Below are 55,313 nucleotides of genomic sequence, written 5' to 3' on the forward strand. Positions count from 1 at the left end.
CGGCGGGCCGTCGCGGTACGCGTTCCACGGGGTGCCGCGGATCCTGCCGGGAACGGCGGACCCGGGCACCGGGATGCGGGGCGGCCGGCTCAATCTGACGCTGCGCGAGACGGGGCTGGGCGCCCCCTGAGGGGGTGTCCCGGCCCGGGGTCAGCGGCGTTCGCGGGAGTTGCCGAACAGCAGCCGGTAGGCGATCAGCAGGATCAGCGAGCCGCCTATGGCCGACACCCAGGTCGCCGGGTCGAAGAAGTCGTCGTTCGAGATGGTGCGGTCGAGGAACCGGGTCGATATCCAGCCGCCCAGGAACGCGCCGACGATCCCGATGAGGGTGGTGCCCACCAGGCCGCCGGGGTCGCGGCCCGGCAGCAGGACCTTGGCGATGACGCCCGCGACAAGTCCGAGAATGATCCAGCCAACAATGCTCATGCGTGCGAACCTACCCGTCACCCGGTGGTGGAATCCAAGACGTCCGTGCGGGCGGGGCAGTTGCCCGGAGCTGCGGTGAATCTCCTGCGGGGCGTGGTGCGTACGGGGACGGGGCCCGGAACTACCAGCCCGCGAAGGGGGCGTCGGTGCTGACGATCTCCTTGCCGAAGGGCATCAGCGAGACGGGAATCAGCTTGAAGTTCGCGATGCCCAGGGGGATGCCGATGATCGTGAGGCAGAGGGCGATGCCGGTGGTGATGTGGCCGAGCGCCAGCCACCAGCCGGCCAGGATCAGCCAGAGCACGTTGCCCACGCAGGAGGGGGCGCCCGCGTCCCGGCGGTCGACGACGCGGTGGCCGAAGGGCCACAGGGCGTAGAGGCCGATCCGGAAGGCTGCCAGGCCGAAGGGGATGCCGATGATCGTGATGCACAGCAGGACGCCCGCGAGCAGGTAGCCGAGGAACATCCAGAAGCCGCACAGGACCAGCCAGATGACGTTCAGGATTGTCTTCACGGGCGGTGACCTGCCATCTTTTCGAGTCGGGCGATGCGCTCCGCCATCGGCGGGTGGGTCGAGAACAGTTTGGACATGCCCTGGCCCGGCCGGAACGGGTTGGCGATCATCATGTGGCTCGCGGTCTCGATCCGGGGCTCGGGGGGCAGCGGAAGCTGTTTGGTGCCCGCCTCCAGCTTTCTCAGGGCACCGGCGAGGGCCAGTGGGTCGCCGGTCAGCTGGGCGCCCGAGGCGTCCGCCTCGTACTCGCGGGAGCGGCTGACGGCCAGCTGGATCACGGTGGCGGCCAGCGGGCCCAGGATCATGATCAGCAGCATGCCGAGGATGCCGGGGCCCTCGTCGTCGTTGGAGCGGCCGACCGGGATCAGCCAGGCGAAGTTGACGAGGAACATGACGACGGAGGCGAGCGCTCCGGCGACGGAGGAGATCAGGATGTCGCGGTTGTAGACATGGCTCAGCTCGTGTCCCAGGACGCCGCGCAGTTCCCGTTCGTCCAGGATCTGGAGGATGCCCTCGGTGCAGCAGACCGCGGCGTTGCGCGGGTTGCGGCCGGTCGCGAAGGCGTTGGGGGCCTGGGTCGGGGAGATGTACAGCCGGGGCATGGGCTGGCGCGCGGCCGTGGAGAGCTCGCGGACGATGCGGTACAGCTGGGGGGCCTCGAACTCGCTCACCGGGCGGGCGCGCATGGCCCGCAGGGCCAGCTTGTCGCTGTTCCAGTAGGCGTAGGCGTTGGTGCCGACGGCTACGAGGAGCGCGACGATCAGACCCGTACGCCCGAAGAAGCTTCCGATGACGATGATGAGTGTGGACAGGCCCCCGAGGAGTACGGCGGTTCTCAGCCCGTTGTGCCGGCGGTGCACGGTACGCCCTCCAAGTGGTGCGGCAGGGGAACCCTTGCTCGGTGGTGCTCCACTCCCCAGTGGAGCCTCCCGAACTGGTCAACGCCAGGCGGGAGGAGCTAGTTCCCTTGTGCTCGCGGCCCGCCGCGGCCACGGGGCCCGCGACCGGGCGGGTGCGCGTCCGGGGGCGGGCCGTAGGCCGTACGGGTGGGGCGTACCGCCGGTCAGCGCGGAGCGGGGAGCTTGGCGAGCTCCAGGGCCTCGGGGTCGGGCTCGACCTCGCTGGTGCAGTGGGCGCAGCGGGAGGCGATGGCGGGGATGGCGGTGTAGCAGCGGGGGCAGTCGCGCAGGGCGGCCTTGATGTCGACCTTCTCCTGCTCCTTCTTGGTGAAGCGGTCCTGGACCTTGGCCATGGGCACGACGACGCAGAAGTAGAGCACGGCGGCGGTGATGAGGAAGGCGATCGCGGCGCTGACGAAGAGGCCGTAGGGGAAGTCCACTCCGTCCAGCCTGAAGTGGGCCTTGCTGAAGTCGCCGGTGCCGCGGGTGATGATGCCGATCACGGGGACGATGAACGCGTTGCTGAACCCGGTGACGACCGCGGTGAACGCGGCTCCGACGGCGAGACCGATCGCCATGGAGACGACGTTTCCGCGCAGGATGAAGTCTTTGAACCCGTTCAGCACTGCTCTGGCTCCTCTGTGTCCGTGTGGTGCGCGCCGTGCGCGGGCATGACCCTGCCTTGTGTAGGCCGTTCGGGGCAAACCCGGTGCTGAGCGGGTTAGAACAGATGAACGGACGCGAACCTGAGAACGGTCTGCGGGGCACCGGAGAGAACGATTCCGGCGACGGCGGTGAGGGCGATCGCGGCGGTGAGCGAGGCCGGGGTGCGCGGTCCCCGCGCAGGTCGCGGCCCGTCGGCGGGCGCGGGGGCGGTGTCCGTCGCGGGTTCGGCGGCCGTCGCCTCCGCCGGGGCGCGGAAGAGGGCCGCGGTCCAGCGCAGGTAGTAGTACAAGGCGATCACCACGTTGACGGCCATGACCACGGCGAGCCAGCCCAGTCCGGCGTCCACGGCCGCGGAGAAGACCGTGACCTTGGCGAAGAGGCCGATGATGCCCGGCGGCAGCCCGGCCAGGCAGAGCAGGAAGAAGGCCAGGGCGAGGGCGGCGAGCGGCCGGGTGGCGTACAGGCCCCGGTAGTCGTCGAGCCGGTTGCCGGGGTGGCTGCGAGCGACGAGGGCGGCCACCGCGAACGCGCCGAGGTTCACGACGGCGTACATGAGGGCGTACGCGACGGTGGAGCCGATCTGGCGCTCCCCCGCGTATCCGGCGGCGGCGATCGGCACCAGGAGGTAGCCGGCCTGGGCGACGGAGGACCAGGCGAGCAGCCGTACGGCGCTGCGGGCGCGGTCGGTGCGCTGGCGGAGCGCCGCGGCGTTGCCGACGGTCATCGTGAGGGCGGCGAGGACCGCGAGGGCGGGGCCCCACACGTCGGCGTACGCCGGGAAGGCGATCACGGTGACGAGGATCAGACCGGAGAAGCCGACCGCCTTGCCGACGACCGAGAGATAGGCGGCGATCGGCAGGGGGGCGCCGATGTAGGTGTCGGGCACCCAGAAGTGGAACGGCGCGGCGGCGGTCTTGAAGGCGAAGCCGACCAGGGTGAGGACGACTCCGGTCTCGGCGAGGGTGCCGAGCTGTCCCGGGACGTCGTCGAGGCGGGCGGCGATCTCCGTGAGGTGGAGGGTGCCGGTGGCCGCGTACACGAAGCTGACGCCGAGGAGCGTGACGGCGGTCGCGACGACGGAGGACAGGAAGAACTTCAGCGCGGCCTCGGAGGAGCGGCGGTCGCCGCGCTTGATGCCGACGAGGGCGAAGGCGGGCAGCGAGGCGACTTCGAGGGCCACGACGAGCGTGGCGAGGTCGCGGGCGGCGGGCAGCAGGGCCGCGCCGGCGGCGGAGGAGAGCAGCAGGAACCAGAACTCCCCGGCCGGGAGCCTGCGGGTGTCCCCGAGCGAGAGCAGCGCGGTGAGCAGGGCGCCGCCGAGCACGAGGGCCTGGATGACCAGGGCGAAGTGGTCGGCGGTGTAGCTGCACGCCTGGCCCGCGCCCGGGGCCGTGGCGGTGAGGCAGAAGGTGGAGCGGTCGCCGTCGCGCAGGGGTACGAGCAGGGCGAGGGCGGCGACGAGTCCGGCCACGGCCCCGTACCCGAGGTACCGCTTGCGGTCGTCGGGCAGGAAGAGGTCGGCGACGAGGACGGCCAGGGCGACGGCCGCGACGGTCACCGGGGGCGCGATCGCGAGCCAGTCGACGGACTGGACGAGGCTGCCGGTGCTGCCGGCCGCGGACTGGACGGCGGGTGCCGCGCCGGGGGCGCTTGCGGCTGCCACAATCACGACTTGCCTCCTGCGAGGAGCTTCTGCACGGCCGGGTCGGTGAGGCCGAGGAGGACGGCGGGCCAGAGGCCGGCGAGGACGGTGAGCGCCGCGAGGGGGGTCCAGGCGGCGAACTCGTAGCGCTGCACGTCGGCGAGGGGGCGCGGGTCCTCGTCGCGTGCGCCCATGCAGACGCGGCGGACCACGACGAGGAGGTACGCGGCGGTGAGCAGGGTGCCGAACGCGGCGACGGACATGAAGGTGAGGAACGCCGGGCGGCTGAGTCCGGCGGCCGGGTCGAAGGCGCCGAACAGGGCGAGCATCTCGCCCCAGAACCCGGCGAGGCCGGGCAGGCCGAGGGAGGCGACCGCGGCGAAGGCGAGGAGGGCGCCGAGGCGGGGGGCGCGGCCGTAGAGGGCGGCGCCGGTGGCCCCGGCGAGGGTGTCGAGGTCGGCGGTGCCGTACCGGTCCTTGACCGCTCCGACCAGGAAGAACAGCAGGCCGGTGATGAGTCCGTGGGCGATGTTGGCGAAGAGCGCGCCGTTGACGCCGGTGGGGGTCATGCTCGCGATGCCGAGGAGGACGAAGCCCATGTGGCCGACGGAGGAGTACGCGATCAGCCGTTTGAGGTCGCCCTTGGCGCCGGGCCGGGCGAGGGCCAGGCAGGCGAGCGATCCGTAGATGATCCCGGCGACCGCGAAGGCGGCGAGATAGGGCGCGAAGGTCCGCATGCCGTCGGGGGCGACCGGGAGCAGGATGCGGACGAATCCGTACGTGCCCATCTTCAGCAGGACGCCGGCGAGGAGGACGGAGCCGACGGTCGGGGCGGCGGTGTGGGCGTCCGGCAGCCAGCTGTGCAGCGGCCACATCGGGGTCTTCACCGCGAGCCCGATCCCGATCGCGAGAACGGCGGTGACCTGCACGGACGAGGTGAGGCCCCGGCCGTTGTCAGTGGCGAGTGCCACCATGTCGAAGGTGCCGCTCTTCAGCCCGACGAGGAGCAGGCCCAGCAGCATGACGACGGAGCCGAGCAGGGTGTAGAGGATGAACGTCCAGGCGGCCGCCTGCCTCCTGGCACCGCCCCAGCGGGCGATGAGGAAGTACATCGGGATGAGCACCATCTCGAAGGCCAGGAAGAAGAGGATCAGGTCGAGGACGGCGAAGGTGGCGAGGGTGCCGGACTCCAGGACGAGGATCAGGGCGACGAAGGCCTTCGGGGAGGGGCCGTCGGGCAGCTTGAAGTAGCTGTACAGCGCGCAGAGGAAGGTCAGCAGCGCGGTCAGTACCAGAAGGGGGAGCGAGATGCCGTCGATGCCGAGGTGGATGCGGACGTCGAGCGCCGGGATCCAGCTGATGTCGGTGGTGGCCTGCATCGTCGACGGGTGGTCGTGGTCGAAGCCCGCGGCGAGCACGAGGGTGGCGAGCAGGATCGCGCCGGTCACGGTCACACCGTGGCGGAGCACGGCCTGGTCGGGGGTGCGGCCCTTCAGTCCGGGGGGTGCGGGGAGCAGGGCGGCGACGGCACCGATGAGCGGGCCGACGACGACCAACGCCAGAAGGAACTGCATCACGGACGCACTGATATCGATCACGGCTCACGACCCGGCGTTGACGTTGGCGAGGACGACGGCGGCGACCGCCAGGACCAGCGAGCCGGCGAGCAGCGCGCTGAGGTAGGTCTGCACGTTGCCGGTCTGGGCGCGGCGGACGGCGGTGCCGAGCCAGCGTGCGCCGGTGGCGGAGCCGCGCACGTAGGTCTCGACGACCTCGCGGTCCAGGAAGCGGACGAGGCGCGCGGCGGCCTGGACGGGGCGGACGAACAGGGCCGTGTAGAGGGCGTCCAGGTGGAAGCCGGTGGCGGCGTGGCGGTGGACGGGGCCCAGGAGCAGCCGGCCGGGGTCGGCCGGGTCGGGGGCGGCCGCGGTGCCTCCGTAGGCGGCGGTCCGGCCCTCCATGGCCTCGACCTCGACGAGGGCGGGTTCGGCGTCGGGGTGGGCGGCGACGGCTCCGATGGGGGTGCGGGCGGCGAGTGCCGTGGTGTGGCGCCAGGCGCCGTAGGTGACGAGGCCGCCGACGAGGCCGACGCCGGTGGAGAGCACGGCGGTGGTCAGGGTCGGGGTGAGGCTGTGGCCGTCGAACCAGTCGGTGATCACGCCGACGGTCAGTCCGAAGGCCATGGTGGGGACGGCCAGTACCCAGAGGACCGCGGTCATGGGGACGGGCTGGGCGCCGTGGTCGGGGGCCTCGGTGCCCCGGCCGCGGAAGGCGAGGAGCCAGAGGCGGGTGGCGTACGCGGCGGTGAGGACGGCGGCCAGCAGGCCGGCGACGAGGACGGTCCAGCCGGCGGCGGCCGGGGCGACGTGGCGGTCGCCGAGGGCGGTGTGCTCGGCGGCGACGAGGACGGCTTCCTTGGAGAAGAAGCCGGCGAACGGCGGGATGGCGGCGAGCGCGAGGAGGGCGACGGTCATCGTCCAGTAGGCGTCGGGGACGCGCTTGGTCAGGCCGCCCATGCGGGACATGGCGGCCAGGGAGTTGGTGCCGGCGGCGTGGATGACGACGCCGGCGGCCAGGAAGAGGACGGCCTTGAACGCACCGTGCGAGATGAGGTGGAAGACGGCGGCGCCGCGGTCGCCGACGGCCAGGGCGCCGGACATGTAGCCGAGCTGGCCGATCGTGGAGTACGCGAGGACGCGCTTGATGTCGTCCTGGGCGAGGGCGGCGAGTCCGGAGCCGATCATCGTGACGGCGGCCATGACCGCGAGGACGACGAGGGCGGCGCCGGATTCCGCGAAGACGGGGAGGAGCCGGGCCACGAAGTAGATGCCGGCGGCGACCATCGTCGCCGCGTGGATCAGCGCGGAGACGGGGGTGGGGCCGGCCATGGCGTCGGGCAGCCAGGTGTGCAGGGGGAACTGCGCGGACTTGCCGGCGACGCCGGCGAGCAGGAGCAGCGCGATGACGGTGGGGTGGTCCAGGCCGCCGTGGGCGACGGAGCCCAGGATGCCGGTGATCCGGAAGGTTCCGGTGTCGGCGGCGAGGGCGAACAGACCGATGAGGAAGGGGACGTCGCCGAGTTTGGTGACCAGGAAGGCCTTGAGGGAGGCGGCGCGTGCCTCGGGCGTCTCCCAGTAGTGGCCGACGAGGAAGTACGAGCAGATGCCCATGATCTCCCAGCCGACCAGGAGCACCATCAGGTCGCCGGAGTAGACGACGAGCAGCATCGCGGAGGTGAAGAGGGAGACGAGGGCCGCGTACGAGGGGTAGCGCGGGTCGTCGCGCAGATACGCGGTGGAGTAGATCTGCACGCAGCTCGCGACCAGGGCGACCAGGACGGCGACGAGGACGGCGAAGCCGTCGAGGTGCAGCGCGAGGTCGATGGGCACGGAGCCGGTGGGGGTGAGCTGGGTCGCGGCGTCGATGGCGCGGCCGCCGCCCTGGCGTGCCGCGACGACGGCGGCGAGGACGAGGGAGGCGAGCGAGGGCAGGACGGCGAGGGGCCGGACGTAGCCGGGGGCGGTGCGGCCGAGCAGGAGACCGGCCGCGGCCCCCAGGAACGGGAGGAGCGGGACGAGGACGGCGAGGGTCGTGGTGGTCACGCGGTGGCCTCCGCCTTCTGTGCCGTGCCCGCGGCGGTGGCCGCGTCGTCCGTGGGGGCGGCGTCGGTGCCGGCGGTGTCGTCCGCGTCGTCGGGGAGCGCTTCGGCGGCGTCGGTCTCGGCGGTGTCGCGGAGGCGGTCGACGTCGGAGCTGCCCCGGTTGCGGTACACGGCGAGGACGACGGCCAGGCCGATGCCGATCTCCGCCGCCGCGACGGCGATGGTGAACAGGGTGAGGGCCTGCCCGGCGTGGAGCGTGTCGCGGAGCCAGACGTCGAAGGCGACGAGGTTGAGGTTGACGGCGTTGAGCATCAGCTCGACGGACATCAGGACCAGGATCGCGTTGCGCCGGGCGAGGACGCCGTAGAGCCCGGTGCAGAAGAGGAGGGCGGCCAGGACGGCGGGATAGGCGAGGTGCATCAGCTGTTCTCCTCTCGGCTCCGGACGCCGGCCTTCGGGGCGTGGTCCTTCCGGGCCTGGTCCTTCCGGGCCTGGTCCTTCCCGGCGTCGCGGCTCTTGCGGGAGAGGACGACCGCTCCGACGAGGGCGGCGAGCAGGAGGACGGAGAGGGCCTCGAAGGGCAGGACCCAGTGGCGGAAGAGGAAGGAGCCGGTGACCTCGGTGGAGCCCTGGGCGGGCCCGTCCAGGTCGATCCAGGTGGTGCGGAAGGCGTCCACGACGACCCAGACGAGGGTGCCGGCCGAGGCAACGGCGACCGCGAGGGCGGCCCAGCGGTTCTCCGAGTCGGCGTCCGGGGAGCGGCCGATGGGGGCGCGGGTGAGCATCAGTCCGAAGAGGAGGAGGACGACGACGGAACCCACGTAGATCAGCACCTGCACCCAGGCGATGAACTCGGCGGTGAGCAGCAGGTACTCGACGGCGAGGCCGCCGAGCGCCACGATCAGCCAGAGCGCGGCGTGGACGAGCTGCCGGGTCGTGACGGTCACGAGGGCGGCGCCGAGGGTGGCGATGCCGACGAGGACGAAGACGATCTCGACCCCGCTCGGGGAGAGGAAGCCGGGGTGGCCGGCCGCGGTGATCACTCCTGTCCCTCCTGACCGGGTTCGGGAACAGAGGTGTCGGCAGCGGCCTCGGCGGTACGGGCAGCGGCCTCGGCGGCTTCCTGTTCGCGCTGGGCGCGGAGTTTGTCGGCCGTCTTGCGGGCGGCGGCGATCTCCTTCGGTTCCTCGGCACCGGCGTCGAGGGCCGGGGGCTCGGGGACCGTCCACATCCAGTCGCGCAGTTTGTCGCGCTCGTGGGTGAGTTCGAGGATGTCGGTCTCGGCGTACTCGAACTCCGGCGACCAGAACAGCGCGTCGAACGGGCAGACCTCAATGCAGATGCCGCAGTACATGCAGAGCGAGAAGTCGATGGCGAAGCGGTCGAGGACGTTGCGGCTGCGTTCGCGTCCGCCGGGGACCGCGGCGGGCACGGTCTCCTTGTGGGAGTCGATGTAGATGCACCAGTCGGGGCACTCGCGGGCGCAGAGCATGCAGACGGTGCAGTTCTCCTCGAACAGCGCGATGACGCCGCGGGAGCGGGGCGGGAGTTCGGGCTGCACGTCGGGGTACTGGGCGGTGACGGTCTTCCTCGTCATCGTCCGCAGGGTGACGGCGAGGCCCTTGGCCAGACCCGAGCCGGGGATGCGGGGCCGGGAGGGCGGGGGCGGTACGGCCACTAGTTGATCGCCACCTTCACGATGCCGGTGAGCGCGATCTGCGCGAGGGCGAGGGGGATGAGGACGGTCCAGGCGAGCTTCTGCAGCTGGTCCTCGCGCAGGCGCGGGTAGGTCACGCGCAGCCAGATGACGACGAAGGCGAGGATGCCGGTCTTCAGCAGGGTCCAGACCCAGCCGAGTCCGTCGGCGCCGAGCGGTCCGTGCCAGCCGCCGAGGAAGAGGACGGTGGTCAGTCCGCAGAGCACGACGATTCCGGCGTACTCGGCGAGCAGGAAGAGCGCGAAGCGCAGCCCGGTGTACTCGGTGTACGCGCCGAAGATGATCTCGGAGTCGGCGACGGGCATGTCGAACGGCGGGCGCTGGAGTTCGGCGAGGCCGGCCACGAAGAAGACCAGTGCTCCGGTGATCTGCCAGGGCAGCCACCACCACTCGAAGGCGTCGAGGATGCCGGGCAGCGAGACCGTTCCGGCCGCCATCGCGACGGAGGCGGCGGCGAGGAGCATCGGCAGTTCGTACGCGAGCAGCTGTGCGGCGGTACGGAGGCCGCCGAGCAGGGAGAACTTGTTGGCGGAGGCCCAGCCGGCCATGAGGGAGCCGAGCACGCCGATCCCCATCACGGCGAGCACGAAGAAGATGCCCGCGTCGAGGACCTGGCCGACCGCGCCCTCGCCGGGGCCGATCGGGACGGCGACGAGGACGAGGAGGTACGGGAGCAGCGCGACGGCGGGCGCGAGCTGGAAGACCCGCCGGTCGGCCTCGGCCGGGACGATGTCCTCCTTCTGCGCGAACTTCACGCCGTCGGCGACGAGCTGGGCCCAGCCGTGGAAGCCGCCGGCGTACATGGGGCCGAGGCGGCCCTGCATGTGCGCCATGACCTTGTGTTCGGTCTGCCCCACGACGAGCGGCAGGACCATGAACACCGCGAACACGATGACGAGGCGGAGGGCGACGTCCAGTACGTCGTTCACTCGGGGTCGCCTCCGGAGTCGGGGGGTCGGGGGGTCGGGGGGGTGTCCGTGTCCGGGGTGTCCGTGTCCGGGGTGTCCGTGTCCGGGGTGTCCGTGTCCGGGGTGCCCGTGTCCGGTGCGGATTCGGGGGCCGGGGTGGCGTCCGTGTCCGGTGCGGATTCGGGGGCGGCCGGGGCCTCGGAGGACGGTGCGGATCCGGGGGGCGGGGTGGCCTCGGAGGGTGGTGCGGCGGGCGTGTCCGGGGTGTCGCTGCGCTCGGCTTCTCCCCTGCCCGCCCCTTCCCGAACCGGAGGCTCCGCCCCCGGACCCCCGCTCCTCGAACGCCGGAGGGGCTGAGAAGGTCCGGACGGCTCGTCGAACGCGGGGCGGGCATCGTGCCACGGCGCGTCCGAGCCGGGCGAAACGGGCCGGGCGGGGCGCGGAGCGGCGTCCGCCGGCGTCCCGGACCCGGGGCCCGCGTCCTTCGGCGCGTCGTTCTCCGTAACCGCTTCGCTCTTCGGCACGCCGTCCCCAGCGCGCGCGTCCGTCGGCTTCCCGGACCCCGGGGCCGCGTCCGCCGGCTTCCCGGCCTCCGGGGCCGCGCCCGTCGGCGCGCCGGCGCCCGGGACCGCGCCCGGCGACACCGCGTCCCCCGCACCCGCACCCGCACCCGCACCCGCACCCGACGTGGTCTCCCCCGTCGGCGGTTGCTGGCTCGCGGACCCCTGTGAGGCGCTGCGGTTGCGGCGCGGGCGGGGGGCCGGTGCTTCGGCGGGGGCGGTGTCGGGGGCGGCAGGGGTGGCGTCGGCGGTGGTGCGGGTGCGGCGGGGCGGGCGCTCGGCGGTGGCGGGGCGCGCGGCGCGGGCGGGGCGGGCCGGGGCGGGCGGGAGCTGGCCCTTCAGGGGGCCCCATTCGTTCGGGTCGGGCACGCCGGGGGGCAGCATCGTGCGGCGCTTGGGTCCGCCGTGCTCGGACTCGCCGGGCTCCTTGGCGCCCGGCCAGGCCTTGGCCACGCGGGCGGCCAGGACGAAGTCCTTGCGCAGGGGGTGGCCCTCGAAGCCCTCGGGGAGGAGCAGCGGGACGAGGTGCGGGTGGCCCTCGAAGGCGACGCCGAACATCTCGTGGGTCTCGCGTTCGTGCCAGGCGGCGCCCGCGTACACGCCGGTCGCGGTCGGCAGCACGGCGGCCTCGTGCGGAACGGTCGTGCGCAGCAGCAGCCGGCGGACGCCGGTGCCCTCGCCCGGAAGCGCCGCGACATGGGCGCAGACGCGGAAGCCGGTGCCCGGTTCGTCCACGGCGCTCAGCCAGTCGAAGTAGGTGCAGCCGAGGGCGTCGCGGGCGGTCTCCAGGGCGGCGGTCCAGGAGGCGGGCGGGACGTCGACGGTCAGCAGCTCGTAGGCCCGCTCGGCCGTCGCTCCCTCGCCGAAGATCTCCCCGGCCGCGTCGGGCAGCCTTCCGTACACCTCGGCCGGGGCGGCGGGCGTCGTCACGGGGTCTCCTCGTCGGCCGGGGCGGGCGGCGGTGTGACCAGGCCGCTGCGGAGGGACGCGGTGGACGGGCCCGCGTCGGCGTCGCCGTAGCGTTCGCCCAGGGATTCGCGGGCGATCTTCTCCTGGAGCTTGAGGATGCCCTGGAGCAGCGCCTCGGGGCGGGGCGGGCAGCCGGGGACGTAGACGTCGACGGGGATGATCTGGTCGACGCCCTTGGTCACGGAGTACGAGTCCCAGTACGGGCCGCCGCAGTTGGAGCAGGCGCCGAAGGAGACGACGTACTTGGGCTCGGGCATCTGCTCGTAGAGCCGCTTCACGGCCGGGGCCATCTTGTCCGTCACCGTGCCGGAGACGATCATGAGGTCGGCCTGGCGGGGGCCGGGCGCGAAGGGGATCACGCCGAGGCGGATGAAGTCGTGGCGCGCCATGGAGGCGGCGATGAACTCGATGGCGCAGCAGGCGAGTCCGAAGTTGAAGACCCAGAGGCTGTAGCGGCGGCCCCAGTTGAGGACGACCTTCATCGGTTCGGGGGCGAGCCGGGACAGGACGCCCAGGCGCTTGGGTTCCGGCAGGAACGTGGGTACGGCGGCGGGTTCGTCCCCCGCCCCGGCGGACGACGGGCTCGTCACGTCCATTCGAGGACGCCCTTCTTCCATGCGTAGAGCAGTCCCACGGCCAGGAAACCGAGGAAGATGAACATTTCGACGAGCGTCGTCGCGCCGTATCCGGCCGCGGCGAAGACGGTCGCCCAGGGGAACAGGAAGATCGAGTCGACCGCGAAGACCACGTACAGGAAGGCGTAGACGTAGTACCGGACCTGGGTGTGCGCCCAGCCGTCCCCCACGGGGTCCACGCCGCATTCGTACGTCAGGAACTTCTCGCGCGTCGGCACCACGGGCCGCAGCAGCCGGCCGGCCGCGAAGGCGACGGCGACGAAGAGCACGCCGATCACCGCGAGCAGTCCGACCACGGAGTAGCCGCGGAAGTAGTCCGAAGCGAGAACGGCCTGCCCCGGCAGGCCCGTCACGTCGGCGAGAGCGGCCGGTGCCGGAAGGTGCGCCGTGTCCGACGCGAGAACGGCCGATCCCGGCAGGCCCGTCACGTCCGTCACGTCCGCCCCCTCGTTCCCTCAAACCTGTTCGACGATCTGTACGCACGGGAGTCTAGGCCCTGTAAAGGGACGGTAAGCAGTTGCGTCGGGCAACTGGTGGGGTTATCCCCACTTCGCCCCCACCCACGAACCCCATGGCGCCGCGGGGTCCGGCCCGGCAGGCTGGACGCATGACCATGAGCCCCCAGCCGCCCGTCCACGACGGGCCGCCGCCCGCCCGCTTCGCGTTCGACCGGTGGACGTGGAAGGAGATCGCTCATCTCCTGTCCAATCTGCCGCTGGCGATCGCGGGTTTCGTCTACACGATGCTGATGATCAGCATCGGTGCCGGGCTCGCGGTCACGGTGGTCGGTCTGCCGCTGCTGGCGCTCGGGCTCCAGGGGGCCAGGCTGCTGGGGCGGGCGGAGCGCGCGCGGGCGCGGGCGCTGCTCGGGGTGCGGGTCGAGGAACCGAGCGCGCTCTCCCGGGCCCGGCACGACCAGGGCTTCTTCGCCTGGCTGTGGTCGAGCCTGATGGACCCGGTGGGCTGGCGCGCGGCGCTGTACTCGTTCATACGGCTGCCGTGGGGTGTGGTGACGTTCGCGGTGACGCTGGTGGGGCTGTTCGTCCTGTGGCCGGTGCTCCCCTTCGTCGCGCGGTTCCTCGCCAACGCCGACCGGGCGATGGTGCGGGGGCTGCTCTCGCCCTCGGACGATCTGGAGCGCCGGATCGCGGAGCTGGAGTCGGACCGCGGGGTCGTCGTCGACACGGCAGCCGCCGATCTGCGCCGCATCGAGCGCGATCTGCACGACGGAGCCCAGGCCCGCCTGGTCGCCCTCGCCATGGACCTCGGCCTCGCCAAGGAGAAGCTCACCAACGACCCCGAGGCCGCCGCACGCATGGTCGACGAGGCCCACGGCGAGGTGAAGGTCGCCCTCCAGGAACTCCGCGACCTCGCCCGGGGCATCCACCCCGCCGTCCTCACCGACCGCGGACTCGACGCCGCGCTCTCGGCCATCGCCTCCCGCTGCACGGTCCCCGTCACGGTGAGCGTCGATCTGCCCGGCCGGCCCGCGGCCGCCATCGAGGGCATCGCGTACTTCACGGTCTCCGAGCTGCTCCAGAACGTCTCCAAGCACTCCCGCGCCACCCGCGCCACCGTCGAGGTCTGGCGCACCAAGGACCGGCTGCTCCTCCAGGTCACCGACGACGGGCGCGGCGGTGCCTCGCTGGAGGGCGGTACGGGGATGGCGGGCCTCGCGGAGCGGCTGGACGCGGTGGACGGGCTCTTCGTCCTCGAATCGCCGGCCGGCGGGCCGACCACGGTCACCGCCGAGCTGCCCTGGCGCGGCCGGGAGAGCGAGCGGGACGCGGCCGGCAGCCGTTCCGGACGCGTCTGAGCGACCCCCTCCTCCGTCGAACGGCGGGGGGTGGGGAAAACCCCCGGGTGGAGAGGGATACGGCCCTCATGGTGGGCGCGCCCCTCCCCCGGCACCCTTGGAACAAGGACGGAAAAGGCCGCCCCGGCGGACTCGGCAGAAACGGACGGAACCCATGGCCACGGCATACGGACCGGACACACGGGCCCCTCAGCGGCCGGACACCGGGTACGGCCGGGACCCCCACGAGCGGCGGCACGTCCTGCCGCCGTTCCTGCGGGCGCCCGTCGAGGGCCGGACCTGGCGGGAGTTCGGCTATCTGCTGCTGAGCCTGCCGATCAGCATCGTGATGTTCACCTTCGCCGTCGCGATGGTCTCCCTGAGCGCCGGGCTGATCATCACCTTCATCGGGATCCCGCTGCTGGCGGCCGGTCTGGCCATGTGCCGGGGGTTCGGCGCGGTGGAGCGGGCGCGGGCGCGCGGGCTGCTGCGGCTGGACGTGGCCGATCCCGCGCCGGTGCGCGGCCGGACCGGCGGTCTGATGTCCTGGGTGGGCGCCGTCCTGAAGAGCGGGGTGTCCTGGCGCCATCTGCTCTACACGCTGCTCCACCTGCCCTGGGCGGTCTTCGGCTTCGGCGTCTCGGTGGCCCTGTGGACGCAGGGCTGGGGCGCCCTCACCTATCCGCTGTGGCACTGGGTCTTCCCGGCGTACGCGGGGACGGACGGCATCCAGCTGTACGGGGACAGCACGCACCACGTCTATCTGGACTCGCCCTTCGAGCTGGCCGTGACCAGCGCCGCCGGTCTGCTGCTGGTGCTGATCACGCCGTGGGTGATCCGGGGGCTGGTCTCGGTGGACCGGCTGATGGTGAGCGGGCTGCTCGGCCCGTCCCGGCTGGCCTCGCGCGTCTCGGAGCTGGAGTCGGACCGCGGGGTCGTGGTCGACACGGCGGCCGCCGATCTGCGCCGCATCGAGCGCGATCTGCACGACGGAGCCCAGGCCCGCCTGGTCGCCCTCGCCATGGACCTCGGCCTCGCCAAGGAGAAGCTCACCAACGACCCCGAGGCCGCCGCACGCATGGTCGACGAGGCCCACGGCGAGGTGAAGGTCGCCCTCCAGGAACTCCGCGACCTCGCCCGGGGCATCCACCCCGCCGTCCTCACCGACCGCGGACTCGACGCCGCGCTCTCGGCCATCGCCTCCCGCTGCACGGTCCCGGTCACGGTCGACGTGGACCTGTCGTCCCGTCCGGCGCAGGCCATCGAGGGCATCGCGTACTTCACGGTCTCCGAACTGCTCCAGAACGTCTCCAAGCACTCCCGCGCCACCCAGGCCACCGTCGAGGTCTGGCGCAGCGAGGACCGGCTGCTCCTCCAGGTCGGTGACAACGGGCGCGGCGGGGCCGACACGGCCTCGGGCAGCGGGCTCGCGGGGCTGGCCGAGCGGCTGGACGCGGTGGACGGGGTCCTGGTCGTCGACTCCCCCGCCGGCGGGCCCACCCGGATCACCGCCGAACTGCCGTGGCGCGGCTGACCGCGCCCGTCTCCCGGCCCGGCCGTGCCACGGCCGGGCCGTCCCGCGTCTGGGATGCTGGGGCGGAGACGGCACAGGGGTGCAACAGCGAGCAGTGGGGGATTCAGCGTCGTGGTGGAGGACAGGGTGCGCGTGGTCATCGCCGAGGATTCGGTACTGCTCCGGGAAGGGCTCACCCGGCTGCTGACCGATCTGGGGCACGAGGTGGTCGCGGGGGTCGGTGACGCCGAGGCGCTGATCAGGACGATCGGTGAGCTGGCCGGGCAGGACGCGCTGCCCGACGTGGTGGTCGCCGACGTCCGGATGCCGCCCACGCACACGGACGAGGGCGTCCGCGCCGCCGTACTGCTCCGTAAGGAGTATCCGGGGATCGGGGTGCTGGTTCTTTCGCAGTACGTGGAGGAGCAGTACGCCACCGAGCTGCTGGCCGGGTCGAGCCGGGGCGTCGGCTATCTGCTGAAGGACCGGGTGGCCGAGGTTCGCGAGTTCGTGGACGCGGTGGTGCGGGTGGCGCAGGGCGGTACGGCCCTGGACCCGGAGGTGGTGGCGCAGTTGCTGGGCCGCAGCCGGAAGCAGGACGTGCTGGCCGGGCTGACGCCGCGCGAGCGCGAGGTGCTGGGGCTGATGGCGGAGGGGCGGACCAACTCCGCCGTGGCCAGGCAGCTGGTGGTCAGCGACGGTGCGGTGGAGAAGCACGTCAGCAACATCTTCCTGAAGCTGGGGCTGTCGCCGAGCGAGGGCGACCACCGCCGGGTGCTGGCCGTGCTGACGTATCTGAACTCCTGACGCGCCCGGCCGGCCGGGCGCGCCCGGCGTTCCCGGGCACCCGGTCCGGCCGAACCCCGGACGCCCGCCGCCACCATCTGACACTCTGTCAGATAGTAGGCCGACAGGCCCTGCTTCCGGGTGTCTCTTTCGAGGCTCCGGCGGGAAACAGGGTGGGGGGTGAATCATGGCGGAACAGCGCCGAGAATCGTCTCAAAATGCCGTCCACCATGTGATCGGCCAGAGGAAGGCGACCCTTACAGACGTAGGGTGGTGCTCGGGACTTCCGGTCGGCCGGACGGTCCCGAGCCGCCGCGCCGAGGGAGGTCCAGTAAGTGACCAGCCAGGTCAGTAGCCCAGCCGAACAGGCCGACGAGGCCAGTGAGGCGCTCGTAGGGGGACAGCGTGCCCCCCAGTCCGCAGCCGCGGGGACGGGCGGGAAGGAAGTCCGCCGCCTGGACCGGGTGATCATCCGCTTCGCCGGTGACTCCGGGGACGGCATGCAGCTCACCGGTGACCGGTTCACCTCGGAGACCGCCTCCTTCGGGAACGACCTCTCCACGCTGCCGAACTTCCCCGCCGAGATCCGCGCCCCCGCAGGCACCCTGCCGGGTGTCTCCTCGTTCCAGCTGCACTTCGCCGACCACGACATCCTGACCCCGGGCGACGCGCCGAACGTGCTGGTCGCGATGAACCCTGCGGCGCTGAAGGCCAATATCGCCGATGTGCCGCGCGGCGCCGAAATCATCGTCAACACCGATGAGTTCACCAAACGGCCGATGGCGAAGGTGGGCTACGAGACCAGCCCGCTGGAGGACGGCTCGCTGGACGCGTACAACGTCCACCCGGTGCCGCTGACGACGCTCACGATCGAGGCGCTGAAGGAGTTCGGGCTCTCCCGCAAGGAGGCCGAGCGCTCCAAGAACATGTTCGCGCTCGGGCTGCTGTCGTGGATGTACCACCGGCCGACGGAGGGCACCGAGTCCTTCCTGCGGGCCAAGTTCGCCAAGAAGCCGCAGATCGCCGAGGCGAACGTGGCGGCCTTCCGGGCCGGCTGGAACTTCGGCGAGACCACCGAGGACTTCGCGGTCAGCTACGAGGTCGCCCCGGCCTCGCAGGCCTTCCCCACCGGGACGTACCGCAACATCTCCGGGAACCTCGCCCTGTCCTACGGGCTGATCGCCGCGGGCCGCCAGGCGGACCTGCCGCTCTACCTCGGCTCGTACCCGATCACCCCGGCCTCGGACATCCTGCACGAGCTGAGCCGGCACAAGAACTTCGGCGTACGGACCTTCCAGGCCGAGGACGAGATCGCGGGCATCGGCGCCGCGCTGGGCGCCGCCTTCGGCGGGGCGCTCGCGGTGACGACGACCTCCGGGCCCGGGGTGGCCCTGAAATCGGAGACCATCGGTCTCGCGGTCTCCCTGGAACTGCCGCTGCTCATCGTCGACATCCAGCGCGGCGGCCCGTCCACCGGACTGCCCACCAAGACCGAGCAGGCCGACCTGCTCCAGGCGATGTACGGGCGCAACGGCGAGGCCCCGGTGCCGGTCGTGGCGCCGAGGACCCCCGCCGACTGCTTCGACGCGGCGCTCGACGCCGCCCGTATCGCGCTGACCTACCGCACCCCGGTCTTCCTGCTCTCCGACGGCTATCTGGCCAACGGCTCGGAGCCGTGGCGCATCCCGGAGACCGACCAGCTGCCGGACCTGCGCGTCCAGTTCGCGGGCGGCCCCAACCACGAGCTGGCCGACGGCACCGAGGTCTTCTGGCCTTACAAGCGCGACCCGCAGACCCTGGCCCGCCCCTGGGCCGTCCCCGGCACCCCCGGTCTCGAACACCGCATCGGCGGCATCGAGAAGCAGGACGGCACCGGCAACATCTCGTACGACCCGGCCAACCACGACTTCATGGTCCGCACCCGCCAGGCCAAGGTGGACGGCATCGAGGTCCCGGACGTGGAGGTCGACGACCCCTCGGGCGCGACGACCCTCGTGCTCGGCTGGGGCTCGACGTACGGCCCGATCACGGCGGCCGTGCGCCGGCTGCGCGCCGCCGGACGCCCCATCGCGCAGGCCCATCTGCGCCACCTCAACCCGTTCCCGAGGAATCTGGGCGAGGTGCTGAAGCGTTACGACAAGGTGGTCGTCCCCGAGATGAACCTCGGGCAGCTGGCCACGCTCATCCGGGCCAAGTATCTGGTGGACGCGCACAGTTACAACCAGGTCAACGGCATGCCGTTCAAGGCCGAGCAGCTTGCGACGGCCCTCCAGGAGGCCATCGATGGCTGAGACCAACGAACTGCTCCAGCTGGTGCCCAAGGCCGAGGCCAAGCAGTCGATGAAGGACTTCAAGTCCGACCAGGAAGTCCGCTGGTGCCCCGGCTGCGGCGACTACGCGGTGCTCGCCGCCGTCCAGGGCTTCATGCCCGATCTGGGACTGGCGAAGGAGAACATCGTCTTCGTCTCCGGCATCGGCTGCTCCTCCCGTTTCCCGTACTACATGAACACCTACGGGATGCACTCGATCCACGGCCGCGCCCCGGCCATCGCCACCGGGCTCGCCTCCTCGCGGCGGGACCTGAGCGTCTGGGTGGTCACCGGCGACGGCGACGCGCTGTCCATCGGCGGCAACCACCTGATCCACGCGCTGCGCCGCAATGTGAACCTGAAGATCCTGCTGTTCAACAACCGGATCTACGGGCTCACCAAGGGGCAGTACTCCCCGACCTCCGAGGTCGGCAAGATCACCAAGTCGACGCCCATGGGCTCGCTCGACGCCCCCTTCAACCCGGTGTCCCTGGCCATCGGCGCGGAGGCCTCGTTCGTGGCCCGCACGGTCGACTCCGACCGCAAGCACCTCACGAGCGTGCTCCGGGCGGCCGCCGACCACCCCGGCACGGCGCTGGTGGAGATCTACCAGAACTGCAACATCTTCAACGACGGCGCCTTCGAGGCCCTGAAGGACAAGGAGCGGGCCCAGGAGGCGGTGATCCGGCTGGAGCACGGGCAGCCGATCGTCTTCGGCACGGACGGGTCGAAGGGCGTCGTCCGGGACTCGCTGACGGGTGATCTGCAGGTGGTCGCGGTCACCGAGGAGAACAAGTCCCGGATCCTCGTCCACGACGCGCACGCCCCGAGCCCGACCACGGCGTTCGCCCTGTCCCGGCTCGCCGACCCGGACACGCTGCACCACACCCCGATCGGGGTGCTGCGCGACGTGGAACGGCCGGTGTACGACACGCTGATGGCCGACCAGCTGGACGCGGCCGTCGAGCAGAAGGGCAAGGGCGACCTCGCCGCCCTGCTCGCGGGCAACGACACCTGGACGGTCGTGGGCTAGGCCGTCCGCACGGCGTACGAAGCGCCGGCCGCACCCGTGCACCACGGGTGCGGCCGGCGCTTTCGCGTACCCCTCGGTCGGTACGGCCCTCGTACGCGGCGCGTACCCCTCAGTCCGTACGGCCGTCGTACGCGGCGCGCGCCTCGCCGACCGCACCGAGGCTCCGCTCCGACCAGAGCGCCAGGGCCGACACCTGCTCGGCGGCCTCGCGGCCCAGCGGGGTGAGCGCGTAGTCGACGCGGGGCGGGATCACCGGCTTGGCGTCCCGGTGCACGATGCCGTCGCGCTCCAGGGTGCGGAGCGTCTGGGTCAGCATCTTCTCGCTGACGCCGCCGACCTCGCGGCGCAGTTCGCTGAACCGGTACGACCGCTCCAGCAGGGCGATGAGGATGAGCACGCCCCAGCGGCTGGTGACGTGTTCGAGGACGATCCGGGCCGGGCACAGCGGCTCACGGACATCGGGCCGGCGCTCCGGGCTGCTTACGCTCATGCCAGTACCTTACTTCAAAGTGGGTACTTTCGAATGGTTAGTGTGACCCGTAGGGTGAGTGACGGAACGCCCGAAAAGGACATACGCAAGGAGCCCCCCATGAGCATCGTCGTCACCGGAGCCACCGGAGCGCTCGGCCGCCTGGTCGTCGAGCAGCTGCTGACCACCGTCCCGGCGGAGGAGATCGCCGCCGTGGTCCGCGACAAGGAGAAGGCGGCGGGCCTGGCGGCGCGCGGGGTGGAGCTGCGGATCGCGGACTACAGCGACCCGGCGACGCTGGCCGGGGCCTTCCGCGCCGGTGACCGGGTGCTGCTCATCTCCGGCAGCGAGGTCGGCAGCCGCGTCCCGCAGCACACGGCGGTGATCGAGGCGGCGAAGGCGGCGGGCGTGGCGCAGCTGGCGTACACCGGCATCCTGGGCGGCCCCGACGCGGACTTCGTGCTGGCCGACGAGCACAAGGCGACCGAGGAGCTGATCCTGGCGTCCGGTCTGCCGTACACCTTCCTGCGCAACGGCTGGTACACGGAGAACTACACGGCGAACCTGGCGCCCGTCCTGGCGCACGGCGCGGTGGTGGGCAACGCGGGCGAGGGCAGGATCGCGTCCGCGACCCGCGGCGACTACGCGGCCGCCGCCGCGGCGGTGCTGACCGGTGAGGGCCACCTCGGCCAGGCGTACGAGCTGAGCGGCGACACCGCCTGGTCGCTCGCGGACTACGCGGCCGAGGTCGCCCGCGCTTCCGGCAAGGAAATCGTCCACAAGGACGTGCCGGGCGCGGTGCACCAGGAGATCCTGACCGGCGCCGGGGTCCCCGAGGGCTTCGCGGCGATCCTGGTCGACGTGGACGAGGCGATCCGGCGCGGCCGGCTGGCCGGGACGAACGGCGACCTGGCCCGGCTGATCGGCCGCCCGACGACGCCGATGGCCGAGACGGTCGCCGCCGCGGTCGCCGCGCTGTAGGGCCTGTCCGCCCCTTCCCGTCGCCCGCGGCGGAGGCTCCCGGTCCGGTGTCATGACCGTCTGGCGATACGGCTATGACACCGGGCCCCGGCGGCGCTACCGTCGTCAGGTCGGCGGCGGAGCCGGCGGTCATCGCCAGGAGGGGCCCGTGAAGGGGACGAACGACCAGCGGGCCGGACTGCTGTCCGGATTCGCCGCGTACGGCATGTGGGGCGTCGTCCCGCTGTTCTGGCCGCTGCTGAAGCCGGCCGGCGCGGTGGAGATCCTGGCCCATCGGATGGTGTGGTCGCTGGCGGTCGTCGCGGTCGCCCTGCTCGCGCTGCGCCGCTGGGCGTGGATCGGCGCGCTGCTCCGGCAGCCCCGGAAGCTGGGCCTGCTCACGGTCGCCGCGGCGACGATCACGGTCAACTGGGGCCTGTACATCTGGTCGGTGAACAACGGCCATGTCGTCGAGGCCTCGCTCGGTTACTTCATCAACCCGCTGGTCACCATCGCGATGGGGGTGCTGCTGCTCGGCGAGCGGCTGCGCCCGGTGCAGTGGGTGGCGGTCGGCACGGGCGCGGCGGCCGTGCTCGTGCTGGCGATCGGCTACGGCCGGCCGCCGTGGATCTCGCTGGCGCTGGCGTTCTCGTTCGCCACGTACGGGCTGATCAAGAAGAAGGTCGACATGGGCGGCCTGGAGTCGCTCACCGCCGAGACCGCGGTGCTGTTCGTGCCGGCGCTCGGCTATCTGCTGTGGCTGGGCGCCGCGGGCGAGTCCTCCTTCGCCTCCGAGGGCGTCGGCCATGCGGCGCTGCTCGCCGCGACGGGGCTGGTGACGGCGATCCCGCTGATCCTGTTCGGGGCGGCGGCGATCCGCGTACCGCTCTCCACGCTGGGGCTGCTCCAGTATCTGGCGCCGGTCTTCCAGTTCGGTCTGGGGATCCTGTACTTCCACGAGGCGATGCCGCCGGAGCGCTGGGCCGGGTTCGGGCTGGTGTGGGTGGCGCTGGCCCTGCTGACCTGGGACGCGCTGCGGACCTCGCGGCGCACGCGGGCACGGGCCGAGGCGGCGCGGGCGGAGGCGGCGAGGCAGGCGGGGGTGGCGGACGCCGCCGCGACGCCGCGTACGGCCGCCGCGGAACAGCCCCACTAAAAAGGTTACCCGGTTGCTTTTTTAACTCGGTTGCGGTGTGATGGCGTCCCACGCACCCTCGACCGAGGAGCACGCATGCCTCCGCGCACGACGACGCCCGTCCTGATCGTCGGTTCGGGACCGACCGGACTGACCCTGGCCATCGATCTCGCCCGTCACGGGATCGCCCCGCTGATCATCGACAGGAGCCCCGCGCACCCGCGCAGTTCCCGGGCCAAGGGCCCCAATCCGCGCTCCCTGGAGGTGCTGGAGGATCTCGGGGTCGTCGGCGCGGTGCTGGCGGCGGGCGCGGAACCGCTGCCGATGCGGAAGTACCGGAACGGCGTCCCGATCGCCGACGCGGACCCCTTCGCCGAGGTGCGGGCGACCCCGGACTCGCCGTACAACCGGCCCCGGATGCTCGCCCAGTGGCAGTTGGAGGAGATCCTCCGCGACCGCCTCGCGGAGTTCGGCGTACGGGTCCGGCTCGGCGCCGAGGTCGTCGGGCTGGAGCAGGGCGAGGACTCCGTCACGGCCTCACTGGCGGACGGCGGCACGCTCGCGGCGCGGTACGTGGTGGGCTGCGACGGCGGGCACAGCACGGTGCGCAAGCTGCTGGGCGTCCCGTTCGAGGGGAAGACCGACGAGACGCAGCGGATGGTCTCCGGTGACGTCGAGGTGGAGGACCTGGACCGGGGCTTCTGGCACCAGTGGTTCGACGAGGACGGGGCGGTGATGCTCTGCCCGATCCCCGGCACCCGTGCGGGCTGGTGGTTCCAGGCCGGTCCGGAGACCGATGCCTCGGGCGCGCCCCTCCCCCCGTCGGCCGAGGGCTTCCGCCGGCTCTTCGCCAGGCACACGCGGCTGCCCGGCGAGCGGCTGACCCGGGCCGCGCTCCTCTCGTCCTACCGGGTCAACGAACGCCTGGCCCGGCACTACCGGGTGGGCCGGGTGTTCCTGGCCGGGGACGCCGCGCACGTCCACTCGATCGCGGGCGGGCTCGGCATGAACACCGGCATCCAGGACGCGTACAACCTGGGCTGGAAGCTCGCCCGGGTCGTCTCCGGACAGGCCGGTCCGGCCCTGCTCGACACCTACGAGGAGGAGCGGCTGCCCGTCGCCGCCGATGTGCTCGACATCAGCGCGGAGCGGCTGGAGGCCACGCTGGAGGCCATCCGGAAACCGGGCGGCGGCCTGGACAGCGCGATCGGCCCGCGGACCAGCGGACTGGGCCACGGCTACCGGTGGAGCCGCCTGGCCGGTCCCGGCGCGACCGCCCTGCTCCGCCCCGGCGACCGCGCCCCGGACGCCCCCTGCCACGACGCCCGCACCGGCGCCCCCTTCCGCCTCTTCGAGGCCTTCACCGGCCCCCGCTTCACCCTCCTCGGCTTCGGACCGGGCACGGCCGGGGCGCTGCGGGAGGCCGAGTCGGCGCATCCGGAGGACCTGCGGGCGTACGGGGTGGACGCGGGCGCGCCACGGGATCTGACCGACGACGGGGGGCACGCCCGCGCGGCGTACGGCGTGGGGCCCGGTACGGAGGCGCTGATCCTGGTCCGCCCGGACAACCATGTGGCGCTCGTCGCGCCGGGCGGGGACCACGCGGCGGTCGCGGCGTATCTGAGCGGCATCGGAGCACCCCGACCCGCCTGAAGGCACCGGACGGGGCGGCGAGGGCGGGCGGTACGGCATTGGAGCGAGGCCAGGGCGTGTCACGCTGTGTCATGACACCTTAACGCTCGGCTTATCCTTTTCTCATACGTATGACCCGATCTCTGCGTGCCTCCGGGACGTCCACGGCGCTCCTGCGCACCGCGACCGCCACCGCCGCCCTGTCCGTCCTGTCCGTCCTCGCCTGCGCGAGCGCCCCGGCGGCGGGGGCGGACGACACGGTGCGGACCGTCAACCCGTCGGGCCTCGGTCCGGCCGGCCCCTGGTTCCGGATCCAGGAGACCAGCCCCGACCGCGACCCGGGCGTCCAGGAAGTCTCCCCGAAGCCCGACCCGGTCCACCTCAACGGCAGCCTCCACCTGTCGATCGGCGCCGGCCAGCAGGCCCAGGCCGCCCACTACTTCAACGCGACCTGGACCCCCGAGCCGATGCGCCCGCTGCTCGACGCGGGCCTGTCCTACTGGGCGTACACCGCGACCGAGGGCTCCACGAACCCGAGCACCGGCGCCAACTTCCAGCTCCCGGCCTCCTGCGGCGGCTTCACCACGCTGTCCTTCGAACCGGGCGCCAACACGGATGTGCGCGGGCAGGCGCTGAAGCCGGACACCTGGCAGCACTACCGGCTCACCGGCGACTCGGTGATGCGGACCTCGCGCGCGGTGGCCGGGATTCCGGCCGGCGGGGACGCCCCGCTGTCGCAGTTCGTCGAGGCGTGCGAGGGCGCGTACGGCGTCATCGCCAACATCGGCCGCCTCGGCGACCCGAACGGCACGCTGAACACGTACGTCGACGACATCACCGCCCAGGGCACCGTCTGGGACTTCGCCGTCACCGGCCGCGCCACCGCCGCCCTCTCCCTCCCCGAGGCGATCGGGGCGGGCGACGGACCGCGCCCGGCCGACGCCTCCTACGCCGACCCGGCCGACGGACCGCAGTACCCCGGCATCGGCACCCGGCTGACGCTCAAGGGGCCCGACGGTCTGCGCGCGGACCAGCTGACCGTCGTCTCCGAGGGCGCCGGGGTCCCGCTGACCCGGCAGCCCGACGGCACGCTCACCGGTGAGCTGCGGACCAGCCTCCGGGCCGGCGGCACGCTGGAGCCGGGCGGCAGGGCGGGCGCGGCGTTCACCCTCGCGGCGGCCGAGGACGCTCCGGCCGGTCCGCTGGAGGTGACGACCGAACTGACCGTCACCCTCGCCGGGGCGGAAGGGCCGCTGCGCACCGGGGTGAGCGCGACCGAACGCACCCGGATCACCGCCGCCGCGCCCAGCCCCTCGCCGTCGCCCAGCCATCCGCATCCCCGCCCGACCCCGTCCCACGGCCACGGAGGCGGCGGGCACGGGGGCGGCCACGGCGGCGGGCACGGGGGCCACGGCCCGATGCCCGAGGGCCCGGTCGACGCCGGTGACGGTTCCACCGCCCTGACGTCCACGGGACCGATGGGCCTGTCCGGTACGGGCCCGGCGGCCGGGCTGCTGGCGGTGGCGGTGGCGGCCGCCGCGTTCGGCGGGTTCCGCGCGATCCGGCGCCGGCGCGGTTGAGCACCGGCGTCCGGCGGGGGCGGCGGTCACGCGGACCGCTGCCCCGCGCGCGCGTGGCGGCCGGGCCGACTTACGGAGGGGGCCAGATGTCCTTGATGCCGCTGCCCCGCGCCCGCGTGGCGGCCGGGCTGGTCCCGGCCGCCGCGGCGGCGCTCGTCCTGCTGACGGTCTCCCCGCTGGCGGACCCCTCGGCCGGCGGCGCGGTCACCGCGTCGGCCCCGCGTCCGGGCACCGTGCGCACCGGACCCCCCGTGCTGCCCGCGTCCCGCCCGGTCCGCATCGTGATCCCCGGCCTCGGCGTCAGCGCCCCGTTCACCGGTCTGACGCTCGGCGCCGGGGGCCGGCTCGGCGTGCCCGACCCGGCGGACCGCAACCTGGTGGGCTGGTACCGCGACGGGGTGACCCCGGGCTCCCCCGGCAACGCGATCGTGGTCGCCCACGTCGACACGCCCGCCGGACCGGCGGCCTTCGCCGGACTGGACACCCTGCGGCCGGGCGCGGAGGTGGAGGTGCGCCGGGCGGACGGGCGGGTCGCGGTCTTCCGCCTCTACGCCGTGGAGGAGTTCGCCAAGAGCGCGTTCCCGAGCACCCGTGTCTACGGCCCCACCCGGGGCGCCGAACTGCGACTGCTCACCTGCGGCGGTCCGTACGACCCCGGCGCGGGCGGCTACCGGTCCAACGTGGTGGCCTTCGCCCGTCTCTCCTCGGTCCGCACCCCGGAATCACCCATTCCGGGACAGAATGACGATCATGACTCTTGACTGGAAAGTCGTCGTCGACTCCGCCGACCCGCACGCCCAGGCCGGTTTCTGGGCCGCGGCCCTGGGCTACGCGATCGAGGACAACAGCCCCCTGATCGAGCAGCTGCTGAGCGCGGACGCCGTGCCCGAGGCGCTCACGACGACCGCGCACGGCCGCCGCGCCTGGCGCGATCTGGCGGCCGTACGGCACCCGGACGACCCGTACGACGAACACAGCGGCACCGGCCACGGCCGCCGGCTCCTCTTCCAACGCGTCCCCGAGGCCAAAACCGTGAAGAACCGCCTGCACCTGGACCTCCACGCGGGCCCGGACCGCCGCGCGGAGGAGGTCGACCGGCTGAAGGCGCTCGGCGCCACGGTGCTCGACGACGTGGAGCAGCCGGGCGGCCGGTGGACGACCCTGGCCGATCCGGAGGGCAACGAGTTCTGCGTGCAGTAGGGGCGGGGGGGGTCAGGGCGTCCGTGAGGCGGCGGCCCGCCGGCTCAGGCTCCGGGCCCCCACCGCGCCCATCAGGAGCAGCGCCCCGGCCGTGCACGAGGCCAGGAGCGGGAAGCCGGCCCGGGGAGCGGACGACGAGGGGGCCACCAGGTCGCCGGGATCGCGCAGGACCTCGAAGCGGTCGCCGGGGCGGGTGTCCCGGTCGCATTTCGCGTCGCCCTTGAGGGGGAACGTACGCCCCTCGGCCTCGACCGTGCAGCGGTAGTCGTCATTGACGTTCCAGGACTCGCCCTCCTTCCACGCCTCGGTGACCGTGACCGTCACCCGGTCGCCACGCCAGTCCAGGACCGCCCCGCGGAAGCCGTACGGGACCGCGACGGCCAGAAAGCACCAGAGCAGGCCGAGCGCCAGGAGGCGTCCGGCCGAGGGCACGCCGATCTTCACCAGGCAGGCCAGCGTGGCGAGGAGCACCACCGCGTAACCGATCCCGTAGGTGTATCCGGGCAGGCGGTACAGGAGATCGCCCAGCACGCCGAGCCCGACGACCACCGCCCCGGCTGCCGAGGCGAGGAGCGCCCCCGCCGTCCGGGGCCTGCGCGGGACCCAGGTGTCCGCCGCGCGCCACGCCTTCCGTAAGGTCCCGACCCTCGCCGCCACCGCCGCACCGCCCCCGTCACCGTGACCCGACCGTCGACACGCCTACCCGGAAAGGCTGTTCGCAGTCCGGCGGCGCGGTCCCGGCCGGCCACGGGGCGGCCGTCCCCGGCCGTTACGGCTCGGGGGCGGTGAGGTACCGCTGGATCGTGGGCCCGACCCAGTCCACGATCTCCTCGGGGCTGAGCGCGACGCTCGCCGGGAAGCGGAGGACGTAGCGCGTCAGCGCGATTCCCAGGACGGCCGAGGCGCAGAGCGCCGCGCGGGCCGGTGCCTGGTCCGGGTCGGGGCCGACCCGGCGGGCCAGCGGGATCAGCTGGTCGCGGAGCACGGTCTGGGTGCGCTCGGCGGCGGCCGGGTCGGTGGCGCCGACCCGCAGCAGGGCGGTGAGTTCGCCGTTCTCCTCCCACAGGGAGAGGAAGTGGCGCACCAGTGTGCGGCCGGTCTCCTCCCGCGACTCGACGTCCAGGTCCGGCAGCCCGGGGTCGATGGCGACGGCCTCCGCGAACAGTCCCGCCTTGTTGCCGTAGTAGCGCATCACCATCGACGGGTCGATCCGCGCGTCGCGCGCGATGGCCCGGATGGTCGCCTTCTCGTAGCCGTCCGCCGCGAACCGCTGGCGGGCCGCGGCGAGGATCGCGGCGCGGGTGGCGTCGGAACGCCGTGCGGCCTGCTGGTTCTCCGTGGTGCCGGTCATGCCGACCAACGTAGGCCAACGCGTGTTGACAGTCCAGGCTCCCGGCCCTACGTTTGCCAACGAGCGTTGGCCTACAGGCGTTGGCACACGCTTGTTGGCACACCTGTGGGCATCCGCCGACCGGTGACCACCCGACGGAGAGGAAGCACCGCCATGGCCGAGCTGAGGAACCTTGACCCGGGAACGCCGTTGTTCGCGCAGTTCCGGCAGGAGACCGGGCCCGTCGTCCTGACCAACACCTTCGTCGTCCCGGAGGAGCGGACCGAGGAGTTCCTCACGCTCTTCCGGCGGCAGGCGGCGTTCATGAAGGCGCAGCCGGGGTTCGTCTCGCTGCGGATGCACCGGGGCACGGCGGGCAGCCGGCTGCTGATGAACGTCGCGGTCTGGGAGTCGAGCGGGGCGCTGGCGGCGGCGTTCGGCCGGCCGGAGTTCCAGCGGCTGGCGGCCGAGTCACCGGCCGACGTCGTCTCGTACCCGCACCTCTACGAGGAGATCGAGCTGTGACGGCGACCCGGACGCCCCCGCGTCACGACTCCACGACCGCCACCGGACCCCGAAGGAGCGGCACCGTGTCGCCGAGGAACGTCAACACCGCCCTGACCGCCGTCTGCGTCCTGTTCGTCCTCTGGCTCGGGCTGTCCTTCATCCTGTCCCCCGAGGCGTCCACCCACGGGGTCGGACTGCCGACCTGGTCGGACGGCAACGGCGACGGCTTCCTCGTCATGAAGGGCACCCGCGAGTTCGCGATGGGCCTGGTCCTCGGCGTCCTGCTCCTGACCGGCCACCGCCGGGCGCTGGGCTGGGTGCTGCTGATGGAGGCCGTCGCCCCGTTCGGCGACATGATCAACGTCCTGGCCCACCACGGGCCCGCCTCCGCCGCGTTCGGCATCCACGGCCTGACGGCGGCGGTGATCGCGGTCACCGGTCTGCTGGTCCTCCGCGAGACGGGCGGGAGCCGTCCGGCCGCCGCCGCGCCCCGGGGCTGACACCGCGTGGAACGCCCGGCCTCCGGCCGTACGGGAACGGGCCGGGGGCCGGGCGGGTCGCGCGGGCGGGACTTTCGCGGAACGCCCTAGTTCATGAACGTCACGTCCCAGTGGTTGCCCTCGTCCGCGTAGATGTTCCCGGACGGGGCGGTGTAGAGGGCGGCCCCGTCGCTGCGGGTGCCGGTGCGGGGGAAGGTGCCCGTGATGTGGCTGGTCAGGCAGCTGACCCGCTGGAAGTCGAGCTTGTAGCCGTTGCCGTGGCTGTACGTGCCGGAGGCGTGGCCGGTCTCGGTGCCGCCGGTGATGGTGAGCGAGCAGCCGCCGATCGACTGCTTGAGCGCGACGGCGCCGTTGGCGGAGGCGGCGCGCAGGCCGTCGAACGAGGTGCAGGTGCTGTTGGCACGGTTGGAGCAGTTGCCCGAGGAGACCCAGCCGATGCCGGCCGCGTTGAACTGGGCGGCGGCCTGGGCGTGGGTCAGGGTGCCGCTGCCGCCGGAGCCCGAGCCGGAACCGGAACCGGAACCGGTCAGCAGGGCCTCCCAGGTGGCCGGTCCGGCGACACCGTCCACGGACAGCCCCTTGGACTGCTGGAAGGAACGCACCTTGGCCTCGGTGCCGGGACCGAAGTCCCCGTCCACCGCGAGCCCGCCGTTGTACTTGTTGAGCTGGACCTGAAGGGCCTTGACGGCGGAGCCGGTGTTTCCGTTGCGGACGGTCACGACGAGCTTGGGCCAGGTGGCCGGCCCGACGGCGCCGTCGGCCGACAGCCCGTTGGCGCTCTGGAAGTTCCGGACGCTGCCGGTGGTGCCGGGGCCGTAGTCCCCGTCCGCGTCCGTGCTGTAGCCGCGCGCGGTCAGCAGGTGCTGGACGGTCGTGACGTCGGCGCCCCGGCTGCCGCTCTGGAGGACGGGCCAGCCGGCTGCCTGGGCCGCGGGGACGACCAGCAGGGTGGTGAGGAGTGCGGCGAATACGGCGGTGAGGACGGACGCGGCGCGTCTCATGAACGGTCTCCTGGACTCGGTACGGAGGCCCCGGTCGGGCCAACGCCGATGAACCTAGGGAGCGTTGCCGCCGTCCCTCCACCGTCCACCGTCCCGGGATCCCCGCCCCCGTCCGGGACACCCCCTCCGGGACGCCCCTGGGACACCTCCCCCGGCCGCCCGCCCCCTCAGCCCCCGATCAGGCGTCCCACCGTCTCGATCACCCTCCCCGCCCCGTCCTCCGCCGCCAGGTGCCGGGCCGCGTCGGCGGCGGCGAGGCTGAAGGACTGCCGGGTGACGGCCGTTCCGAGCGCGGCGGCGAGGCGTTCGGCGTCGAGGGAGCGGAAGGGGATCGGGTCGGTGGCGGCGCCGAGCGCGGCGAGCCGGGACGCCCAGAAGGGCTGGTCGGCGGTGACGGGTACGGGCACCGAGGGCACCCCGGCCCGCAGGGCGGCGGCGGTGGTTCCGGCGCCCGCGTGGTGGACGACGGCGGCCAGGCGCGGGAGGAGCAGGGCGTGCGGGAGGTCTCCGACGGTGAGGACGGTGCCGTCGCCGTGGGCGGTGAGCCCGGCGCTGCCGGACTGGAGGATGCCGCGCAGTCCGGCGCGGCGCAGGGCCCGGGCGGCGAGCGCGCCGAGCCGTTCGCCCTCGCCCGACGCCATGCTGCCGAAGCCGACGAGGACGGGCCGGGGTCCGGCGGCGAGGAAGTCCTCGACCTCGGCGGGCAGCTTCGCGTCCGGGTCGTGGTGCGGCCACCAGGGACCCACGACCTCCAGACCGGGCCGCCAGTCGGCGGGCCGGGGCACCAGCGCCGTACTGAATCCGTAGAGCACGGGCCAGTCCGCCGCCTCCTGCCGCCGCCGCGCCGCGGAGGCGGAGAGCGGGGGCAGACGGAGGCGGTGGCGCAGTCCGGTGACCGCGTCCGCGTAGAGGCGGTCGGTCATGCGGAGGGCGAAGCGCCCGGCCGCGCGGTTGCCGAGGCGGCCCATCGAGCGGGCGGCCGTGACCACCGGCGGGAAGTCGCCGGTCGGCGCGGTGGGCTGGAGGTACACCCCGAGGCTCGGTATCCCCATCGCCTCGGCGAGGTGCCAGCCGAGCGGGGCGGTGGTCGTCGACAGCAGGAGGAGGTCGGCCCCTTCGGCCGCCGCCTCGGCGAACCCGCCGCCCAGTTCGGTGATGAACGCCGCCGCCGTACGCATGAGTTCGCGGCTCCCCCGGACCCCGCCCCCGGTTCGCGCGTCGGCGGGCAGGGCGCGGAACTCCAGTCCCGCCTCGCGTACGAGCGGCGCGAAGGCCTCCGTCGTGGCGAGGGCCACCTCGTACCCGGCCCCGCGCAGTGCGGCGCCCAGGCCCGTGTAGGGCGCCACGTCACCGCGCGATCCGGCCGCCGCGATCAGGATTCTCATCATTCCTCCGGAGGTTCGGTACGGCTGCCGCCGTCGTGGCGGGCCGCGTTGGCGTGGACCGCCTTGCCCAGGTAGGCGGCCAGGCCGGGGCGTTGCTGCGAGGGAGGGACGACCAGGGCGAAGGCACGGGGGTCGGCGACGAAGTCGTCCGCGATGCGCCGGTGCATGTCCGGCGGGCAGGAGGTGAACCAGCGCGAGATGTGCAGCCGGTGCTCCTCGGCCAGGTCCACGGCCCGTTCGCCGTCGCTCGGCTCCCCCTCGTCGAAGGCCGCGAGCAGTTCCCCCCGCCAGGCGGTGGCCTCCCCCATCAGCCGCCGCCAGTCCTCCTTGGTGTGCGCCGCCGCCCGCGCCATCGAGGTGCGCTGCCCCTCGGAGTCCGCCCACTTCAGGGCGGCCTCCGTGGCATAGCTGAGGTCGAAGGCGATCTCCCCGAAGACCTCGAACCGCTCCTGCGGAGTCAGGGCCACCCCGGTCTGCTGGACCTCGATGGCCCGTTCCGCCACCTCCGTCAGCCGCTGGAGCCGCGCGATCTCCTCGCCCAGCCGCCGCTGCCGGTCCCGCAGCTGCTCCAGCGCGTTCGCCTGCGGGTCCTTGAGGATCACGGCGATCTCGTCCAGCGAGAAGCCCAGCTCCCGGTAGAAGAGGATCTGCTGGAGCCGGGCGAGGTCCGCCTCGCCGTAGAGCCGGTAACCGGCGTGGCTGCGCCCGCTGGGCGAGAGCAGCCCCGCCTTGTCGTAGTGATGCAGCGTCCGCACCGTCACCCCGGCGAACGCCGAGACCTGCCCCACGGAATAGCTCATCCGCCTGCCCTTTCGTCGGCTCCAGCCTCAAGCCTGACGCAGGGGGAGGGTCAAACGGTGACGGGAATGACGTGTGTGGCGGCGGTCGTCGCGGAGCTGGAAGGGCCTGACCGGACCGCCATGGCTCGCGGTGGGGCCGCCTGCCCCCGGACTCCTCTTCAGGACGCGCCCGGCCTGCCGGACGCGTCCGTGCTCACCTCGCCGGCCGGTCCGGGCGATGACTGGGGAGAGAGGCCTGCGGGGCGGAGGCGCAAGCGGCCTCCTGGGCCGCCATCACCTCGTCACCGTGCGCGAAGGCCCATGCGCCGACGGCGTCGATGGGCGCCAGCAGGGTCCGGCCGAGAGCCGTGAGACGGTACTCGACCCCCGAGGCCGCGCCGGGGCACGGCTGCCGGTCGACCAGTCCGTTGAACTGCAGCCGCCGCAGGGTCTCGGTGAGGACCTTGGAACTGATGCCGCCGATCCGCTCCCGCAGCTCGACCGGGCGCCTGGGGCCCTCGCGCAGCGACCAGAGCACCACGGCGTTCCAGGTGTTGGAGAGGAGGTCGAAGGCGAGCCGAGCCCGGCAGTCGGCGAGGAAGGTGTCGGTCGTCACGTACCACATGGTGCCCGAACGCCTCTCTAGCGTCGGGAGAACCGTCGAAGCAGCAGGTACGGAAAGGGAACGCGTGATGAGAATCGGCGTACTGGGAACGGGCAATATGGCCGACGCACTCGCCACCCACTGGGTGCGGGCCGGCCACCGGGTGACCATCGGAGGACGGCACGCGCACAGGGCGGAGCGCCTCGCGCGGCGGGTCGGAGGCGGCGCGAGATCCTCGGATCTGCGTGGCGCGGCCGAGTCCGGTCAGGTGGTGCTGGCCGCGCTCCCCTTCGGAGCGGGCGCGGGCGTGGCGCGGGACCTGCGCACGGCGCTTGAGGGCAAGGTGCTGATCGACTGCTCCAATCCGGTCGGGCCGGGCTTCCGGCTGCTGACGGAAGGAGGCCCCTCGGCCGCACGGCACCTGGCCGACGCGGCACCGCGAACCCACGTGGTCAAGGCGTTCAACCTCTGCCACGAGGACGTGTGGCGCATGCGGCCGCCCGTCTTCGACGGACGGCCCTTGGCCGTGCCGGTCTGCGGGGACGACGCGTCGGCCGTCGCGCGCGTCCGCGAACTGGTGCGGGACGTGGGCTGCGACCCCGTGGCCGGCGGCGGTCTCGACCGGGCGGGCCTCCTGGAAGCGACTGCCGCGCTGTTCATCTCCCTGTGGGTCGGCGAGGGGGCGGACGCGCAGGCGATCGCACCTCCGCTGGCCTACGCGGCGGGGCCGGGCCACCGGGAAACGGGCGGTGGCACCGGGGCCGACTCCTAGGGCGTGTCTGCCGGTGCGGCGAGAGTGCGTGCATGGCGTCGCCCGGCAGACGGGAATGGTCAGGCAGGCCCTAAGCCTTCCGGGACCCGGTCGCAGCCCCTGCCGTGTCCCGGGGCTGTTTCCGGTCCTGCGTGCGGCTCGGCTTCCGGCCCGGCTTCCGGTCCCGCTTCCGGTCGGGCTTCCGGTCCTGCTTCCAGCCCTCGTCGCCGACCCGCCGCTTCATGGCCAGCGCGCCCGACACGGACGCCAGGAGGAGGAGCGTGCCGGTGACCGGTACGAGGACCGCGAACCCGATCGGCGGGTCCTCCGTCGACCCCGGCACCAGGCCGTCCGGATCGCGCAGGATCTCGTAACGGTCGCCGGGACGGCTGTTACGGCCGCACCGGCCACCGCCCTGGACCCAGTCGGTACGCCCCTCGGCGTCCAGGACCTTGCAGCTGTACGAGGGCGTGGTCCGCGGATTCTCCTGCCGCTTCACCTCGATGACCGTGGCCTGTACGTGCTCACCGCGCCATTCGAGCACCGCGCTGCCGACGCCGGCGTTGCTCAGGACGAGCAGAGCCATTCCGCTGATTCCCAGCACCAGCATGTGCTTCTCGTACGGCGCCCCCAGGCTGAGCAGGCCGAGCATGCCGACGCCGAACGGGACGACGAGGAAGACCTTGGTGTAGTCCGGGGCGTCGTGCAGAAGCGGAGCCATGGCCGCGCTTCCCGCCATCAGGAGCCCACCGGCGAGGCCCAGCAGCGCCCCCGCCGTCCGGGGCCGCCCCCGCACCCACCCTTTGACTCTGCTCCACGCCCTCCGCAGGCCCTGCCCCCGTACCATCTGCCAGCCGCCTCCCCCGCCGCACCCGCGTGTCCCAACTCGCGTACCCCGTAAGGCCGGTCCTACGCGAAAGGATCGGCATCCGCCCCGCGTAAGGGGGCGCTAATGCCCTACGCCGGCTCCGCCCCGTGCGCGGTCTCCGCATGCCGTCGCCGGAGCACCCGGAAGTCGGTCTCCCGGCTCCCGTCGCCCGCACGTTGCGCGGCCTCCTCGGCGGCGGTGAACGCGTCGCACGTCCCGCACCCACCCGACGACGGGACGGCGTCGGCGTCCGCCCCGGCGCCCTCGCGCCCGTCGCCCCTCATACGACCTCACCCCGACTCCGGGCGTTCTCCCGCGCGTTCCGCGCCCACAGCCGCTCCCGGGACGTCGCCTCCCGCGTGTGCTCGGGCAGCACCTCCCACTCGGCACCACCCCGGGCCGGCCGGAGCATCCAGTAAGGGCCGGCGACCCCACGGAACTCCCCGATCCGGGGCAGATGCGCACGGGTCACATCGACCACGAGGGTCCCGGGGACCGGGGCGAATTCGGACGGTTGTACCTGCATAGACACTGCCGTACCTCTCCGTAGTCATTCCACTACCAAGGCGGCTCAGCGTGCCCTAGGGTCGAGAACCATTCAACGTGTCACTCACGAACGAAAGGTCGGTGACACCCCTTGAACATCAAGGAGTTAGAGCCTGACAGCAGCCCCCAGGCGGCCTACGGCGCACGGGTCCGCAGCCTGCGAGAAGCCCGGGGCTGGAAGCAGGAGGACCTGGCCGAACGGACGGGCTATTCCAGTACGCACATCTCGGCCGTGGAAACTGGTCGTAAGATGCCAACCCTTCGCTTTTCGCGCAGCGTGGACCTGGCCTTCGGCACCGGGGAAACCGCTGACACGTTCGAGCGCCAGTACCGGGAGATCCGGCACGGATCGCTGCTGGAGGGCTTCCCGCAGTACGTCGGCTACGAGGGTCGGGCGGTCGAACTCCGGCTGTACGAGATCGGGATCATCCCGGGACTGCTCCAGACTCCGGAATACGCACGGGTATTGGCGTACAGCGCCGTACATCGCGGCGCGATCCTGCCCGAACAGGCCGACGAACGCGTCTCGTTCCTGGCCGAGCGGCAGGCGGCCCTCGTCCGCCCCAAGCCGCCCATGCTCTTCGTCACCATGGACGAGAGCTGCATCCGGCGCCCGGTAGGCGGGCCGGCGGTCATGAACGCCCAGCTGGACCGGCTGATCGAGTTCGCCGAGATGCCGAACACGCTGCTCCAGATCGCCCCGTACGAGATGGCCGAGCGCCGCACGTTCGACCTGCCCGTCAATCTGCTGACGCTCCCGGACCGAACCGTGATCTGCTACGCGGAGTCCCAGACCCAAGGCCACTTGGACCGTGAAAGCCCGTCGGTACTTCCCATGTTGACGGCCTACCATCAGCTACAGGCCGAAGCGCTGTCGCAGGCAGCATCCGTGGCCATGATCAAGCAGATGCGAAAGGGCACATCGTGACGACCGAATCCCCGCGTTGGTACACCTCCTCGTACAGCAACAACGGCGGCAACTGCGTCCAGGTCGCCACCAACCTCGCCCCCACCGGCACCGTCCCGGTCCGCGACTCCAAGAACCCGGCCGGGCCCGTCCTCGCCCTCACCCCCGCCGCGTTCGGTGCGTTCGTCGCCGGCCTCAAGCGGGGTGGGGGCGACGCGGTCTGACACTGCCTCAGGCGGGGTTCCGGGGCCGGCCGCTCAGTGCCAGGGCCGGTGGCCCGGTCCGGTCGGGTGCGTGCCGGTGACGCCCATGACCACCGAGTAGAGGCTGGTCTCCGCAGTGATGAAGAGGCGGTTTCGTTTTGCGCCGCCCCAGGAGATGTTGGACACCGCCTCGGGGACGTCGAGGCGCCCGATCAGCGTGCCGTCGGGGTCGTAGCAGTGCACGCCGTCGCCCATCGCGGCGGCCCAGAGCCGGCCCTCGTCGTCGAAGCGGAGATTGTCGAAGCGGGCGTTCTCGCGGGCCCCCGCTTCGGCGAAGACCTCGCCGTCGGACAGCGTGCCGTCCTCGCGCACATCGAAGACCCGGATGAAGCCTGCCCGCGTGTCGGAGACGAACAGGTGCCGCTCGTCGTGCGAGAAGACCAGTCCGTTCGGCGCACCGAAACAGTCGGCGACCAGCCGCACTTCGCCGGTGGCCGGGTCGATGCGGTAGACGTTGTTGGAGCCGATCTCGCTCTGCGCGCGATAACCCTCGTAGTCGCTGGTGATGCCGAAGTCCGGGTCGGAGAACCAGATCGAACCGTCGGACTTGACGGCCGCGTCGTTCGGACTGTTCAGGCGCTTCCCGTTCCACCGGTCCGCCAGCACGGTGAGGGTGCCGTCGTGTTCGGTCCGGGTCACCCGGCGGTTTCCCTGCTCGCAGGTGATCAGCCGGCCCTGACGGTCGAGGGTGTTGCCGTTCGTGTGCCCGGCGGAGCGGCGGAAGACGCCGACCTCCCCGGTCTCCTCGTCCCAGCGCAGCATCCGGTCGTTGGGGATGTCGCTCCAGACCACGTGCCGCCAGGCAGGCACGTAGATCGGCCCCTCGGCCCAGCGGCAGCTGGTGTACAGGACCTCCAACGCCGCGTCGCCGTTCATACACCGCCCGGTACGGAACCGGTCGTCGAGCATCTCGTACAGCCCGGGGCGCTCGCTGGTCATGAGGCCTTCCTCTCCCATAGCCGTCACTCGCAGAACCATGTTTGGCTCAGGCTCAAGGTTGCAGGATGAGATACGGTCAGCACAAGCATCGTCCGAACGGGAAGTCATGGATCAGATCGATCACGCCCTGCTGACGCAGCTCCAGCAGGACGCCACCCAGTCCTACGCGGCCCTGGGACAGGCCGTCGGCCTCTCGGCGGGCGCCGCCCACGAACGCGTGCGCAAGCTGCGGGAGCGCGGCATCATCCGGCGCACCACCGTCGAGACGGACCCGGCCGCGCTGGGCGGCGCCGTGCTGGCCTACGTCATGGTCGACTCGACGTCCTGGATGGGTGACACGGCACCGGACTTCGCCGCACTCCCCGAGATCCTGGAGGCGCACATCATCGCCGGCAGCGCCTCGGTGCTGGTGAAGGTCAGGACCGCGTCCACCGAGCAACTGCAGGACGTCCTGCGCCGCATCTACGCCATCGACGGCGTCAGCGGAACGCAGGCCACGGTGGTCCTGGAGACCTTCTTCGAACGGCCGCTCTCCCCGCCGGCTCCCGGACAGACGTGACCCGGCTCATGGCTCCGGTGTCGCGCCGGCCGGGGACTGGATCCGCTGGAGCATCCGTTCCATGACGGAGGTGGGCAACGCGGCCTGCCGGGCCGCGGCTTGTGCGGTCTCGGGGTCTCTCAGCAGACGGACCAGCGTCCTCGCGGGCAGCCCGGGGTGCCGACAGGCCGCATGGCGGACGTGTTCGTGCGGGTCGTCGAGCAGCCGCACGGCCGACGCGGGCGCCAGCCGGGGGTCGGACGCGGCCCGGTGCCGGACTTCACCGTCACGGTCCCGGCTGAGGCGCTCGACCAGGTCGTCTGTCGACTCCGGGTCGTCCAGGGCCAGTTGGCGCATGCGCGGGTTCGGGTCGTCGGCGTGGCGGAGCAGGTCGCGGCGGGGGAAGTTCGGGTGGCCGTGGGGGCGGTCGGGGGTGCTGAGGCTTCCGGTCCACCACTGCCACACCCTCAGCAGCATGTCCGCGGGCGCGTCGTCGCAGGATTCCGCGAGGAAGAGCTGGACGACACGGTCCTCGTCGCGGGCGAGGCGTGCGACGACATCCGGCGGGAGGTGCCTGGCGCGGGCGACGCTCCTGCGCACGAGGGGATGGGCGGAGGCGGCCAGGCGGCGCATGGCTCCGGGATCCCCGTGGAGTGCCGTGACCCAGTCGAGCGGGCGGTGGTGGCCGCGCGGATCGAAGTCGATGGGGATGCCCGCCCGTTGTTCCTCGGCGAGGTCAGCGCGGATGGCCACCACGGAGCGGACGCTCTCGTCGGGATCCCGGGCCAGCAGGCCGACCAGGTCCGGGTCCAGGTGCGGGTTGCCCGCGAGGGAGCAGCGCTGGGCCGGGGTGCCGTGACGGGCCAGGTGCGCGGCGAGGTCGCGTTCCAGACGGCAGGCGCCCACCGCGCGGTCCGTGAGTTCGGCGGTTTCGAGGACCGTCCGGGGCATCGGGTGCTCCTGGTGGTGCTGGAACAGCGCCTCGACCCGGACCTTGCCGGAGGGGTCGTCCAGAAGCGCGCGCCGGGCCGGGGCGTCCAGATGGGGCCAGGCACCCGGGCAGGCCGAGGCCCGTACGGACGCGTCGGGGTCGGCGGCCAGAGCGGTGAGCATCCGTGGGGGCAGGCCGGTGAGGCGGGCGGCCTCTTCGCGGACCCGCGCGGACGGGTCCTCGGCGAGCCGCTCGTAGGCGGCGGCGGTGAGCTCGGCACGCCGGTCCGCCGCGAGCATGGCGAGGATCCACCGGTCCCTGGTCTCGCGTTCGCCCAGGATCAGGCGGGCCCACTGCTCAGCGGTGAGGTTCGGCTGGACCTCGGCCAGCAGCAGCCTCACCTTCCGCTCCGGATGGGCCATGGCCGCCTCGACGACCGCCGCTGACAGGGGACGCCACAGGAGGAAGTGCGAGAGTCCCAGGAGGCGGGCGCGGAGGTCGTCGGGGGTGGCCGGGTTGAGCGCGAGCCCGTGCGCCCACATCTCGCGCAGTCTCTCCGAGGGCCCCGGTCCCTGAAACAGGGTCGCCCAGGCGGCTTCCCGCTCCCGAGGGGTTTCGCGGGCCGCCTCCCGTGCGGCTGCCTCCTGACGTTCCCCGAGGTCGTCCAGCAGGGTGAGCCAGACCTCGTCCTCCTCGGTCGTCACCCCGATCAGAGCACTGCCGTCCGGCGCCAGGGTGAGGAACTCCGGCTGTCCGGGCCGCTCGCCGAGGACTCCCGCAAGGTCCCACTGCTCGGTGAGCCGCACCCGTGTCCAGCGCCGGGGCGCGCATCCGGTCCAGTCGCCGGCGACATCGACGAGGAAGACGCCGTCCTCGTCGATGATCCCGTTGCCGGCCGCGAGCCGGTGCCAGCATGCGTTGATCTCGGCGACCAGGCCGGGGAGGTCCCCCCGTACGGCCACGGTCGGCTCGGCGGCGGCCGAGACGACCGGCCGCCAAGCGGCTCGGGGCGGCAGCACCTCCTCGACCCGCGCTTCCCCCACGACGTGCAGCCCCGCGCGCCGGAGCAGTTCTACGAGTTCGTCTCTCCCACCCCTCATGGAAGCCCATCCTGCCGCCCTCCGCGCATCCGGTGGATGCGGGGGTTGCCCCGCCCCTACCCGATCACCCCGCCCCGCCACAACTCCGCCGGGGCTCCACGGGTGACCGCCTACGCTGGATTCCATGCCCATCCCACCCGCATATGCCCTCGTCGCGACCGACCTGGACGGCACGTTGCTGCGCGGCGACGACAGCGTCAGCGCCCGGTCGCGGGCCGCGCTCGCCCTGGCACGGGAGGCCGGGGCCCGGCACCTCGTCGTCACCGGGAGGCCGGTGCCGGGGGTGCGGGGGCTGCTGGAGGGGCTGGGGTACGAGGGGCTGGCCGTGTGCGGGCAGGGGACGCAGGTGTACGACGCGGGGGCGCGGCGGACGGTCCGGGAGGTCACGCTGGACCGGGAGGCGGCCGATGCCGCGCTCGGGAAGATCGAGGCGCAGGTGGGGCCGGTCTTCGCGGCCGTGGATCAGGACGGGGCGCGGGGGCGGACGCTGGCGGAGCCGGGGTACCGGATGCCGCACGCCACGCTGCCCGCCCAACGGACCCGGCACCGGGCGGAGTTGTGGGCCGAGCCGGTCATCAAGGTGCTCATCCGGCACCCGGAGCTGACTGACGAGGCCCTGGCCGCCGAGGCCCGCGCCGTCGTCGGCGATCTCGCCACCGTGACCCACTCCGGACCGGACACGGTCGAGCTCCAGCCGTACGGGGTCGACAAGGGCGCCGGCATCGCCCTGGCCGCCGAGGAACTGGGCATCGACCCCCGTACCGCCATCGCCTTCGGCGACATGCCCAACGACCTGCCGATGTTCCGCACCTGCGGCTACGGCGTGGCGATGGCGAACGCCCACGCAGACCTGCGCGCGGCGGCCGACGAGGTGACGCTCTCCAACGAGGACGACGGGATAGCGGTCGTCCTGGAGCGGCTGTACGGCTGAGCGCCCGCCGCCCCCGGGAAGGTCGTCACCCCTCCCCCGCCCCCAGCGCCCGCAGCACATGGTCCACCAGGCTCGCCACCTCCGCCTCGTCCTGCATGGGCTTTCGGAGGACGTGGCGGTAGTAGACGGGGCCGTAGAGGAGTTCCACGGCGAGGCGGAGGTCGGCGCCCGGGGGGATGCGGCCGTGCGACTGGGCGGCGCGGAGGTGGTCGACGACCTCGTCGAAGCGGGGTTCGATGAGGTGGGTGCGTACGGTTTCGGCCAGCTCGTCGTCGTGGTGGATCTCGGAGAGGATGCCGGCGTAGGCGGGGCCGTAGGGCGGGACGGAGAGGACGCGGACCGCGCCGGTGACGTGGGCGCGCAGGTCGGCGGCGATGTCGCCGGTGTCGGGGAAGGGGGCTCCGGCGACCAGGGCCTGGGTGAAGGCCTCCAGGAGGACCGCGCTCTTCGCCGGCCACCAGCGGTAGATCGTCTTCTTGCTGACGCCCGCCCGCGCCGCGATCGCCTCGACCGTGACGCGTCCGTACCCCTTCTCCGTACAGAGGTCCAGCGCGGCGCGGAGCGTCGCCCGGCGCGCGCTCTCGCTCCGGTGGGGCGAACCCGGCGATGTGATCATTCGGGGCGATGTGATCATTCGGTGAGCATAGGTCCGTTTGCGCCAATCCTTGTTGACAGTCCGTCGCCAGAAGTCGAACAATGTTCAAGCGGGAAAGGGAACGTACCGTGTCGGTTCGTTCCATGCCTTCGCACCGTTCGTGCCGTTCGTGCCGCGACGAGCCGATCGGGGGACGGCTCGCCGGCCGACGGTACGGCCGACCGACGCCTCCCCCCGCTTCCGTACCGCTCAGGCCGTGATGTCCTTCGCCGTGAACCGCGCCCACGCCGCCGAGCCGAACACCGCCGCGTACAGGCCTTGAAGCCCCAGGTTCTTGATGATCTCGTCGAGGTAGAAGGGGTCGCGCATCAGGTCCGCGAAGGACAGCCAGTAGTGCGGGAAGAGGTAGGGGTGGATGCCGCTGAGCTGCGGGATGGTGTCCAGGATCTGCACGGTGATCAGGACGCCGACCGTCGCCGCCATGGCCGCGATCCCGCTGTTGGTCAGCGTCGAGACGAAGAGGCCGAGGGCCGCGAAGCCGATGAGCGAGGCCGCCACGGCCACCGCGACCAGCCCGGCCCGCACCAGGCCCTCGCCGAAGCCGATCTGCGTACCGGAAATGGTCGTCAGGTCCCCGACCGGGAACAGCAGCGCGCCCACCGCCAGCGCGGAGGCCGCCACCACCACCGTCGCCACCAGGCAGAACGCCAGCGTGGAGGCGTACTTGACGAGGAGCAGCCGGGTCCGGCCGGCCGGGGCGACCAGGAGGTAGCGCAGCGTCCCCCCGTTGGCCTCGCCCGCGATCGCGTCGCCCGCGATCACCCCCACCGCCATCGGCAGGAAGACCGGGAGGGTCGCGGCGAGCGCGGCGAAGACCAGGAAGAGGCCGTTGTTGGTCACCTGGGAGAGGAACGCCGGGCCCGCCCCGCCCTCCGGGCCGCCCCGGCCGCCGTCGGAGGTCTCGATGCGGACCGCGATCCCGATCAGGACGGGCACGGCCGCCAGCACCCCGAGCAGGGCCAGCGTGCGCCAGCGGCGCAGCGTCGTCGTCAGCTCGGAGCGCAGCAGACCGAAGGTCCACAGCGGGTTGCGGCGGACCGGTTCCGCGGGGGCGTGCGCCGGTGCGGCGACGGCCGTGCGTTCAGCCTGCGACATCGAATCCCTCTCCGGTGAGTGCGACGAAGGCGTCCTCCAGGGAGGCCCGCTCGACGCCGAAGGAACGGACCCGGACGCCGCCGTGGACCAGCGCCGCGTTCAGATCGGACAGCTCCACGGAGCCCGGCGGGGCGTCCGCGCGGACCCGGTCGCCGTCCTGGGTGATGCCGGTGATCCCGTGCTCCTTGAGGACGCGGGCGGCGGCGGCCGGGTCCGGGGTGGTGACCGCGAGCCGGCCCCGGGCACCGGCGGCCAGCTCCGCCACCGCGCCCTGGGTGATCAGCCGGCCCCGGGCCATCACCGCCGCGTGGGTGCAGACCTGCTCGATCTCGTCGAGGAGGTGGGAGGAGAGGAACACGGTGGTGTCCTCGGCCGCCAGCTCCCGGACGAGGGCGCGGATCTCCCGCATGCCCTGCGGGTCCAGCCCGTTGGTCGGCTCGTCCAGGACGAGCAGGCGGCGGGGCCGCAGCAGCGCGGCGGCCAGGCCCAGGCGCTGCTTCATGCCCAGGGAGTACGCCCGCGCCTTCTTGCCCGACGCGGCGGCCAGCCCGACCCGCTCCAGCGCCGCGCCGACGCGCGCGGTCCGGGTGCGCGGGTCGGCGGTCGGGTCGGCCCGGTCGTAGCGCAGCAGATTGTCCCGGCCGCTCAGGAACCCGTACAGCGCCGGTCCCTCGATCAGCGCGCCGACCTGCGGCAGCACCGTCCGTGCGGCGTGCGGCATGGGGGCGCCGAGGACGCTCGCGGTGCCGGCCGTCGGGTCGATGAGGCCCATCAGCATCCGGATCGTGGTCGTCTTGCCGGAGCCGTTGGGCCCGAGGAAGCCGAAGACGCTGCCGCCGGGGACCGTGAGGTCCAGTCCGTCCACGGCGAGCTGGCCGCCCCGGTAGCGCTTGGTCAGGCCCCTGGTCTCGATCACGGGCGGACCCTCGTCCGCGGCCCGTGCCCCGGGCGGGGTCGCGGGAAGGGTCCCGGACTCGTTCGTCACGTGTACTCCCATGGGTTCGGAAGGCGGCCGCGCGCGCCACCGCCCCGCCGTACGGAGGCTACGGCGGGGCGGGGCGGTGGTGCGGGTGAACGCGTCGGGTCAACCCGAGCGGTCCACGGTCCGGCTCGCGCCGTCCACGGCTCAGCTCGCGCCGTCGGCGGCCTTCACCAGGGCGTCCTTGTCGACCGCGCCGACGAAGACCCGGCCGTCGTCGGTCATCAGCGCGTTGACCAGGCGGGTCTTGAAGACCGTGCCCGAGCCGAACTTCCCGTGGACCTTGTCGCCGAGCGCGTCGAGGAACTGCTGCGCCTCGGCCGGCATCTCCTTGGCCGAGGGAGCGCCCTTCGACGAGGACGGCAGGCCCGTGCCGCCCGGGGTCTTCAGCTCCGCGACGGCGTTCCAGCCCTCGCCGATGACCTTGACGCCCTCCGCGTCACCGCCGAGGCCGAAGTCACCGCCGAGGCCGCGCAGCTCGCCGGCCGCCTTCTCCGCCTCCGCGCGGTGCTTCGCGGCGTCCTTGCCCGCCTCGTCCGCCTCGGTGACCTCGGCGCCCTTCGGCGGGGTGAACGTGAACGAGGAGGCCTTCGGGGCGCCGAAGTCCACCGCGGTGAACCCGGCGTCCACGACGGCCGCGCCGCCGCCGCTCGGCAGCAGCGTGAACTTCAGCGGCGTCCCGTTCTCCGCGTCGACCGCGATGGTGACCGAGCCGATCGTCGAACCGCTGCCCTTGGGCTTGAGGACCAGGCGGTACGCGTCGCGGCCCGCGACGTGCGCCGTGCCGTCGACCGTGACGGACGTGGTGCCGTCGGCGGCCTTCAGGGCCTGCTCGGCCAGGGCCTCGGGGGTGGCGGGCACACCCTCGGGAACGGCGTGTTCGCGCTTCTCCGTGCCCTTGTCCCCACGGGTCTCCCCCGCCTTCTGGCGGGCGTGGTAGACCTCGTTGGACGCGCTGTCGTACGCCCAGACCTCGTCCCCGTTGTGGATGAGGCTGTACTCGGACGTCTTGTCCAGGATCGACAGCCGCTGCTTGTCGGGGCCGTCGGCGGCCACCCGGAGGGTGTGCGTGCCGGAGGCCAGCTCCGTGAGCTTCGTCTGCGGGTCTGCGCTCGCGCCGCCCCGGCCGCCTTCGCCCGCCCCGCCCGGGACGAACGAGCCGGCCAGCCCGCCGAGGGACGGGATGCCGAGGTCCGTGGTGATCTTCACCGTGCCGGAGAGCCGCTGGGTGTCCGACGCGGCGATCTTCTCGATGAGTTCCCGCGCGGTGATCTCCGGCAGATCGGGGTCGCCCGAGCTGGCGAGCGCCGGGACCAGTCCGATCGTGGCGGCCGCCACGCCCGCCACCGCGACCGGGACGATGTAGCGCACCGCCTTCCGGCGGCCCGCGGCGGACCGGCCCGTACCGCTCGTGGTCGTGGCCGTGGTGCCGGCCGCTGCGCTGTCGTTCGGTGCCATGTGTGCCCTACCTCCGTGGTCGGCGGCTTCCGTCGGGATGCACTCGTCCACTCCGTGCCGCCATTCTCACCCGTTTTGGTCAGGAGTGGTTGTGTCTCCATCAGACCAAATCGGACGGCTCGAATCGTCAGCCCGCGGGAGCAACTCCCCGTACCTCTACGGGATGACGCCGACGGCCCGATGCTCCGCCGTCCAGTAGGGGTCGGGCAGCGGGGCGTACGGGGCGGCGGCTCAGCCGGCCCGGTGCACCACCGCGTCGCACATCTCCTCCAGTGCGAGCTTGGCGTAGCAGTCCGGCAGGGGCTTCAGCGTGGCCCGCGCCTCCTGCGCGTACCGCACGGTGTCCTGGCGGGCCTGGGCGAGGGCCGGGTGGGCGCGCAGCCGGCGCAGCGCCTCGGAGAGCACGGCGGGGTCGCTCAGATCGCCGTCCAGCAGTTCGACGAGCTCCAGGTCGTCCGGCTTGCCGTCGGCGGCGGCCTGCGCCCTGAGGTGGAGGACGGGGAGCGTCGGGATGCCTTCGAGGAGGTCGGTGCCGGGGGTCTTGCCGGACTCGTGGGAGTCGGAGGCGATGTCCAGGACGTCGTCGGCGAGCTGGAAGGCCACGCCGAGCCGCTCACCGTACTGGGTGAGGATGTCGGTCGTGGACTCGTCCGCGCCGGCCATCATCGCGCCGAAGCGGCAGGCGACCGCGATCAGCGAGCCGGTCTTGCCGCGCATGACCTCCAGATAGTGGTCGACCGGGTCGCGGCCGTCGCGCGGGCCCGCGGTCTCCAGGATCTGCCCGGTCACCAGGCGCTCGAACGCCTCGGCCTGGATCCGCACGGCCTCCGGGCCGAGGTCGGCCAGGATGTGCGAGGCGCGGGCGAAGAGGAAGTCGCCGGTCAGCACGGCCACGGAATTGCCCCAGCGGGCGTTGGCACTGGCCACGCCCCGGCGGACGTCGGCCTCGTCCATCACGTCGTCGTGGTACAGCGTCGCCAGGTGCGTCAGCTCCACGACCACGGCGGCCGGGACCACGCCCGGGGCGTCGGCGTCACCGAACTGGGCGGCCAGCATGGCCAGCAGCGGCCGGAACCGCTTGCCGCCCGCCCGCACCAGGTGCTGGGCGGCCTCCGTGATGAAGGGCACCTCGCTCTTGGTGGCATCGAGCAGCCCGGACTCGACAGCGGCCAAACCGGCCTGGACACCGGCCTCAAGCGCCTGGTCCCGCACGCTCAGCCCGAACGGCCCGACGACGGTCACGAGGGGATCTCCTGTCTGCTGACGATCACACGGAATGTCGATGTGTCGTTGTCAACCACTGAAGTCAGCGTATCCGGTCCCCTTTGGATCACCGTGGGCGCCTTCCCGCCACCGCCGGTATGTTCGAGATCAGCTCATACGGTCAGGAGTCACCCCTTTGTCCAGCGCCGCCACAGACACCGAACCGGCCCAGCCGCCGCCGGGCGACGACCACGCCTTCTTCGGCCAGCCACGGGGCCTGATGACCCTGTCCGGCCTGGAGGTCTGGGAGCGGTTCTCGTTCCTCGGCATGCAGGCGATCCTGGTCCTCTACTTCGCCGACACCGTCTCCAACGGCGGCATGGGCATGGAGGCCGGCACCGCCGCCTCCGTCTCCGCCGCCTACGGCACCCTCGTCTACCTGGTCTCCGTGGCCGGCGGCTGGCTGGCCGACCGGATCCTCGGCTCGTACCGGGCCGTCCTGTACGGGGGCATCCTCATCGCCTGCGGGCACTACGCCATGGCGGTGCCCACCGATGCCATGACCTGGGTCGGACTGGGGCTGATCAGTGCCGGAACGGGGCTGCTCAAGCCCAATGTGGCCACGATGGTCGGCAAGCTCTACCGCACCGACGACGAGCGCCGCGACGCCGGCTTCGCCCTCTACTACATGGGCATCAACATCGGCGCCTTCCTCGGCCCGCTGGTCACCGGCTGGCTCGGCGACCACGCCGGCTGGCACTGGGGCTTCTCGGCCGCCGCCTTCGGGATGACGCTCGGCCTGATCCAGTACGTCATGGGCCGCCGTCACCTGGCCGGGCGCAAGCACCAGGCCGAATTCGCGCTGGCCCCCGGGCCGATGCGCCGGGCCGTCCGGCTCATCGTGCTCGGGGCCGTGGTCGTCGCCGCCCTGGCCACCGCGCTCGCCCTGGCGGGCTGGCTGACCATGGACCGCTTCGTCGACGTGCTGACGCTGATCTCGGTGATCGCCCCGGTGGTCTACTTCGCGGTGATGTTCCGCAGCCCCCGGGTCACCGCGGAGGAGCGCGGCCGGCTCCGCCCGTACGTGGTGCTGTTCCTGGCCTCGGTGGTCTTCAACTTCATCCTCTTCCAGGCGTACTCGACGATGATGCTGCTGGCCTCGACCAACGCCCGGACCGAGATCTTCGGCTTCCACTTCCCGGCGAGCTGGTACGCCTCCGCGCTCGGCGCCTTCGAGGTGGCGCTCGCCCCGGTGGTCGCGGCCGTCTGGGCGAAAATGGGCCCCCGCCAGCCGCACGCCTCCAACAAGATCGCGATCGGGGTGATCCTCGGCGGTCTGTCGTTCCTGCTGATGGTCCTGCCGACCTCGGGCCACGCGGACGACACGTACAAGATGGCCGCCTGGTGGATCGTCGGCTCCTATCTGCTGCTCGGGCTCGGCGACATCCTGCTGGAGACCTCCGGCATGTCCGCGACCACCAAGCTGGCCCCCAAGGCGTTCGCCAGCCAGACGATGGCCCTCTGGTTCCTCTCCCTGGCCCTCGCCAACGGCATCCAGGCCCAGATCGTGAAGCTCTACGGCGAGGTCTCCAACCCCGCGTACTTCGGGGTCAACGGCGCCATCGCGGTGGTGGCCGGTCTGGCCGTCGTCGCCGCCGCCCCCTGGCTCCGGCGCACCATGCACCCCGTCCGCTGACACCCCCGCCCGCCCACGGATGCCCCGTCCCCGTCCATGTACCTGAGGTAGCCCCCATGCACATCCAGACCTCGTTCCCGTACGAGACGACCCGCGAGGACCTCTACATCCCGCTCGCGGACGGCACCCAGCTGTACGCCCGGATCTGGCGGCCGGTCACGGACGAACCCGTCCCGGCGCTCCTGGAGTACCTGCCCTACCGGCTGAGCGACTGGACCGCGCCGCGCGACTGGCAGCGCCACCCCTGGTACGCGGGCCACGGCTACGCCTCGGTCCGGGTCGACGTGCGCGGCCACGGCAACAGCGAGGGCATGCCGGGCGACGAGTACGACGCGACGGAGCTGGCGGACGGCGTCGCCGTCATCCACTGGCTGGCCCAGCAGGAGTGGTGCTCGGGCCGGGTCGGCATGTTCGGGATCTCCTGGGGCGGCTTCAACTCGCTCCAGATCGCCGCGCTCGCGCCCGAGCCGCTGAAGGCGATCGTCACCGTGTGCTCCACGGACGACCGCTACGACAACGACGTCCACTACATGGGCGGCTCCGTCCTCGCCGTGGACATGCACGCCTGGGCGGCGACCATGCTCGCCTTCGTCTGCCGTCCGCCGGACCCGGCGGACGTGGGCGACGACTGGCGGCAGATGTGGCTCGACCGGCTGGAGGCCGTGGACCCCTTCATCCACACCTGGCTCGCCCACCAGACCCGGGACGACTACTGGAAGCACGGCAGCGTCTGCGAGGACTACGGGGCGGTCAAGGCCGCCGTCCTCGCGGTCGGCGGCTGGCACGACCCGTACCGCGACACGGTCCTGCGGCTGGTGGAGCACCTGGACCCGGCGAAGGTGCGGGGGCTGATCGGGCCCTGGTCGCACCAGTACCCCGACCGGGGGCTGCCGCCGGGGCCGGGCATCGGCTTCCTCCAGGAGACGCTGCGCTGGTGGGACCAGCATCTGAAGGAGAAGGACACCGGGGTGATGAAGGAGCCGCTGCTGCGCTCCTGGATCAGCGAGTCGCACCGGCCCGCGACCGTCTACGAGACGCTGCCGGGGCGCTGGGTCGGGGAGACCCGCTGGCCGTCGGAGAACGTCCGGCCGGTCGCGTACGCCCTCCAGGGCGGACCGCAGACCGTCGACTCACCGCAGCAGACCGGGGTGGACGCCGGACGGTTCTTCCCGTTCGGCAACGACGCCGACCTGCCGCCCGACCAGCGCGACGAGGACGCCAAGTCGCTCTGCTTCGAGTTCCCCGTCGAGGACGCCCCGATCGAGATCCTGGGCCGCCCCCGGGTCAAACTGCGGATCCGGATGGACGTCCCGCGCGGCCAGGCGGTGGCCCGGCTCTGCGACGTGGCACCGGACGGCGCCTCCACGCTCGTCACCCGGGGCGTCCTCAACCTCGCCGCCCGCGAGGGCCGCGACCGCACCGTGGACTGGCCCGAGGGGGCGACCGAGGACGTCGCCTTCGAGCTGAACGGCATCGGCCACACCTTCCCGCCCGGCCACCGCATCCGCCTCGCCGTCTCCTCCTCGTACTGGCCCTGGATCTGGCCGCAGGCCGGCTCGGCGGGCTTCACCCTGGACGCCGACGGCAGCTTCGTCGAACTCCCGGTCCGCGCGCACACCGAGGACCCCGCGATCCGCTTCGAGGAGCCCGAGCAGTCCGAACCCCTCGGCGTCGTCTACCCGGTCACGCTCGACGAGCAGCGGCCCGAACGGCTGGTGGTCCGGGACGTCGCCAAGGGCGAGTGGCGGATGGAGGTCGACCCGCGTTACGGCGGCACCCGGGTCTACCCCGACGGCCTGGAGTTCACCGAGGACGCGCTGGAGACCTACACGATCCAGGAGGGCGACCCGCTCTCGGCCCGCACCCGCTCCGACTGGACGGTCCGGCTGCACCGGCCGGAGATGGCCTGGGACGTGCTCGTGGAGACCCGTTCGGAGATCTCCTGCGACGCCCACGACTTCCTCACCTCCAACGAGGTGGTCTGCAAGGAGGGCGGCGAGGTCGTCTTCCACCGGACCTGGGAGAAGCGCATCCCGCGCACGGCCGGGTGAGCGGGGGGACACGTAACGTGTCCCCCACACCGACCCGGAAAGCGAGGCAGCGACCCATGCCGGAGCAGAGCAGTCCGCTCGATGTGGCCGAGGGCGACCCCTTCGGCCCGCACAACCTTCCGTACGGCGTCTTCTCCACCCCCGAGCGGCCCGCGGAACACCGCGTCGGCGTCCGCGTCGGCCGCCATGTGCTGGACGCCGGAGCCGCCGCGCACGCGCTGGGTTCGCCGTACGCGCGGCTGCTCGCGCAGCCCGATCTGATGCCCCTGCTGGCGGCCGGGCGCACCGCCTGGAGCGATGTGCGCCGGGCGCTGACGGCCTGGGTGACGGTGCCGGCCCACCGGGAGACCGTCGAACCGCTGCTGCACCCCCTCGACTCCGTGACGCTGCACCTGCCCTACCGGGTCGCGGACTACGTGGACTTCTACGCCAGCGAGCACCACGCCTCCAACGTCGGCCGGATCTTCCGCCCGGACGGGGAGCCCCTCACTCCCAACTGGAAGCACCTGCCGATCGGTTACCACGGCCGGGCGGGCACCGTCGTGGTCTCCGGCACGGACGTCGTGCGCCCCTCGGGCCAGCGCCGCACCCCCGCCGACCCGGCCCCCGTCTTCGGCCCCTCGGTGAAGCTGGACATCGAGGCCGAGGTCGGCTTCGTCGTCGGTGTCGGCTCGCGGCAGGGCCGCGCCGTGCCCCTCGCCGGCTTCCGGGACCACGTCTTCGGTCTGTCCCTGCTCAACGACTGGTCGGCGCGCGACATCCAGGCCTGGGAGTACGTCCCGCTCGGCCCCTTCCTCGGCAAGTCCTTCGCCACCTCCGTCTCGGCGTGGGTGACCCCGCTGGAGGCCCTGGACGCCGCACGCACCGCCCCGCCCTCCCGGGACGTCCCGCTGCTGCCCTACCTCGACGACGCGGCCGAGGACGAGCCCGGCGGCTACGACCTGCGGATCTCCGTCGCCGTCAACGGCCGGGTGGTCGCCGAACCCCCGTTCTCCACCATGTACTGGACCGCCGCACAGCAGCTCGCCCAGATGACGGTCAACGGCGCCTCCCTGCGCACCGGCGACCTCTACGCCTCCGGCACCGTCAGCGGCCCCGACCCCTCCCAGCGCGGCTCCCTCCTCGAACTCACCTGGAACGGCCGCGACCCCCTCCCCCTCCCGGACGGACCCCGCACCTTCCTGGAGGACGGCGACACCGTCACGATCACCGCCTGGGCCCCGGGCCCGGACGGCGTGCGCGTGGGGCTGGGGGAGGTGACGGGGCGGGTGGTGGCGGGCTGAGGGGTCCGCATCCCTCCCTGGGGCCGGGGGCGGTCAAGAGCGCGTGCGTCGTTCACACGTTCAGGGGCACCTCTCGCCGTACCCGGCGGATACGCTGGACGTTCCCGCGAGACTCCGTCCATGGGAGCACTGATGAGCGTCGAACCCGAGGCCCCCGAGCCGCGGTGGGCGGTTCCGCCCGAGGGCGGCTGGACCGCCGATGACCTGGACACACTCCCGAATCTGCCTCCGCATACGGAGCTGATCGACGGGAGCCTTGTTTTCGTGAGTCCGCAGAGCCTTTTCCACTCACGGGCGGTCAGCTTCTTGGAGTGGCAGTTGCAGTCGCTGGCACCGCCCGATCGGGAAGTCGTACGTGAATTCACCATCGACATCGACCGCTACAACCGACCCGAGCCCGACATCGTCGTCGTCGACGGCACGATCGTCGACGACCTGGATCAGACCCGCTTCCCCGCCGAATCCGTTCAGCTGGCCATCGAGGTCGTGTCACCGGAGTCCCGGTCGCGTGACCGGGAGACCAAGCCCGTGAAGTACGCACGGGCGAAGATCCCGTATTACTGGCGGGTGGAGAACCACGACGGGCGTGCCGTCGTGTACGTCTTCGAACTGGAGCCCGCGACCGGCGCCTACACCTCGACCGGGATCTTCCACGACCGGATGAAGGTGTCCGTCCCCTTCCCGGTCGACCTCGACCTCACGGCCATCACGCCGCGCCGCCGCGGGGCGGACCCGCAGTAGGTCCGCCCCGCCCGCCGCATCTCACTCGTACTCCGGCGGCTCCTCGTCCCAGCCGAACTCGTCGTCGGAGGCCGGGGCCTGGGCGGTGGGCCGGGGGGCCGGGGCCGGGGCTTCGGAGGGGGCGGGGGTCGGTGTGGGGCTCTCCGTGTCCGGGGCGGGCGGGAGGCCTGCCAGGACCTCCAGGACGCCCTCGCCGTACGTCGCGAGCTTCTTCTCGCCGAGGCCGCTGATGCCGCCCAGCTCGGCGAGGGACGACGGGCGCAGGGTCGCGATCTCGCGGAGGGTCGCGTCGTGGAAGATCACGTACGCGGGGAGGCCCAGCTCCTTGGCCTGGGCGCCGCGCCAGGCGCGGAGGGCCTCGAAGACGGGGACGGCGGTCTCGGGGAGGTCGGCCGGGGCGGCCTTGGCCTTGCGGTCGCCGCGGGCGGAGGAGGAACGGGAGGCGGCGGGCTTCTTGGGCTCCTTGCGGAGGGCGACCTCGCGCTGCCGGGAGAGGACGGCGGCGCTGCCCTCGGTGAGGACCAGCGTGCCGTACTCGCCCTCGACGGCGATGAGGCCCTGGGCGAGCAGCTGGCGGACGACGCCGCGCCACTCGGCCTCGGCCAGCTCCTCGCCGATGCCGAAGACCGAGAGCTGGTCGTGGTCGAACTGGATGACCTTCGCGGTGCGGCGGCCGAGCAGGATGTCGATGATCTGGCCCGCGCCGAACTTCTGGCCGCGCTCGCGCTTCAGCCGGACGACGGTGGAGAGCAGCTTCTGGGCGGCCACCGTGCCGTCCCAGGTCTCGGGCGGGGTCAGACAGGTGTCGCAGTTGCCGCAGGAGGCCTCGGTGGGCTCCTGGCCGAAGTACCGCAGGAGCTGGGCGCGGCGGCAGTGGGCCGTCTCGCAGAGGGCGAGCATCGCGTCGAGGTGGGAGGCGGCGCGACGGCGGAAGGCCTCGTCGCCCTCGCCGCCCTGGATGAGCTTGCGCTGCTGGACGACGTCCTGGAGGCCGTACGCCATCCAGGCCGTGGACGGGGCCCCGTCGCGGCCCGCGCGGCCGGTCTCCTGGTAGTAGCCCTCCACGGACTTCGGGAGGTCGAGGTGGGCGACGAAGCGGACGTCCGGCTTGTCGATGCCCATGCCGAAGGCGATGGTCGCGACGACGACCAGGCCCTCCTCACGCAGGAAGCGGGACTGGTGGGCGGCGCGCGTGCCGGCGTCCAGGCCCGCGTGGTACGGAACGGCCTCGATGCCGTTGCGGCAGAGGTACTCGGCGGTCTTCTCGGTGGAGGCGCGGGAGAGGCAGTAGACGATGCCGGCGTCCCCGGCGTGCTCCTCCTTGAGGAAGGTGAGGAGCTGCTTCTTCGGGTCGGACTTGCCGACGATCCGGTACTGGATGTTGGGGCGGTCGAAGCTGGCCACGAAGTGCTTGGCGTCGGGCATGCCGAGGCGCTGGGTGATCTCGCCGTGCGTGGCCTCGGTGGCCGTGGCCGTCAGGGCGATCCGCGGGACGTCGGGCCAGCGCTCGCCCAGCACCGACAGGGCCAGGTAGTCGGGGCGGAAGTCGTGGCCCCACTGGGCGACGCAGTGCGCCTCGTCGATCGCGAAGACGGAGACCTCGCCCCGGGCCAGGAGCGCGAGCGTGGAGTCCAGCCGCAGCCGCTCGGGGGCCAGATAGAGCAGGTCCAGCTCGCCCGCCAGGAACTGGGACTCCATCGAGCGGCGCTCGTCGAAGTCCTGCGTCGAGTTGATGAATCCGGCTCGCACGCCGAGCGCCCGGAGCGCGTCGACCTGGTCCTGCATCAGGGCGATCAGCGGCGAGATCACGATGCCCGTGCCTCGTCTGACCAGGGACGGGATCTGGTAGCAGAGGGACTTTCCGCCGCCGGTCGGCATGAGCACGACGGCGTCCCCGCCGGCCACCACATGGTCGACGATCGCTTCCTGCTCGCCCCGGAACGCCTCGTACCCGAAGACGCGGTGCAGCGTGCGCCGCGCCTCGCTCTCGGTCCCGGCCCCGATGGGGTCCGTGGTCCTGTCCGTCACGCCTGTCCCGCCCGTCATGTTCATCGCGCTGTTCCCCCGACGGCTGTCCGTTCCCGTCCCTGTGCTCTCCCCTGCCACGATAGGCGCCGCCTACGACAACGCCGGACGGGCTTGACTTCCCGAGGGAGGCCGAGCCCGTCCGGCGCCGTGATGCGGCGGTGTCCGGCTACCGCGCGAACACCCCCGCCTGGCCCGCCAGGTCCAGGAAGTACTGCGGGGCCAGGCCCAGCACCAGGGTGACGGCGACGCCGAGCCCGATCGTGGTCATCGTCAGCGGGGACGGGACGGCGACCGTGGGGCCGTCCGCCTTCGGCTCGCTGAAGAACATCAGGACGATGACCCGGATGTAGAAGAACGCGGCGATCGCCGAGGAGATCACACCGACGACGACCAGACCGGTCGCTCCGCCGTCCGCCGCGGCCTTGAACACCGCGAACTTGCCGGAGAAGCCCGAGGTGAGCGGGATCCCGGCGAAGGCCAGCAGGAAGACCGCGAAGACCGCGGCGACCAGCGGGGAGCGCCGGCCGAGCCCGGCCCACTTCGACAGGTGCGTCGCCTCGCCGCCGGCGTCGCGCACCAGGGTGACGACGGCGAAGGCGCCGACGGTCACGAAGGAGTACGTGCCGAGGTAGAAGAGCACCGAGGAGATGCCCTCCGGCGTGGCCGCGATGACACCGGCCAGGATGAACCCGGCGTGCGCGATCGAGGAGTACGCCAGGAGCCGCTTGATGTCGGTCTGGGTGATGGCGACGACCGCGCCGCCCACCATCGTGACGATGGCGACGCCCCACATGACCGGGCGCAGGTCCCAGGTGAGCCCCGGCAGCACCACGTACAGCAGGCGCAGCAGCGCGCCGAACGCGGCGACCTTCGTGGCCGCGGCCATGAAGCCGGTGACCGGGGTGGGGGCGCCCTGGTAGACGTCCGGGGTCCACATGTGGAACGGGACGGCGCCGACCTTGAAGAGCAGGCCGGTCAGGATCATCGCGCCGCCGATGAGCAGCAGCGCGTCGTTGCCCATGGTGTCGGCGAGCGCCGGGTCGATCTTCTGGATGGAGCCGTCGACGACGGTCGCGATCTTCGCGTACGAGACGGAGCCCGCGTAGCCGTAGAGGAGGGCGATCCCGAAGAGCAGGAAGGCCGAGGAGAACGCGCCGAGCAGGAAGTACTTCACGGCGGCCTCCTGCGACATCAGCCGCTTGCGGCGGGCGACGGCGCACAGGAGGTACAGCGGGAGGGAGAAGACCTCCAGGGCCACGAAGAGCGTCAGCAGATCGTTGGCCGCGGGGAAGACC

Annotated in this window: 56 protein-coding genes and 1 pseudogene (2 of these 57 cut by a window edge); 23 read left to right on the forward strand and 34 right to left on the reverse strand. The window is 72.6% G+C overall.

Annotated features, from left to right (window positions below; genetic code table 11):
* Positions 1 to 130 carry the final stretch of an alpha-ketoglutarate-dependent dioxygenase AlkB family protein gene (locus ACZ4FH_RS21565; protein ID WP_467306608.1) on the forward strand. The gene continues 533 nt to the left of window position 1, outside the view, so only the last 130 of its 663 coding nucleotides appear in the window; its start codon lies off the left edge, out of view; its stop codon occupies positions 128 to 130.
* A 20-nt stretch (positions 131 to 150) separates the two neighbouring features.
* Here ACZ4FH_RS21565 and ACZ4FH_RS21570 read toward each other — a convergent pair whose 3' ends face one another.
* The 14 genes from ACZ4FH_RS21570 to ACZ4FH_RS21635 form a co-directional block, all read right to left on the reverse strand.
* Entirely contained in the window at positions 151 to 426 is a 276-nt protein-coding gene (locus tag ACZ4FH_RS21570) for a GlsB/YeaQ/YmgE family stress response membrane protein (RefSeq protein WP_383643198.1), read from the reverse strand.
* Between the two features lie 121 nt (positions 427 to 547).
* On the reverse strand, positions 548 to 940 hold the full coding sequence (locus tag ACZ4FH_RS21575) for a YccF domain-containing protein (RefSeq protein ID WP_383643195.1): 393 nt from the start codon (positions 938 to 940) through the stop codon (positions 548 to 550).
* Positions 937 to 1,800: a zinc metalloprotease HtpX gene (htpX, locus tag ACZ4FH_RS21580; protein WP_467306609.1), complete on the reverse strand. Its 864-nt coding sequence runs from the start codon at positions 1,798 to 1,800 to the stop codon at positions 937 to 939. Before htpX ends, ACZ4FH_RS21575 begins: the two co-directional genes overlap by 4 nt.
* Before the next feature lie 203 nt (positions 1,801 to 2,003).
* Positions 2,004 to 2,465 (reverse strand): large conductance mechanosensitive channel protein MscL, encoded by a 462-nt coding sequence (gene mscL / locus ACZ4FH_RS21585; protein ID WP_383643189.1) that lies wholly within the window; start codon positions 2,463 to 2,465, stop codon positions 2,004 to 2,006.
* A 95-nt stretch (positions 2,466 to 2,560) separates the two neighbouring features.
* Positions 2,561 to 4,174 carry an NADH-quinone oxidoreductase subunit N gene (locus ACZ4FH_RS21590; protein WP_467306612.1) on the reverse strand — a complete coding sequence of 538 codons (1,614 nt, stop codon included), beginning with the start codon at positions 4,172 to 4,174 and terminating at the stop codon, positions 2,561 to 2,563.
* Positions 4,171 to 5,721, reverse strand: coding sequence for a complex I subunit 4 family protein (locus tag ACZ4FH_RS21595; RefSeq protein ID WP_467306933.1), 1,551 nt, complete (start codon positions 5,719 to 5,721; stop codon positions 4,171 to 4,173). The genes ACZ4FH_RS21590 and ACZ4FH_RS21595 overlap by 4 nt, the downstream gene beginning before the upstream one ends.
* A 27-nt stretch (positions 5,722 to 5,748) precedes the next feature.
* Entirely contained in the window at positions 5,749 to 7,749 is a 2,001-nt protein-coding gene (locus tag ACZ4FH_RS21600; protein ID WP_467306614.1) for an NADH-quinone oxidoreductase subunit 5 family protein, read from the reverse strand.
* On the reverse strand, positions 7,746 to 8,168 hold the full coding sequence (gene nuoK / locus ACZ4FH_RS21605) for an NADH-quinone oxidoreductase subunit NuoK (RefSeq protein ID WP_467306615.1): 423 nt from the start codon (positions 8,166 to 8,168) through the stop codon (positions 7,746 to 7,748). The genes ACZ4FH_RS21600 and nuoK overlap by 4 nt, the downstream gene beginning before the upstream one ends.
* Entirely contained in the window at positions 8,168 to 8,791 is a 624-nt protein-coding gene (locus ACZ4FH_RS21610; RefSeq protein ID WP_467306617.1) for an NADH-quinone oxidoreductase subunit J family protein, read from the reverse strand. The genes nuoK and ACZ4FH_RS21610 overlap by 1 nt, the downstream gene beginning before the upstream one ends.
* Complete coding sequence (locus ACZ4FH_RS21615) at positions 8,788 to 9,345, reverse strand: 4Fe-4S binding protein (protein ID WP_467306934.1); 558 nt, start codon at positions 9,343 to 9,345, stop codon at positions 8,788 to 8,790. Before ACZ4FH_RS21615 ends, ACZ4FH_RS21610 begins: the two co-directional genes overlap by 4 nt.
* Before the next feature lie 80 nt (positions 9,346 to 9,425).
* Positions 9,426 to 10,394: a complex I subunit 1/NuoH family protein gene (locus tag ACZ4FH_RS21620; protein WP_451434343.1), complete on the reverse strand. Its 969-nt coding sequence runs from the start codon at positions 10,392 to 10,394 to the stop codon at positions 9,426 to 9,428.
* Positions 10,391 to 11,863, reverse strand: a complete 1,473-nt coding sequence (locus ACZ4FH_RS21625; protein WP_467306619.1) for an NADH-quinone oxidoreductase subunit C — start codon at positions 11,861 to 11,863, stop codon at positions 10,391 to 10,393. Before ACZ4FH_RS21625 ends, ACZ4FH_RS21620 begins: the two co-directional genes overlap by 4 nt.
* Positions 11,860 to 12,498, reverse strand: a complete 639-nt coding sequence (locus tag ACZ4FH_RS21630; RefSeq protein ID WP_467306620.1) for an NADH-quinone oxidoreductase subunit B — start codon at positions 12,496 to 12,498, stop codon at positions 11,860 to 11,862. The genes ACZ4FH_RS21625 and ACZ4FH_RS21630 overlap by 4 nt, the downstream gene beginning before the upstream one ends.
* Complete coding sequence (locus ACZ4FH_RS21635; protein ID WP_383643264.1) at positions 12,489 to 12,890, reverse strand: NADH-quinone oxidoreductase subunit A; 402 nt, start codon at positions 12,888 to 12,890, stop codon at positions 12,489 to 12,491. The genes ACZ4FH_RS21630 and ACZ4FH_RS21635 overlap by 10 nt, the downstream gene beginning before the upstream one ends.
* A 254-nt stretch (positions 12,891 to 13,144) precedes the next feature.
* Between ACZ4FH_RS21635 and ACZ4FH_RS21640 the strand changes: the two genes are divergently transcribed.
* From ACZ4FH_RS21640 to ACZ4FH_RS21660, 5 genes are all read left to right on the forward strand, one after another.
* Positions 13,145 to 14,353 carry a sensor histidine kinase gene (locus ACZ4FH_RS21640; protein ID WP_467306621.1) on the forward strand — a complete coding sequence of 403 codons (1,209 nt, stop codon included), beginning with the start codon at positions 13,145 to 13,147 and terminating at the stop codon, positions 14,351 to 14,353.
* 154 nt (positions 14,354 to 14,507) lie between these two features.
* Positions 14,508 to 15,866 (forward strand): sensor histidine kinase, encoded by a 1,359-nt coding sequence (locus ACZ4FH_RS21645; protein WP_467306622.1) that lies wholly within the window; start codon positions 14,508 to 14,510, stop codon positions 15,864 to 15,866.
* Positions 15,867 to 15,992: 126 nt separating this feature from the next.
* Positions 15,993 to 16,652: a LuxR C-terminal-related transcriptional regulator gene (locus ACZ4FH_RS21650; RefSeq protein ID WP_467306936.1), complete on the forward strand. Its 660-nt coding sequence runs from the start codon at positions 15,993 to 15,995 to the stop codon at positions 16,650 to 16,652.
* A gap of 314 nt (positions 16,653 to 16,966) precedes the next feature.
* The gene (locus tag ACZ4FH_RS21655) at positions 16,967 to 18,922 is read left to right on the forward strand and encodes a 2-oxoacid:acceptor oxidoreductase subunit alpha (RefSeq protein WP_385108475.1); all 1,956 of its coding nucleotides are present in this window, start codon (positions 16,967 to 16,969) and stop codon (positions 18,920 to 18,922) included.
* Complete coding sequence (locus ACZ4FH_RS21660) at positions 18,915 to 19,973, forward strand: 2-oxoacid:ferredoxin oxidoreductase subunit beta (RefSeq protein ID WP_383643157.1); 1,059 nt, start codon at positions 18,915 to 18,917, stop codon at positions 19,971 to 19,973. The genes ACZ4FH_RS21655 and ACZ4FH_RS21660 overlap by 8 nt, the downstream gene beginning before the upstream one ends.
* A 109-nt stretch (positions 19,974 to 20,082) precedes the next feature.
* Here the strand turns inward: ACZ4FH_RS21660 and ACZ4FH_RS21665 are convergent, their stop codons facing one another.
* Complete coding sequence (locus tag ACZ4FH_RS21665; protein ID WP_467306624.1) at positions 20,083 to 20,463, reverse strand: winged helix-turn-helix transcriptional regulator; 381 nt, start codon at positions 20,461 to 20,463, stop codon at positions 20,083 to 20,085.
* 99 nt (positions 20,464 to 20,562) lie between these two features.
* Between ACZ4FH_RS21665 and ACZ4FH_RS21670 the strand changes: the two genes are divergently transcribed.
* The 6 genes from ACZ4FH_RS21670 to ACZ4FH_RS21695 all read left to right on the forward strand — a co-directional run bounded on the left by ACZ4FH_RS21670 (position 20,563) and on the right by ACZ4FH_RS21695 (position 26,949).
* Complete coding sequence (locus ACZ4FH_RS21670; protein WP_467306626.1) at positions 20,563 to 21,423, forward strand: SDR family oxidoreductase; 861 nt, start codon at positions 20,563 to 20,565, stop codon at positions 21,421 to 21,423.
* 148 nt (positions 21,424 to 21,571) lie between these two features.
* Positions 21,572 to 22,558: an EamA family transporter RarD gene (gene rarD / locus ACZ4FH_RS21675; protein WP_467306628.1), complete on the forward strand. Its 987-nt coding sequence runs from the start codon at positions 21,572 to 21,574 to the stop codon at positions 22,556 to 22,558.
* A gap of 75 nt (positions 22,559 to 22,633) precedes the next feature.
* Positions 22,634 to 24,190, forward strand: a complete 1,557-nt coding sequence (locus ACZ4FH_RS21680) for an FAD-dependent monooxygenase (RefSeq protein ID WP_467306630.1) — start codon at positions 22,634 to 22,636, stop codon at positions 24,188 to 24,190.
* Between the two features lie 110 nt (positions 24,191 to 24,300).
* Positions 24,301 to 25,749: a hypothetical protein gene (locus ACZ4FH_RS21685; RefSeq protein WP_467306631.1), complete on the forward strand. Its 1,449-nt coding sequence runs from the start codon at positions 24,301 to 24,303 to the stop codon at positions 25,747 to 25,749.
* An 86-nt stretch (positions 25,750 to 25,835) separates the two neighbouring features.
* Complete coding sequence (locus tag ACZ4FH_RS21690) at positions 25,836 to 26,510, forward strand: class F sortase (protein ID WP_467306633.1); 675 nt, start codon at positions 25,836 to 25,838, stop codon at positions 26,508 to 26,510.
* Complete coding sequence (locus ACZ4FH_RS21695) at positions 26,491 to 26,949, forward strand: VOC family protein (protein WP_467306635.1); 459 nt, start codon at positions 26,491 to 26,493, stop codon at positions 26,947 to 26,949. Before ACZ4FH_RS21690 ends, ACZ4FH_RS21695 begins: the two co-directional genes overlap by 20 nt.
* Positions 26,950 to 26,961: 12 nt before the next feature.
* On the opposite strand, the gene ACZ4FH_RS21700 is transcribed toward ACZ4FH_RS21695, so the two are convergent.
* Positions 26,962 to 27,606 (reverse strand): hypothetical protein, encoded by a 645-nt coding sequence (locus tag ACZ4FH_RS21700; protein ID WP_467306636.1) that lies wholly within the window; start codon positions 27,604 to 27,606, stop codon positions 26,962 to 26,964.
* Positions 27,607 to 27,718: 112 nt separating this feature from the next.
* Positions 27,719 to 28,300 carry a TetR/AcrR family transcriptional regulator gene (locus ACZ4FH_RS21705; protein WP_467306637.1) on the reverse strand — a complete coding sequence of 194 codons (582 nt, stop codon included), beginning with the start codon at positions 28,298 to 28,300 and terminating at the stop codon, positions 27,719 to 27,721.
* A 153-nt stretch (positions 28,301 to 28,453) separates the two neighbouring features.
* Between ACZ4FH_RS21705 and ACZ4FH_RS21710 the strand changes: the two genes are divergently transcribed.
* Positions 28,454 to 28,804: an antibiotic biosynthesis monooxygenase family protein gene (locus tag ACZ4FH_RS21710; protein WP_467306639.1), complete on the forward strand. Its 351-nt coding sequence runs from the start codon at positions 28,454 to 28,456 to the stop codon at positions 28,802 to 28,804.
* A 65-nt stretch (positions 28,805 to 28,869) separates the two neighbouring features.
* On the forward strand, positions 28,870 to 29,286 hold the full coding sequence (locus tag ACZ4FH_RS21715; RefSeq protein ID WP_467306641.1) for a DUF4267 domain-containing protein: 417 nt from the start codon (positions 28,870 to 28,872) through the stop codon (positions 29,284 to 29,286).
* 86 nt (positions 29,287 to 29,372) lie between these two features.
* Here ACZ4FH_RS21715 and ACZ4FH_RS21720 read toward each other — a convergent pair whose 3' ends face one another.
* The 5 genes and pseudogenes from ACZ4FH_RS21720 to ACZ4FH_RS21740 form a co-directional block, all read right to left on the reverse strand.
* On the reverse strand, positions 29,373 to 30,005 hold the full coding sequence (locus ACZ4FH_RS21720; RefSeq protein WP_467306938.1) for a peptidoglycan-binding domain-containing protein: 633 nt from the start codon (positions 30,003 to 30,005) through the stop codon (positions 29,373 to 29,375).
* A gap of 18 nt (positions 30,006 to 30,023) precedes the next feature.
* Positions 30,024 to 30,287: pseudogene (locus tag ACZ4FH_RS21725) on the reverse strand (peptidoglycan-binding domain-containing protein); the annotation flags it as partial.
* 167 nt (positions 30,288 to 30,454) lie between these two features.
* Positions 30,455 to 31,672: a glycosyltransferase gene (locus ACZ4FH_RS21730; RefSeq protein WP_467306643.1), complete on the reverse strand. Its 1,218-nt coding sequence runs from the start codon at positions 31,670 to 31,672 to the stop codon at positions 30,455 to 30,457.
* Positions 31,672 to 32,472, reverse strand: a complete 801-nt coding sequence (locus ACZ4FH_RS21735) for a MerR family transcriptional regulator (protein WP_467306644.1) — start codon at positions 32,470 to 32,472, stop codon at positions 31,672 to 31,674. Before ACZ4FH_RS21735 ends, ACZ4FH_RS21730 begins: the two co-directional genes overlap by 1 nt.
* Positions 32,473 to 32,665: 193 nt before the next feature.
* Positions 32,666 to 33,067, reverse strand: a complete 402-nt coding sequence (locus tag ACZ4FH_RS21740; protein WP_467306645.1) for a winged helix-turn-helix transcriptional regulator — start codon at positions 33,065 to 33,067, stop codon at positions 32,666 to 32,668.
* 76 nt (positions 33,068 to 33,143) lie between these two features.
* Between ACZ4FH_RS21740 and ACZ4FH_RS21745 the strand changes: the two genes are divergently transcribed.
* Positions 33,144 to 33,827 (forward strand): NADPH-dependent F420 reductase, encoded by a 684-nt coding sequence (locus ACZ4FH_RS21745; RefSeq protein WP_467306647.1) that lies wholly within the window; start codon positions 33,144 to 33,146, stop codon positions 33,825 to 33,827.
* Between the two features lie 70 nt (positions 33,828 to 33,897).
* Here the strand turns inward: ACZ4FH_RS21745 and ACZ4FH_RS21750 are convergent, their stop codons facing one another.
* From ACZ4FH_RS21750 to ACZ4FH_RS21760, 3 genes are all read right to left on the reverse strand, one after another.
* Positions 33,898 to 34,527, reverse strand: coding sequence for a hypothetical protein (locus tag ACZ4FH_RS21750; protein ID WP_467306648.1), 630 nt, complete (start codon positions 34,525 to 34,527; stop codon positions 33,898 to 33,900).
* Between the two features lie 236 nt (positions 34,528 to 34,763).
* Positions 34,764 to 34,958 carry a hypothetical protein gene (locus ACZ4FH_RS21755; protein WP_467306650.1) on the reverse strand — a complete coding sequence of 65 codons (195 nt, stop codon included), beginning with the start codon at positions 34,956 to 34,958 and terminating at the stop codon, positions 34,764 to 34,766.
* Positions 34,955 to 35,200 (reverse strand): hypothetical protein, encoded by a 246-nt coding sequence (locus ACZ4FH_RS21760; RefSeq protein ID WP_467306651.1) that lies wholly within the window; start codon positions 35,198 to 35,200, stop codon positions 34,955 to 34,957. The genes ACZ4FH_RS21755 and ACZ4FH_RS21760 overlap by 4 nt, the downstream gene beginning before the upstream one ends.
* A gap of 111 nt (positions 35,201 to 35,311) precedes the next feature.
* Here ACZ4FH_RS21760 and ACZ4FH_RS21765 point away from each other — a divergent pair, with 111 nt between their 5' ends.
* On the forward strand, positions 35,312 to 36,148 hold the full coding sequence (locus ACZ4FH_RS21765; RefSeq protein ID WP_467306652.1) for a helix-turn-helix domain-containing protein: 837 nt from the start codon (positions 35,312 to 35,314) through the stop codon (positions 36,146 to 36,148).
* A complete protein-coding gene (locus ACZ4FH_RS21770; RefSeq protein WP_467306653.1) occupies positions 36,145 to 36,351 on the forward strand; it encodes a DUF397 domain-containing protein in 207 nt (68 codons plus the stop codon). The genes ACZ4FH_RS21765 and ACZ4FH_RS21770 overlap by 4 nt, the downstream gene beginning before the upstream one ends.
* Positions 36,352 to 36,384: 33 nt before the next feature.
* On the opposite strand, the gene ACZ4FH_RS21775 is transcribed toward ACZ4FH_RS21770, so the two are convergent.
* The gene (locus ACZ4FH_RS21775) at positions 36,385 to 37,329 is read right to left on the reverse strand and encodes an SMP-30/gluconolactonase/LRE family protein (RefSeq protein ID WP_467306655.1); all 945 of its coding nucleotides are present in this window, start codon (positions 37,327 to 37,329) and stop codon (positions 36,385 to 36,387) included.
* 106 nt (positions 37,330 to 37,435) lie between these two features.
* Here ACZ4FH_RS21775 and ACZ4FH_RS21780 point away from each other — a divergent pair, with 106 nt between their 5' ends.
* A complete protein-coding gene (locus tag ACZ4FH_RS21780; RefSeq protein ID WP_467306656.1) occupies positions 37,436 to 37,888 on the forward strand; it encodes an Lrp/AsnC family transcriptional regulator in 453 nt (150 codons plus the stop codon).
* Positions 37,889 to 37,894: 6 nt separating this feature from the next.
* On the opposite strand, the gene ACZ4FH_RS21785 is transcribed toward ACZ4FH_RS21780, so the two are convergent.
* Positions 37,895 to 39,898, reverse strand: a complete 2,004-nt coding sequence (locus ACZ4FH_RS21785; protein ID WP_467306657.1) for a PE-PGRS family protein — start codon at positions 39,896 to 39,898, stop codon at positions 37,895 to 37,897.
* A gap of 124 nt (positions 39,899 to 40,022) precedes the next feature.
* Here ACZ4FH_RS21785 and ACZ4FH_RS21790 point away from each other — a divergent pair, with 124 nt between their 5' ends.
* Positions 40,023 to 40,829 (forward strand): HAD family hydrolase, encoded by an 807-nt coding sequence (locus ACZ4FH_RS21790; RefSeq protein WP_467306658.1) that lies wholly within the window; start codon positions 40,023 to 40,025, stop codon positions 40,827 to 40,829.
* Between the two features lie 25 nt (positions 40,830 to 40,854).
* On the opposite strand, the gene ACZ4FH_RS21795 is transcribed toward ACZ4FH_RS21790, so the two are convergent.
* The 5 genes from ACZ4FH_RS21795 to ACZ4FH_RS21815 form a co-directional block, all read right to left on the reverse strand.
* Positions 40,855 to 41,445, reverse strand: coding sequence for a TetR/AcrR family transcriptional regulator (locus tag ACZ4FH_RS21795; RefSeq protein ID WP_467306659.1), 591 nt, complete (start codon positions 41,443 to 41,445; stop codon positions 40,855 to 40,857).
* Between the two features lie 228 nt (positions 41,446 to 41,673).
* A complete protein-coding gene (locus ACZ4FH_RS21800) occupies positions 41,674 to 42,579 on the reverse strand; it encodes an ABC transporter permease (protein ID WP_467306660.1) in 906 nt (301 codons plus the stop codon).
* Positions 42,566 to 43,576, reverse strand: coding sequence for an ABC transporter ATP-binding protein (locus ACZ4FH_RS21805; protein WP_467306661.1), 1,011 nt, complete (start codon positions 43,574 to 43,576; stop codon positions 42,566 to 42,568). The genes ACZ4FH_RS21800 and ACZ4FH_RS21805 overlap by 14 nt, the downstream gene beginning before the upstream one ends.
* A 129-nt stretch (positions 43,577 to 43,705) precedes the next feature.
* On the reverse strand, positions 43,706 to 45,016 hold the full coding sequence (locus tag ACZ4FH_RS21810) for a LolA family protein (RefSeq protein ID WP_467306663.1): 1,311 nt from the start codon (positions 45,014 to 45,016) through the stop codon (positions 43,706 to 43,708).
* 231 nt (positions 45,017 to 45,247) lie between these two features.
* Positions 45,248 to 46,258 carry a polyprenyl synthetase family protein gene (locus tag ACZ4FH_RS21815; RefSeq protein ID WP_467306665.1) on the reverse strand — a complete coding sequence of 337 codons (1,011 nt, stop codon included), beginning with the start codon at positions 46,256 to 46,258 and terminating at the stop codon, positions 45,248 to 45,250.
* 157 nt (positions 46,259 to 46,415) lie between these two features.
* Between ACZ4FH_RS21815 and ACZ4FH_RS21820 the strand changes: the two genes are divergently transcribed.
* From ACZ4FH_RS21820 to ACZ4FH_RS21835, 4 genes are all read left to right on the forward strand, one after another.
* Entirely contained in the window at positions 46,416 to 47,915 is a 1,500-nt protein-coding gene (locus ACZ4FH_RS21820) for a peptide MFS transporter (RefSeq protein ID WP_467306667.1), read from the forward strand.
* A gap of 56 nt (positions 47,916 to 47,971) precedes the next feature.
* On the forward strand, positions 47,972 to 49,966 hold the full coding sequence (locus ACZ4FH_RS21825) for a CocE/NonD family hydrolase (RefSeq protein WP_467306668.1): 1,995 nt from the start codon (positions 47,972 to 47,974) through the stop codon (positions 49,964 to 49,966).
* A 56-nt stretch (positions 49,967 to 50,022) separates the two neighbouring features.
* Positions 50,023 to 51,249: a fumarylacetoacetase gene (gene fahA / locus ACZ4FH_RS21830; RefSeq protein ID WP_467306669.1), complete on the forward strand. Its 1,227-nt coding sequence runs from the start codon at positions 50,023 to 50,025 to the stop codon at positions 51,247 to 51,249.
* A 132-nt stretch (positions 51,250 to 51,381) separates the two neighbouring features.
* Entirely contained in the window at positions 51,382 to 51,990 is a 609-nt protein-coding gene (locus tag ACZ4FH_RS21835; protein ID WP_467306939.1) for a Uma2 family endonuclease, read from the forward strand.
* A gap of 21 nt (positions 51,991 to 52,011) precedes the next feature.
* Here the strand turns inward: ACZ4FH_RS21835 and recQ are convergent, their stop codons facing one another.
* Positions 52,012 to 54,036, reverse strand: coding sequence for a DNA helicase RecQ (recQ, locus tag ACZ4FH_RS21840; protein ID WP_467306941.1), 2,025 nt, complete (start codon positions 54,034 to 54,036; stop codon positions 52,012 to 52,014).
* Between the two features lie 148 nt (positions 54,037 to 54,184).
* Positions 54,185 to 55,313: the 3' portion of an NADH-quinone oxidoreductase subunit NuoN gene (gene nuoN, locus ACZ4FH_RS21845; RefSeq protein WP_467306670.1), read on the reverse strand. The gene runs 536 nt beyond the window's last position; only the last 1,129 of its 1,665 coding nucleotides appear in the window; its start codon lies off the right edge, out of view — the gene reads right to left on this strand; the stop codon is at positions 54,185 to 54,187.

This window comes from Streptomyces sp. NPDC024555, assembly GCF_055559335.1.

Coding starts and splice junctions, on each gene's coding strand:
- ACZ4FH_RS21570 (WP_383643198.1), bottom strand. CDS start 426: ATGAGCATTGTTGGCTGGATCATTCTCGGACTTGTCGCGGGCGTCATC.
- ACZ4FH_RS21595 (WP_467306933.1), bottom strand. CDS start 5,721: ATGCAGTTCCTTCTGGCGTTGGTCGTCGTCGGCCCGCTCATCGGTGCC.
- nuoK (WP_467306615.1), bottom strand. CDS start 8,168: ATGCACCTCGCCTATCCCGCCGTCCTGGCCGCCCTCCTCTTCTGCACC.
- ACZ4FH_RS21615 (WP_467306934.1), bottom strand. CDS start 9,345: ATGACGAGGAAGACCGTCACCGCCCAGTACCCCGACGTGCAGCCCGAA.
- ACZ4FH_RS21630 (WP_467306620.1), bottom strand. CDS start 12,498: ATGGACGTGACGAGCCCGTCGTCCGCCGGGGCGGGGGACGAACCCGCC.
- ACZ4FH_RS21640 (WP_467306621.1), top strand. CDS start 13,145: ATGACCATGAGCCCCCAGCCGCCCGTCCACGACGGGCCGCCGCCCGCC.
- ACZ4FH_RS21645 (WP_467306622.1), top strand. CDS start 14,508: ATGGCCACGGCATACGGACCGGACACACGGGCCCCTCAGCGGCCGGAC.
- ACZ4FH_RS21660 (WP_383643157.1), top strand. CDS start 18,915: ATGGCTGAGACCAACGAACTGCTCCAGCTGGTGCCCAAGGCCGAGGCC.
- ACZ4FH_RS21665 (WP_467306624.1), bottom strand. CDS start 20,463: ATGAGCGTAAGCAGCCCGGAGCGCCGGCCCGATGTCCGTGAGCCGCTG.
- ACZ4FH_RS21670 (WP_467306626.1), top strand. CDS start 20,563: ATGAGCATCGTCGTCACCGGAGCCACCGGAGCGCTCGGCCGCCTGGTC.
- ACZ4FH_RS21680 (WP_467306630.1), top strand. CDS start 22,634: ATGCCTCCGCGCACGACGACGCCCGTCCTGATCGTCGGTTCGGGACCG.
- ACZ4FH_RS21685 (WP_467306631.1), top strand. CDS start 24,301: ATGACCCGATCTCTGCGTGCCTCCGGGACGTCCACGGCGCTCCTGCGC.
- ACZ4FH_RS21690 (WP_467306633.1), top strand. CDS start 25,836: ATGTCCTTGATGCCGCTGCCCCGCGCCCGCGTGGCGGCCGGGCTGGTC.
- ACZ4FH_RS21695 (WP_467306635.1), top strand. CDS start 26,491: ATGACGATCATGACTCTTGACTGGAAAGTCGTCGTCGACTCCGCCGAC.
- ACZ4FH_RS21705 (WP_467306637.1), bottom strand. CDS start 28,300: ATGACCGGCACCACGGAGAACCAGCAGGCCGCACGGCGTTCCGACGCC.
- ACZ4FH_RS21710 (WP_467306639.1), top strand. CDS start 28,454: ATGGCCGAGCTGAGGAACCTTGACCCGGGAACGCCGTTGTTCGCGCAG.
- ACZ4FH_RS21730 (WP_467306643.1), bottom strand. CDS start 31,672: ATGAGAATCCTGATCGCGGCGGCCGGATCGCGCGGTGACGTGGCGCCC.
- ACZ4FH_RS21735 (WP_467306644.1), bottom strand. CDS start 32,472: ATGAGCTATTCCGTGGGGCAGGTCTCGGCGTTCGCCGGGGTGACGGTG.
- ACZ4FH_RS21745 (WP_467306647.1), top strand. CDS start 33,144: ATGAGAATCGGCGTACTGGGAACGGGCAATATGGCCGACGCACTCGCC.
- ACZ4FH_RS21750 (WP_467306648.1), bottom strand. CDS start 34,527: ATGGCTCCGCTTCTGCACGACGCCCCGGACTACACCAAGGTCTTCCTC.
- ACZ4FH_RS21755 (WP_467306650.1), bottom strand. CDS start 34,958: ATGAGGGGCGACGGGCGCGAGGGCGCCGGGGCGGACGCCGACGCCGTC.
- ACZ4FH_RS21760 (WP_467306651.1), bottom strand. CDS start 35,200: ATGCAGGTACAACCGTCCGAATTCGCCCCGGTCCCCGGGACCCTCGTG.
- ACZ4FH_RS21775 (WP_467306655.1), bottom strand. CDS start 37,329: ATGACCAGCGAGCGCCCCGGGCTGTACGAGATGCTCGACGACCGGTTC.
- ACZ4FH_RS21780 (WP_467306656.1), top strand. CDS start 37,436: ATGGATCAGATCGATCACGCCCTGCTGACGCAGCTCCAGCAGGACGCC.
- ACZ4FH_RS21785 (WP_467306657.1), bottom strand. CDS start 39,898: ATGAGGGGTGGGAGAGACGAACTCGTAGAACTGCTCCGGCGCGCGGGG.
- ACZ4FH_RS21790 (WP_467306658.1), top strand. CDS start 40,023: ATGCCCATCCCACCCGCATATGCCCTCGTCGCGACCGACCTGGACGGC.
- ACZ4FH_RS21795 (WP_467306659.1), bottom strand. CDS start 41,445: ATGATCACATCGCCGGGTTCGCCCCACCGGAGCGAGAGCGCGCGCCGG.
- ACZ4FH_RS21800 (WP_467306660.1), bottom strand. CDS start 42,579: ATGTCGCAGGCTGAACGCACGGCCGTCGCCGCACCGGCGCACGCCCCC.
- ACZ4FH_RS21805 (WP_467306661.1), bottom strand. CDS start 43,576: ATGGGAGTACACGTGACGAACGAGTCCGGGACCCTTCCCGCGACCCCG.
- ACZ4FH_RS21810 (WP_467306663.1), bottom strand. CDS start 45,016: ATGGCACCGAACGACAGCGCAGCGGCCGGCACCACGGCCACGACCACG.
- ACZ4FH_RS21825 (WP_467306668.1), top strand. CDS start 47,972: ATGCACATCCAGACCTCGTTCCCGTACGAGACGACCCGCGAGGACCTC.
- fahA (WP_467306669.1), top strand. CDS start 50,023: ATGCCGGAGCAGAGCAGTCCGCTCGATGTGGCCGAGGGCGACCCCTTC.
- ACZ4FH_RS21835 (WP_467306939.1), top strand. CDS start 51,382: ATGAGCGTCGAACCCGAGGCCCCCGAGCCGCGGTGGGCGGTTCCGCCC.
- recQ (WP_467306941.1), bottom strand. CDS start 54,036: ATGACGGGCGGGACAGGCGTGACGGACAGGACCACGGACCCCATCGGG.